General features: G+C 34.0%; 42 protein-coding genes. 32 read left to right on the top strand and 10 right to left on the bottom strand.

Going from position 1 to position 46,012, the window contains the following annotated elements; all coding sequences use genetic code 11:
* On the top strand, positions 1-869 hold an 869-nt coding region (locus ABJF52_RS08490), incomplete at its 5' end, for a hypothetical protein (RefSeq protein ID WP_348149047.1).
* Between the two features lie 159 nt (positions 870-1,028).
* A complete protein-coding gene (locus tag ABJF52_RS08485) occupies positions 1,029-2,117 on the top strand; it encodes an amidohydrolase family protein (protein WP_348149045.1) in 1,089 nt (362 codons plus the stop codon).
* A gap of 7 nt (positions 2,118-2,124) precedes the next feature.
* Here ABJF52_RS08485 and ABJF52_RS08480 read toward each other — a convergent pair whose 3' ends face one another.
* Positions 2,125-2,757, bottom strand: coding sequence for a GntR family transcriptional regulator (locus ABJF52_RS08480; protein ID WP_348149044.1), 633 nt, complete (start codon positions 2,755-2,757; stop codon positions 2,125-2,127).
* Between the two features lie 234 nt (positions 2,758-2,991).
* On the opposite strand from ABJF52_RS08480, the gene ABJF52_RS08475 reads away from it, so the two are divergent.
* Together ABJF52_RS08475 and lpxD are read left to right on the top strand one after the other, a co-directional pair.
* Complete coding sequence (locus ABJF52_RS08475; RefSeq protein ID WP_348149042.1) at positions 2,992-3,774, top strand: hypothetical protein; 783 nt, start codon at positions 2,992-2,994, stop codon at positions 3,772-3,774.
* A 154-nt stretch (positions 3,775-3,928) separates the two neighbouring features.
* Entirely contained in the window at positions 3,929-4,921 is a 993-nt protein-coding gene (gene lpxD, locus ABJF52_RS08470; protein ID WP_348149040.1) for a UDP-3-O-(3-hydroxymyristoyl)glucosamine N-acyltransferase, read from the top strand.
* A gap of 9 nt (positions 4,922-4,930) precedes the next feature.
* Here lpxD and ABJF52_RS08465 read toward each other — a convergent pair whose 3' ends face one another.
* Positions 4,931-5,539, bottom strand: coding sequence for a hypothetical protein (locus ABJF52_RS08465; protein ID WP_348149038.1), 609 nt, complete (start codon positions 5,537-5,539; stop codon positions 4,931-4,933).
* Between the two features lie 163 nt (positions 5,540-5,702).
* On the opposite strand from ABJF52_RS08465, the gene ABJF52_RS08460 reads away from it, so the two are divergent.
* The 4 genes from ABJF52_RS08460 to ABJF52_RS08445 are packed head-to-tail and all read left to right on the top strand — an operon-like array spanning position 5,703 to position 9,460.
* A complete protein-coding gene (locus tag ABJF52_RS08460) occupies positions 5,703-6,623 on the top strand; it encodes an EamA family transporter (RefSeq protein WP_348149037.1) in 921 nt (306 codons plus the stop codon).
* A gap of 49 nt (positions 6,624-6,672) precedes the next feature.
* The gene (locus ABJF52_RS08455; protein WP_348149035.1) at positions 6,673-7,374 is read left to right on the top strand and encodes a DUF1080 domain-containing protein; all 702 of its coding nucleotides are present in this window, start codon (positions 6,673-6,675) and stop codon (positions 7,372-7,374) included.
* Between the two features lie 4 nt (positions 7,375-7,378).
* Positions 7,379-8,689 carry a Gfo/Idh/MocA family oxidoreductase gene (locus ABJF52_RS08450; RefSeq protein ID WP_348149033.1) on the top strand — a complete coding sequence of 437 codons (1,311 nt, stop codon included), beginning with the start codon at positions 7,379-7,381 and terminating at the stop codon, positions 8,687-8,689.
* A gap of 15 nt (positions 8,690-8,704) precedes the next feature.
* Complete coding sequence (locus tag ABJF52_RS08445) at positions 8,705-9,460, top strand: DUF1080 domain-containing protein (protein WP_348149031.1); 756 nt, start codon at positions 8,705-8,707, stop codon at positions 9,458-9,460.
* Here ABJF52_RS08445 and ABJF52_RS08440 read toward each other — a convergent pair.
* The 5 genes from ABJF52_RS08440 to ABJF52_RS08420 form a co-directional block, all read right to left on the bottom strand.
* The gene (locus tag ABJF52_RS08440; protein WP_348149029.1) at positions 9,453-10,346 is read right to left on the bottom strand and encodes a sugar phosphate isomerase/epimerase family protein; all 894 of its coding nucleotides are present in this window, start codon (positions 10,344-10,346) and stop codon (positions 9,453-9,455) included. The genes ABJF52_RS08445 and ABJF52_RS08440 overlap by 8 nt on opposite strands.
* A 23-nt stretch (positions 10,347-10,369) precedes the next feature.
* Complete coding sequence (locus ABJF52_RS08435; RefSeq protein ID WP_348149027.1) at positions 10,370-11,152, bottom strand: SDR family oxidoreductase; 783 nt, start codon at positions 11,150-11,152, stop codon at positions 10,370-10,372.
* 6 nt (positions 11,153-11,158) lie between these two features.
* Complete coding sequence (locus tag ABJF52_RS08430) at positions 11,159-12,184, bottom strand: zinc-binding dehydrogenase (RefSeq protein WP_348149025.1); 1,026 nt, start codon at positions 12,182-12,184, stop codon at positions 11,159-11,161.
* Between the two features lie 24 nt (positions 12,185-12,208).
* A complete protein-coding gene (locus tag ABJF52_RS08425; RefSeq protein ID WP_348149023.1) occupies positions 12,209-12,901 on the bottom strand; it encodes an orotidine 5'-phosphate decarboxylase / HUMPS family protein in 693 nt (230 codons plus the stop codon).
* Positions 12,902-13,086: 185 nt separating this feature from the next.
* Positions 13,087-13,827 (bottom strand): phytanoyl-CoA dioxygenase family protein, encoded by a 741-nt coding sequence (locus ABJF52_RS08420; protein ID WP_348149021.1) that lies wholly within the window; start codon positions 13,825-13,827, stop codon positions 13,087-13,089.
* A gap of 174 nt (positions 13,828-14,001) precedes the next feature.
* Here ABJF52_RS08420 and ABJF52_RS08415 point away from each other — a divergent pair, with 174 nt between their 5' ends.
* The 16 genes from ABJF52_RS08415 to ABJF52_RS08340 all read left to right on the top strand — a co-directional run bounded on the left by ABJF52_RS08415 (position 14,002) and on the right by ABJF52_RS08340 (position 34,969).
* Positions 14,002-14,766, top strand: coding sequence for an SOS response-associated peptidase (locus ABJF52_RS08415; protein ID WP_348149019.1), 765 nt, complete (start codon positions 14,002-14,004; stop codon positions 14,764-14,766).
* A 202-nt stretch (positions 14,767-14,968) separates the two neighbouring features.
* Positions 14,969-16,300 (top strand): TolC family protein, encoded by a 1,332-nt coding sequence (locus ABJF52_RS08410; RefSeq protein ID WP_348149017.1) that lies wholly within the window; start codon positions 14,969-14,971, stop codon positions 16,298-16,300.
* Between the two features lie 5 nt (positions 16,301-16,305).
* Positions 16,306-17,523 (top strand): efflux RND transporter periplasmic adaptor subunit, encoded by a 1,218-nt coding sequence (locus ABJF52_RS08405; protein ID WP_348149015.1) that lies wholly within the window; start codon positions 16,306-16,308, stop codon positions 17,521-17,523.
* 5 nt (positions 17,524-17,528) lie between these two features.
* A complete protein-coding gene (locus tag ABJF52_RS08400; RefSeq protein ID WP_348149013.1) occupies positions 17,529-18,272 on the top strand; it encodes an ABC transporter ATP-binding protein in 744 nt (247 codons plus the stop codon).
* Between the two features lie 2 nt (positions 18,273-18,274).
* Positions 18,275-19,495, top strand: coding sequence for an ABC transporter permease (locus ABJF52_RS08395; protein ID WP_348149011.1), 1,221 nt, complete (start codon positions 18,275-18,277; stop codon positions 19,493-19,495).
* A gap of 6 nt (positions 19,496-19,501) precedes the next feature.
* Complete coding sequence (locus ABJF52_RS08390; RefSeq protein WP_348149010.1) at positions 19,502-20,533, top strand: histidine kinase; 1,032 nt, start codon at positions 19,502-19,504, stop codon at positions 20,531-20,533.
* Position 20,534: 1 nt separating this feature from the next.
* Complete coding sequence (locus ABJF52_RS08385; RefSeq protein ID WP_348149008.1) at positions 20,535-21,272, top strand: response regulator transcription factor; 738 nt, start codon at positions 20,535-20,537, stop codon at positions 21,270-21,272.
* 506 nt (positions 21,273-21,778) lie between these two features.
* Positions 21,779-25,009 (top strand): TonB-dependent receptor, encoded by a 3,231-nt coding sequence (locus ABJF52_RS08380; protein ID WP_348149006.1) that lies wholly within the window; start codon positions 21,779-21,781, stop codon positions 25,007-25,009.
* A gap of 19 nt (positions 25,010-25,028) precedes the next feature.
* Entirely contained in the window at positions 25,029-26,804 is a 1,776-nt protein-coding gene (locus ABJF52_RS08375) for a RagB/SusD family nutrient uptake outer membrane protein (protein WP_348149005.1), read from the top strand.
* Positions 26,805-26,908: 104 nt separating this feature from the next.
* Positions 26,909-28,795, top strand: coding sequence for a heparinase II/III family protein (locus ABJF52_RS08370; protein WP_348149003.1), 1,887 nt, complete (start codon positions 26,909-26,911; stop codon positions 28,793-28,795).
* Positions 28,796-28,983: 188 nt separating this feature from the next.
* On the top strand, positions 28,984-29,571 hold the full coding sequence (locus ABJF52_RS08365) for a DUF6515 family protein (protein ID WP_348149001.1): 588 nt from the start codon (positions 28,984-28,986) through the stop codon (positions 29,569-29,571).
* A 206-nt stretch (positions 29,572-29,777) separates the two neighbouring features.
* Positions 29,778-31,733, top strand: a complete 1,956-nt coding sequence (locus ABJF52_RS08360) for a hypothetical protein (protein WP_348148999.1) — start codon at positions 29,778-29,780, stop codon at positions 31,731-31,733.
* Positions 31,730-32,563 (top strand): DUF2490 domain-containing protein, encoded by an 834-nt coding sequence (locus tag ABJF52_RS08355; protein WP_348148997.1) that lies wholly within the window; start codon positions 31,730-31,732, stop codon positions 32,561-32,563. Before ABJF52_RS08360 ends, ABJF52_RS08355 begins: the two co-directional genes overlap by 4 nt.
* A 33-nt stretch (positions 32,564-32,596) precedes the next feature.
* Entirely contained in the window at positions 32,597-33,442 is an 846-nt protein-coding gene (locus ABJF52_RS08350) for a hypothetical protein (protein WP_348148996.1), read from the top strand.
* A gap of 124 nt (positions 33,443-33,566) precedes the next feature.
* The gene (locus ABJF52_RS08345) at positions 33,567-34,169 is read left to right on the top strand and encodes a DUF6134 family protein (RefSeq protein WP_348148994.1); all 603 of its coding nucleotides are present in this window, start codon (positions 33,567-33,569) and stop codon (positions 34,167-34,169) included.
* Positions 34,170-34,210: 41 nt separating this feature from the next.
* On the top strand, positions 34,211-34,969 hold the full coding sequence (locus ABJF52_RS08340; protein WP_348148992.1) for a patatin-like phospholipase family protein: 759 nt from the start codon (positions 34,211-34,213) through the stop codon (positions 34,967-34,969).
* On the opposite strand, the gene ABJF52_RS08335 is transcribed toward ABJF52_RS08340, so the two are convergent.
* The 3 genes from ABJF52_RS08335 to ABJF52_RS08325 all read right to left on the bottom strand — a co-directional run bounded on the left by ABJF52_RS08335 (position 34,966) and on the right by ABJF52_RS08325 (position 38,203).
* The gene (locus tag ABJF52_RS08335) at positions 34,966-35,850 is read right to left on the bottom strand and encodes an AraC family transcriptional regulator (RefSeq protein WP_348148990.1); all 885 of its coding nucleotides are present in this window, start codon (positions 35,848-35,850) and stop codon (positions 34,966-34,968) included. The genes ABJF52_RS08340 and ABJF52_RS08335 overlap by 4 nt on opposite strands.
* A gap of 191 nt (positions 35,851-36,041) precedes the next feature.
* Entirely contained in the window at positions 36,042-37,439 is a 1,398-nt protein-coding gene (locus tag ABJF52_RS08330; RefSeq protein ID WP_348148988.1) for an NAD-dependent succinate-semialdehyde dehydrogenase, read from the bottom strand.
* Between the two features lie 23 nt (positions 37,440-37,462).
* A complete protein-coding gene (locus ABJF52_RS08325) occupies positions 37,463-38,203 on the bottom strand; it encodes an SDR family oxidoreductase (RefSeq protein WP_348148987.1) in 741 nt (246 codons plus the stop codon).
* Positions 38,204-38,606: 403 nt separating this feature from the next.
* Between ABJF52_RS08325 and nfsB the strand changes: the two genes are divergently transcribed.
* From nfsB to ABJF52_RS08285, 8 genes are all read left to right on the top strand, one after another.
* On the top strand, positions 38,607-39,266 hold the full coding sequence (gene nfsB / locus ABJF52_RS08320; RefSeq protein ID WP_348148985.1) for an oxygen-insensitive NAD(P)H nitroreductase: 660 nt from the start codon (positions 38,607-38,609) through the stop codon (positions 39,264-39,266).
* A gap of 21 nt (positions 39,267-39,287) precedes the next feature.
* Entirely contained in the window at positions 39,288-40,295 is a 1,008-nt protein-coding gene (locus ABJF52_RS08315; RefSeq protein ID WP_348148984.1) for a zinc-binding alcohol dehydrogenase family protein, read from the top strand.
* Positions 40,296-40,323: 28 nt separating this feature from the next.
* Positions 40,324-40,791, top strand: a complete 468-nt coding sequence (locus ABJF52_RS08310; protein ID WP_348148982.1) for a cupin domain-containing protein — start codon at positions 40,324-40,326, stop codon at positions 40,789-40,791.
* A gap of 49 nt (positions 40,792-40,840) precedes the next feature.
* On the top strand, positions 40,841-41,674 hold the full coding sequence (locus tag ABJF52_RS08305; RefSeq protein ID WP_348148980.1) for a DUF4437 domain-containing protein: 834 nt from the start codon (positions 40,841-40,843) through the stop codon (positions 41,672-41,674).
* A gap of 2 nt (positions 41,675-41,676) precedes the next feature.
* Positions 41,677-42,783 (top strand): L-dopachrome tautomerase-related protein, encoded by a 1,107-nt coding sequence (locus tag ABJF52_RS08300; protein ID WP_348148978.1) that lies wholly within the window; start codon positions 41,677-41,679, stop codon positions 42,781-42,783.
* 257 nt (positions 42,784-43,040) lie between these two features.
* Positions 43,041-44,594, top strand: a complete 1,554-nt coding sequence (locus ABJF52_RS08295; RefSeq protein ID WP_348148976.1) for a DEAD/DEAH box helicase family protein — start codon at positions 43,041-43,043, stop codon at positions 44,592-44,594.
* A gap of 96 nt (positions 44,595-44,690) precedes the next feature.
* Positions 44,691-44,972, top strand: a complete 282-nt coding sequence (locus tag ABJF52_RS08290) for a UBP-type zinc finger domain-containing protein (protein WP_348148974.1) — start codon at positions 44,691-44,693, stop codon at positions 44,970-44,972.
* Between the two features lie 10 nt (positions 44,973-44,982).
* On the top strand, positions 44,983-46,012 hold a 1,030-nt coding region (locus ABJF52_RS08285), incomplete at its 3' end, for an FAD-dependent oxidoreductase (protein ID WP_348148972.1).

Genomic DNA, 46,012 nt, shown 5'->3' with positions numbered 1-46,012 from the left:
TAAATTATCAATCAACCCCACAAAAAAAAGATTTAAATTCTTTAGCAGAAAAGGTAATATCTGAAAAAATACAAAGATCAAAATCTGCACTAATATTCGATTCCTTAATAGGGGTAACCCAACTAGAAGAAGTAATAGTTGAAGATGTTTTTCTAAATCCAAAACGTAAAAAAATCTATGAAAAGTTCGGTGAGCCCGATCTAGTAATTAAAGGAGAAATTTTACGCAAACAAGAAAAAAAATGGTCGTTTGGATTGTTTAGTCTTCTAATGTTTAATTATGGTGACCAAATTACTATTGAGAAATTTTCTGATGGATTTATGCTAGCACATATAAATGCAGGGCAAAAACAAGAGGAACCAACATTATTAGCTGTTGATGGACGATTATTGCAACCGCACGAATATGAAAACGCCCCATTTATGTCATCTAAAATTATTGAGGATATTGAGTTAATAAAATACGCAAAGTTTTTTAAGAATAAATATTTACAAGTTTTTCAAGGTTCCTCCCCTTTAGAAGCTCCCAGTTTAGGTCATATAATTTCCATTTACACCAAAGGTGGAATAGGGGTACGTGGGTCAAGCAAACCTTTGCCAGGAACATTAAGTACTACGATTGACGTTTTTACACCTGTAAAGGAATTTTATACTCCGAAGTACGATAATCCAAAAACAAGCGAGTATCAAAGACCAGATTTACGTTCATTAGTGTATTGGCAACCGAATATTAAAACAGATAATCTTGGAAAAGCAAATATCAAATTTTTTAATAACGATGTCAGTGGGGATTACATCATAATAGTTGAGGCGATTTCGAAAAATGGTAACATAGGCTACCAAGAATTTGAATATAGTGTGGTAAAATAATTACTCAAATATGCCTGGCTCTGTGTATTATAGTATTTTCAATTTTTACTGATTATGTGTTATTTTTGAAAAACGCGGTATCATCGTAGTTAAAATTTTTATTCATTTATTTAGTGGATATTGGTTGTCTAATTGATTTTAATTCCCAAAACTCATAGAATGCTTATTAAAAAAGTAACCGGAATAGTAGTATTTCTTATTTCAACAAGTATTTATGCCCAAGAAATGGGTTTTGAAGAATATAACCCAAAGTCGACATTGGTAGTTCCCGAACATGTTGTAAAACGAGCTAAATTTCCTTTTATTGATATACATAGCCATCAACGAGACATGTCAACAGATGCGCTTAAAAGTATGCTTAAGGATATGGATGCTTTAAATGAGGGTTTAATGGTAAATTTAAGTGGGGGATCTGGAGAACGCTTAAAGAAAATGGTTGAAAGTATTAATGCTAATTATCCGAATCGTTTTGCCGTATTTGCGAATGTAAATTTTGAGAACGTTGGCGAAAAAGGATGGACAGAAAATGCGGTAAAGCAATTAGAAGAAGATGTAAAAGTAGGAGCGAAGGGGCTCAAAGTCTTTAAAAGTTTAGGTCTTCGTTACAAAGATACGGATGGAAATCGTGTGGCAATCGATGATACTAGATTGGATCCAATCTGGGCTAAATGTGGTGAATTAGGTATACCTGTTTTGATTCATGCAGCAGATCCAAAATCTTTTTGGGATCCAATGGATTCTGATAATGAACGATGGCTAGAACTTAAAACACATGCGAGAAGAAAACGAACAGATACAAATCCGGCTCCATGGCAGGAAATTATTGACGAACAACATAGAATGTTTAAGAAACATCCAAACACCAATTTTATAAATGCCCATATGGGATGGTATGCCAATGATTTGGGTAAATTAAGTCAATTGCTTGATGAAATGCCAAATATGTTCGTTGGTATTGCAGCGGTTATTGCTGAACTTGGAAGACAACCAAGAAATGCCAACGCCTTTTTTACAAAATATCAAGACCGTATCCTTTTTGGAAAGGATAGTTGGAACCCAGATGAATTTCCAACTTATTTTAGAGTTTTAGAAACTGAGGATGAGTATTTTCCGTACTACAAGAAATACCATGCATTCTGGTCTATGTATGGCATAGGTCTTACTGATGATATATTAAAAAAGGTGTATTATAAAAACGCTTTAAAGTTACTTCCACATATGGACACAAGTATTTTTCCTGAAAATTGATAGTTGATTAAAGGATAAACAGTTGTTTTTCGATATAATCTTGAACAAAAATCCAATTCATTTTCAATACTAATGCAGCTGAAGGAAGGTTATCTTCTTCAATTGCAGCAATTATAGCATCATGCTGTTCATTTGAATTGTAATGAAATGAGTCATCAGACATAAATTCACGTTCATAGAAGAAAACGCGACTTTTTAAATCTTTTAATATTTGTTGAACAACAGAATTATTATAATTAGCAGTTAAAAGCCTATGGAACTCCATATAGCCATTTACACGTTCTAAAGGTTCATCAGTTTCAGCGATTAAAGTTCGTTGTTTCTTTAGTGCTTCAATAGCCGCTTCATCAAATGTAGATTGTTCTAATGCCAGTACCTCTAAATGGGCCACAAGCTCGTATAAGTTTTTTGCTTCTTCATGATTTACTTCAGCAATTATAAATCCGCAATTTGGAATGGCTCTAACAATATGAGATTGTTGTAATTGAGTTAAAGCTTCACGAATAGGAGTAACACTCACTTTTAAAACTCTAGCTAAAGCAGCAAGGTTTATACGATCTCCAGGATCCAAAGCACCTTGCTGCATTTGTTTTAGCAAATGCTCACGTACTTGATTTCGTAAAATAATTTTACTAGACATGATTCAAAAATAATAATCGTATACGATTTATAACGGCTTTTTCCTGAAAAATAGTACGTTTAACAAGATATTTTACATTTTAACAACTAACAAATTCGATGAATGGATTTTAATTAATGAAGTATTTCATCGAAAAAATTGTCTTTTTACCGAAAATCACATTCTTTTAACAAGAAGTCAGCACTATCCCTATTATTCCATCGTTAAACACCCTATAATCCAAACTCTATAATAATGAAGGCAAAGTCTATTTGTAAATTACTTTTCGTATTTGGTTCAATGGCGTTAATCACTAGTTGTAGTGATGATGACAAAGACGTAGTTGTAGAAGAACAAGAACTTTCGCAAACAGAAGTTAAAACAATTTTAGAATCTGACTCATATGCGAAATCTTTCGATAATATAATTTCAAGTGTTTATCAAAACGAAGGTAATTCAGGTAAAACGGACGAATGTTATGTTGCAGAATATTCAGATACTGGTTTTACCATTGAATTTGATAATTGTACGGTTGAAGGTACATCAAATGTAACGGGAACTCTTTCTGCAGTATACACATCAACAGGTGATACTATTTCGTATACAGCAACTTGGACTGATTTTAATTTTGGAGGTATTATTTTAAATGGTACAAGAAGTTATACAATGGGTTCAGAGACTGACAATTCGATTACTTTTTCAGCCACGAGCGACTTTAGTGCAACCTTAGGCAATGGTTCAATAATAACAGAAAAAGGGACTAAAGAAATCGGAATTACATTTGGTAGTAGTCTCGAAACCAGTATTTACACATTAGATGGAAGCTGGACAGTAACCGCAGATGGCTTAACGTATGTAGTAACGGTAGATGATACAATTGAAGGTAATCTTGCTTGTTCATATTTAAATGAAGGTTCAATGACCGTTGAAAAGAGTGGCCTGCTTGTAGCAGTAGACTTTGGCGATGGTGAATGTGACGATATGGCTACAGTAGAATATCCTAATGGAGATACTGAAGAGATTTCCTTAAGAGATTAAGAAAAGTTAACTCGACTTTTTCGACCCTGCTTTCTTATATAGAAAGCAGGGTTTTTATTTAAATAATCTTTTCATCAACAATCAAAATAAAATAACTTAAATGAATTTAAACTATATTCGAAGCTGACGAATTCTCCAAAAACAGCAACGAATAATGAAATCATTTAGCATTCAGGAAATTAACGCCATTATAGAAGGAACATTAATTGGTGATACTTCTAATAGAATCAACGGACTTGGTGAAATTAAAGAAGCCTCTGAAGGTCAAATCACCTTTATCGGAAGTTCTAAATACGCCAAATTTTGGTCGGATTCTAAAGCCACTGCGGTTATCGTAAATGAATCAGTTAATTTAGAATCAATTGATTCTCGTCCGATTATAAAAGTGAAAAATGCTGATTTAGCTATGGCTAAGTTACTTGAAGTTTTTAGTCCGGCTGGACCTGAATTTGAATTTGATATTCATCCTTCAGCCGTGGTGCACCAATCCGCAAAAATAGGTGAAGGCGCCAAAATAGGTGCAAATTGTTATGTTGGTAAAAATGTAATTTTAGGAAAAGGAGTGCTCCTGTATCCTAATGTTTCTGTTTTTGATGATACAACAATCGGAGATAATACAACGGTTTGGTCTGGAACAGTTATCAGAGAGCGTACGCAAATAGGGAGTCATTGTATATTTCATAATAATGTAAGCATTGGTGCAGATGGTTTCGGATATCGCCCCAGTGATGACGGTAGGGGCTTAGTGAAGGTACCTCATATCGGAAATGTAAAAATAGGGCATTATGTAGAGGTGGGCGCTAATTCGTGTATTGACAGGGCTAAATTCAGTTCTACCATTGTAGGAGATGGGTGTAAAATTGACAATTTAGTTCAAATAGGACATAATTGTGTGATGGGTCGCTTTTGTATTATGGCAGGAAGCAGTGGTTTAGCTGGTTCTGTCACATTAGGAGACGGTGTAATAATTGGAGGTAGCGCATCAATAAAAGACCATACAACAATACATTCTGGCGCTGTAGTCGCTGCAGGTTCTGGTGTAATGAAAGATGTTCCAGCAGGTATGACCGTTTTAGGATATCCAGCTGCAGAATCTAAAGAGAAATTAAAACAATGGGTTGCATTGCGTAAATTAGCAAGAAGTTAATGATTCCAATTAATCTTCGAATTCCAGTTTAGTTATTAAATCATCGTAGTTATTAATCTTTGTGAAAAGTTTTCCGCCTAAATTTATTATTGGAGTTTCTAAAGAATCTAGTTGCATAGTATTCGCAAATGAACGGTTTAGTTGATTTTTCATTTCAACATTTTCGTCTAGTTTATGCATTTGATATAAATACTTACCGTCTGCAAGTGATTGTAAAAGACTATCACATTGATTACACATAGAAGGCACATAAACCGTAATATTCTTTTTAGGCTTAATTTTAATAGCTGTAGCTTCTTTTTTAACCGCTCGTTTAGAAAGACTATCATTTACCACCAAATCATAAGTATACTGGGGCGTTTTACCACGAAGTAACATTATAGTTTTTAAATGAACCTTTGAAATTCCAGGAACTCGTATTAATCTTGGACGAGCTTTACTTTGTCGAAAGTTTGTACCTTCAATTGTAATCATAACATCCAAATCTTCCTCATTTTCGTTAACAGCATAGAAAGCCAATCGATTAGGAATTTCTTCAGTAATTACTTTTATTTTAGAATCTTGCGCCCAAACATTTGCACTAAATAATGTAATTAGAACAATTAATATATTTTTCATTTTCCATTTTCTTTGGTTCAATATATCAATTTATCTTCATTCGTATCCAGTATGCCGTCGATAAAGGGGTTAATTCTTACTTCATCTAAATTTTTGAACGTTAATCTATTTTTTAGAAACAAGATATTCTTAATATTGAAACTTCTAAACAACCGTATGGCTTATGGAACAAAAATCAAACACTGTATTAATCGTACTTGCATTTTTCTCCATTTATGTAATTTGGGGTTCTACTTATCTTTTAAATAAGATTGCCGTTCAAGAGCTACCACCATTTATGCTAGCCGGTTTTCGTTTTTTTATTGCCGGTCTTTTAATATTCATCATATGCAAAGTAATGGGTATTCCATTGAAAATAACCCCAAAACAACTGAAGAATACAATAATAGCTGGTTTTCTATTTTTAGCATATGGTAATGGCGTTGTAGTATGGGCTTTACAATATATTGATTCCGGATTTGCAGCGCTAGAAATCTCAGCACAACCTTTAGTAGTATTGCTTTTAATGCGCGTATTACAAGGAAAAAAGATACAAGCTATGTCGTTGGTAGGTATTGCATTAGGTTTTATTGGAATCTATTTATTGATTAGTCAGAAATCGATTATTAGTCAAGAAAATTCTGCATTTGGAATGATTTTAGTTTTCTCAGCTATGATTAGTTGGGCTTATGGCAGTTTATTTGTAGGTAAAGCAAATTTACCAACTAATTTTTTTGTAAATACTGGTTATCAGATGTTTATGGGAGGTTTTCTAATGTTTATTATAAGTGTTTCAACCGGAGAAAAATGGTTATCACCATTAGTTTGGTCTAGTAAAGTTCAATGGGCAATGGTACTTTTAATAGTTTTAGGAAGTATTGTTGCCTTTACCTCATTTAATTATTTATTACGGAATGTATCACCAGAAAAAGTGGCGACTAGTACTTACGTAAATCCAATAATTGCCTTGCTATTGGGTTGGTATTTCTTAAATGAGCAAATTACAAAACAATCCATTTTGGCTGCAATAATATTATTAACAGGAGTCTATTTTATTAATACTAAGAAAAAGCTAACAATTTACTCAAGGTTTAAAAGAAATTAGATTAATTCCGTTTAATTTTTCCATCAGAAAGTATTAAATTCCATGTTCGATGAGAACTCTAATTTTTTACTGCTTTATTCTTATATCTACTGTATCATGTAAATCGGAACCTTCGGTAAGTCTATTTAATGGTGAAGACTTAAATGGGTGGCATATTGATGTTCCTGAAATGGATTCTGTTCCTAGTGCGATTAATCCGTTTATAGTTAGAGACGGAATGTTGGTTAGTTTAGGGGTTCCTCGAGGTCATATAATTACTGATGCAGAATATGAAAATTTTAGGCTAGAAGTTGAATATCGCTTCGCAGGGGTACCTGGTAATTGTGGTGTTTTAGTATACGCCTCTACACCACGCTCGCTATACGAAATGTTTCCAAAATCTATAGAGGTTCAAATGATGCATAAAAATGCTGGAGATTTCTGGTGCATCGTTGAAAACATTGAAGTGGATAATATGTTAGCTAGAAGAGGGCCTAAAGAAGAATGGGGCGTAACCGAAGGGAAAAAACGAAGAATTTTGAATTTGACTGAGGATTCGGAGAATCCGGTTGGTGAATGGAATTCAATGATAATCGAATGTTTAGGAAATAAATTAAAAGTCTGGGTCAATGGTGATTTTGTTAATTATGGCTTTAATGCGACGGCCAGTAAAGGCCAAATTGCATTACAAGCAGAAGGCTCGGAAGTAGAATTTAGAAAAGTGGTGTTAACACCAATTAATGAAATAAGTAATTACGAAGATAAAAATTAGTATAATGAGAGATAAGTCTATAACGAAAACTTCGGAAAAAAGTAGAAGGTCATTTATAAAGAAATCGAGTATTGCCGTTCTGGGCGGTACAGTAATTTACCCATCAGGATTAATGGCATTTAACTCTTCTAAAAATGACATCATAAAAGTAGGTTTAATTGGTTGTGGAGGTAGAGGTACAGGTGCTGCTTCACAGGCATTAACTGCTGACCCAAATACCGAGTTAGTTGCCATGGGTGATGTTTTTGAAGATCGATTGTCGGGAGCACTTGAACAGTTACTTAAACTTAAGCCCAACCAAGTAAAGGTTGATTCAGATCAACAATTTATAGGCTTTGATGCATATAAAAAAGTTTTAGAATCAGATGTTGATGTTGTACTGTTAACAACTCCACCAGCATTTCGACCGGATCATTTAAAAGCAGCTGTAGAAGCAGGGAAACATACTTTTTGTGAAAAACCAGTAGCTGTTGATGCACCTGGAGTTCGAAAAGTTATAGAGGCTGCTAAGTTGGCCAAAGAAAAGAAATTAAATGTAGTTTCTGGGTTTTGTTTCAGACATGACACAATGAATATTGAAACAATGGACCGTGTTCTAGGCGGTGATATTGGTGAAATTAGAGCCGTTACTGCGTATAGAAATGGAGGAGAACTTTGGTATAAAGACAGAAAACCAGATTGGACAGATATGACCTACCAAATGCGTAATTGGTATTATCAAAATTGGCTTTCAGGTGACTTTTTAGTGGAGCAGGCAGTTCATAGTTGTGATTTAATTTCGTGGACTATGAATAATGAAATGCCAGTAAAAGCTATAGGTAGTGGAGGTCGGCAAGTTAGAACAGATGAAAAATATGGAAATATTTATGACCACTTTGCGACCGAATTCACATATGCAAATGGTTCTAAGTCTACTCTTTTTGCCAGACAACAGGCAAATACGCAAGGTAGAAATACAGTAGAAGCATTTGGTTCTGATGGTGTTTCGTATCTAAATCTTTATGGTAAGAGCGAGATAAAAGGTAAAAAACCTTGGCGATATAGAGGAGAACGAAATGATATGTTTCAGGCAGAACACGATAAACTTTTTGCTGCTATTCGAAGTGGTAATCCTATAAATGACGGTGAATTGATGGCTAATAGTACAATGATGGGTATTTTATCTAGAATGGTGGGTTATACTGGCCAAGAGATTACTTGGGAAGATGCCTTTAATTCTAAAGAACAACTAGGACCACATTTTGAAGATTATTCATGGGATTTAAAATTTAAAATGCCAGCAATAGCGGTTCCAGGTAAAACTAAGTTTATTTAAATTGAAATAATATTCATGAAAAATTATAAAAAGTTTACTGTATCAATTACACTCATTTTCAGTTTTATCGGATTAATTCATGGACAAGATGCTGATATTGTTTTTGGTAAAGAAATAGGCTTCGACGACTTAAATGATGGAGTTCTTAAAAAGTCAAAAGCTATAAACTGGATTAATGTTAATACCGCTGAAGATACTTGGAGAAATGAAGGCGAACTGCTTATTTGTAGAGGATTACCAATTGGGGTAATGCGTTCTGAAAAGCAATATGAAAACTTTATATTAGAAGTAGATTGGCGTCATATGGAAGCTGGAGGTAATTCAGGTGTATTTGTTTGGAGTGACGCAAGTCCAGATCCTGAATCGCGATTACCAGGTGGTGTAGAAGTACAAATGTTAGAATTAGACTGGGTAAATTTAAACACGCGAGATGGTAAAAAACCACCAATTGCCTATGTTCATGGCGAACTTTTTGGAGTAGGAGGTGTTACTACGGAAACAGATAACCCTAGGGGCACTAGAAGTAAATCTATAGAAAATAGAGCATTAGGAAAAGGAGAGTGGAATAATTATAAAGTAGTTTGTGTTGATGGTACAATAAAGCTTTCTGTAAATGGAAAATTTGTAAATGGCATCAGTAAATCGACCATAAAGAAAGGCTATTTATGTTTAGAATCGGAAGGTGCTGAAATACACTTTAAAAATTTTAAACTTATAGAATTGCCTTCTGGTGTTACTTCCGAAGCACAAACAGCCAAAGTTATCAAGTAAACTCTGGCCAATATTGTTTGATTTTTTTTCTTAAAAATTGAACACTACGTTCGAGTTGGTCCATGCCATCTACACCATCTTCTATACTTATCCAACCATCGAAACCTACACGCTTTAATTCGGTAAAAATTGCATCGTAGTCATTAAGTCCTTTGCCTATTTCACCATGACTTAATCGCTTTGCATATCCTACCGAACCCCCTTCTTCATTCTTTAAATCTTCAATAGTACCTGATAATAAATAGCGATCACTTGCGTGCATGGTAACCACTCGGTCCGATACTTTATAGAGTAAATCTAATGGTTCCTCTCCCGCCAAAAATGTATTACTAGGGTCATAATTAACTCCGAAATTTGGATGGTCAATACTATTTACGAGTTTACAAAATACATCCATTTGTTGGGCAAATTCAGGATATTCCCAAAAATCATCTTTGTAATGATTTTCTAGAATTAAAGTAATTCCCAATTCTTCAGCCAAAGGTAAACAGGCTTTAATGGATTCTGCAGCCAATTGGACGCCTTCATCAATGGTAAGCTCAGGTCTACGTTGTCCAGAGAGCACGCGACAATATTTTCCACCAAGAATATCGGTCATCCGTATCCAACTAAGTTGTTTTTCGATTTCTTTTGCTCTAAATGATGCTTCAGGATGCGTAAAATCGGGTGAACAACATAACATTGGAATTACTTTTCCATTCGCTTCAACTTCCTTTCTAAAAAGTGGCCAATTGGTTTTATCTTCCATTTCAAGAAATCCGGCGTACCATTCGATTCCATCAACTTCAAGTGCCGAGGCTAAAGTTATCCATTCAGAAACCTTCATAGTTCCATCTTTACAAAGTTCATGCATAAATGCTTTAGGAAATACTGCTAGTTTGGGCATTTTGTTCTAAATTTTAGTTTTGATTATAAATCACCTTTTGGTGGATTTCGGCCAATCATTGGAAATTGTTCGACTTCAAGAACTTGACCACTAATGGGTCCGCTTTCATCGGAAAGTAAATAAATAGCTGCCATGGCCATTTCTTCAGGTTTAAATATTCGTTTAGCGGGAGCAAAAACGTTGGATAGATTTTTAAACCAATCATCTCTTTTCCCTTGTTCTTTTTGATTTTGTTTTTCGTATTCTGTTAATACCCATCCTGGGTTTATTTGATTTACACGAACACCATGTTCTCTGAATAAAGAATCACCAAGATTACGACTCATGGTCATTAAAGCGCCTTTAGAAATACTATACGCTAATAAATTTTCTTCACCACTCCAAGAGTTTATCGAACCAATGTTTACAACGCATCCCCGCGTTTTTATTAATTCCGGTAAAGCCTTCTGAATAATGGCAAATGGAGCCAAAGTATTTATGGCTAACAATTTTTCTAGAAACTCGATATTCGTAGTATCAATATTTGAAGAAGCAACAATTGCAGCATTATTTACTACCGCATCTAATTTACCATAGTGGTTAATAGCCTTTTGAATTAACTTTTCAGGAGCTTCTTTCTCAGTAATATCGATAGTGTATTTAGCTATTTGCGATGGATTATAAGCTCCTACTAGATGTTGACCTTTCTCATCACGGAGTCCATTTACCAGTATTTTGGCACCTTCTTTTAAACATTGTTTTACGATTGCCTTACCAATACCTGTATAACCACCTGTTACAAGAATTACTTTGTCTTTTAAACGCATCTTAGTTTAGTTAGGTTTTAATACACTTTTTACTACTTTTCCAGTATGCATTTGTTCGAATGCTTCGTGCCAATCTGTAAGGTTCCAAACACCTCCTATAATAGGGTTCACATTTAATCGACCTGAAGTTAATAAAGAGAGTACTTTCTCCCATATTGGCCAATTATGACTAAAACTTCCTTGCAATCTAACATTCTTTTGCACCAATGGGTCAAGGGAAAAGTTTAAAGGTTTTGGACCCCATCCAACTTTTGTTATTTGTCCATTTGGCCGTACTAATTGCAAAGCCATTTTTAAAGTGGCACTAACTCCGGCAGCATCAATAACACAATCAACTCCAAGACCATCCTGTTTTTTCGCCCACTCACTGGCATCTCCAACTATTCCTTCACAGCCGTATTGAGACGCTATTTCTAATCGACCTCTATCTTGTTCTAAACCAACTATGGCAACTTCTGCACCACATAATCTAGCCATTGCAGCACACAAAATTCCTATCGTACCCGGACCAATGACTAGTACACGATCTCCTGGCTTGATATTAGAATTGACAACCACAGAATTATAGGCAACCGAACATGGTTCTGTTAAACATGCTTGTTCAAAAGGTAATTTATCTGGCACATTATGCAAACATCTAGCAGGTACTTTTACAAATCTAGTCATAGCTCCATTTACGCCATATCCGAAACCCTTCCGAGTAGGATCTAGGTTATATAATCCTTGTTTTGACATTGGATTATTTTGGTCTATAACAGCAGCTGTTTCACTAACAACACGGTCACCTTCTTTCCATCCCTGAACATTACTGCCAATTTCTGCAATATTTCCTCCAAATTCATGTCCAAGTACAACAGGATAATTTACGGGCCAACTATGGTCAGATGTCCATTGGTGAAGATCACTACCACAAACACCAACATTTGCAACTTCTAATAATACATCATCTGGCCCAATAATTGGTTTTGCAATTTCACGTATCTCAACACTTCCTTTTTCTTCTGCGTAATTTACAACAGCAATGGAGTTCATATTTCTTATATATTTTAATAGAATTTATACTTCTTCGAACGAATGTATTTTTTCACAAATCAAACGTAAGGAACCTTCAAGATCACCATCGGCAGTTTTAAATGCATCTGCATCGATAGTTAATGGTGCTCCTAATACAACTAATGGTGCTCCATAAATAGGACACTGAATTGCTTGTTCTAATGATAGTCCACCAACTGCTTGTACAGGAATGTTCACTGCTTCAACAATTTCTTTTAATTGATCTAATGGACTGGGCATTCGAAGTCCTTGAGCAGCTATTCCACGTCGTTCGTCATAGCCAACATGATGCACAATATAATCACAACCTAAATTTTCTAAACGTTTCGCACCGGCAATCATATCAGGGCATCCCAAGTTATCACCCATAACTTTAACATCAAAATCATGTCCAGCTTGAACTACAATTTTAATAGTTTCTTCATGCGCTCTAGCCATTACGACCACATGTGTAGCACCGGCTTTAGCCATCATTTCTGTTTCCAGATATCCACCATCCATTGTTTTTAAATCTGCTACAATGGGCACATTCGGAAAAGCTTCTCGCAATTTACGAACACCATGTAATCCTTCTGCTAAAAGTAGTGGAGTACCTGCTTCAAGCCAATCAACACCAGCACGTAAAGCAAGTGCCGCGGTTTCTAGAGCTTCATCAATATTTGTTAAATCGAGAGAAATTTGAACAATAGGTTTCATTAAGAATATAGATTTATGTATTCAAGAACCTTTAGTTATTAACAAGGGTCAGCGCTTGACAATTGTAGTATTCAGATTCTATAAATTAGTTTATTCTCCGTAAAAATACTTTATCAATTAAAAAAAGAAAGCAAGATAAATATCAATAATCTATAGAATTTTGACCCTTTAAATTATAAATATCATTATAAAACATCTAATATTTTTTGATATCTTAAATCTATACGCTTTTTAGTTTCTTCAGTAATATATTTTTTTTGATCCAATTGTTGTGGTTGGTCACTAGCACAAAAATAACTGTGAATACTCCGTCTAAATTTATTCGTATAGTTTGTGGTACCACCATGCCATACGTGTGAATTGAAAATATAAACGGAACCTGCCGGAGCTTGAATTAAAACTTGATTGGGATGTGATAAATTAACATCATCCATAACTTCATTTGGAAGTAATTTTGACTTATGTGTACCTGGAACTATTCGAGTGGCGCCATTATTTTCAACAAAATCATCCAATAACCAGATAGAATTACAAACTTTATATTGCCCATCGGCAATAGAATTACCATAATCTACATGTAATTTTTGATGCCCTAATCCTGGTTTTGCTGCTCTATAATTTAAAGAGCTAAGCTTAAAATGTTCACCTAAAACTGCAGAAATACCAGCTAAAACTTTTTCATGGGTGTAAAAAACATCAAAAATAGCACCCTTGTTCACCAAATCTGCAAGGCGATCTGCACCTTCCTCTTTTGGATGTCTTATATATTTAGATTCAAATAATTCAGAACCAGCATTTTTCCCTTCAATAAGAATAAGCTCATCTATAGTATTATTTATCGCTTCAACTTGTTCCTTGTTTAATAGTTGCCCTAAAGAAACATAACCATCTCTTTCAAGAGCCTCAAATTCATTCGCTGTTAACATTTTTATCTTTAAAAAATTACGCTCTAATTTAATAAATATCTAACTTCAATTATCTTAAAATAATTAGGATTATGAGTTATATTTGAGAGAATAGAACTTTATACGGGAACAATCGTTTTAGATTATAAAATGATAAATTGGAGGAGTTTCCTAATATAGTATTGTGCTTAATTTATGTGTTACGATATCAAAGCGGGTCTTGAAGCCCAGTTAAAAAGAGCTCAAAAACATGGCGATTTGCAAGCCATTGATGAGATTATTCAAAAACTAGTTCCTTTAACAGATTTACCGCTGCATCATGCTACGGGATTCAATCATCCCGAAGTCTTAATTTATACAAATGAATCTCCATTCTTTCCTATGGTAGCCACTTGGGGACTAGTACCACCATGGGTTAATGACGAAGTACAACTTAAAAAAATATGGAATTCAACTATTAACGCAAGGGGTGAAACCATTTTTGAAAAACCTTCTTTCAAAAATGCTGCAAATAATAATCGTTGTATTATTTATATAGATGGTTTTTATGAACACCATCATTTTAATGGTAAAACTTTCCCTTTTTTTATAAAAAACAAGACTGGTAAGCCTCTAGCATTAGCCGGTTTATATAGTCTTTATAAGGATGGTAATGGCGGTAAAATCACAACTTTTACTATAGTTACGACCAAAGGCAATTCTTTGCTTGAAAAGATACATAACAACCCTAAACTTTCAGAACCAAGAATGCCATTAATACTAACAGAAGAAGATGAAGATAAATGGTTAAATCCATTAATCGAAGATTTAAAAGAGAGTAGGATAAAAGAACTAAAAAAAGAATATCCTGCAGAAAAATTAGAAGCATATACGGTTAAACGGTTAAGAGGGAAAGCATATGTTGGAAATATAGCAGAAATTTCTCAGCCCTTTAAATATGAAGAATTAACGAATTTTTAATCATCTACTTTTTCACTCGATTTGCATTTAAAATTATCTAAAAAATTATACTACACATCAGATAAACAAATATTAAATTCTTTAAAACATTCGTCGATAAAATAACAGAATTCGTATAGTCATTTAGGTCAAACTTCTATTCTCTTTTAATAAGGAAGTATAAAGTTTCACTTTTGAAGTGTTAATTGTAAATACATTTTAAATGAAACTATATATCGCCATAGCAAGCTTCTTATTTGCACAAGTTGTTTTTACGCAAGAAGTCTTAACCAATTCCGATTCGAAAATATGGTCTTTAGAAGATTGTATAACGTACGCTATTGACAACAACATCACCGTAAAAGATGCCGATTTAAATACTAGCATTTCAGAAGTTGATTATAATAAGGCTAAATCTGCAAAACTACCTAATCTCTTTGGTAGTGCTTCTCAAAATTTTTCGAGCGGAACATCTATTGATCCTATTACTAGTGATTATGTTTCTGATCAAATTCATAGTACCAATTTAGGCATCAATAGTTCAGTAACACTTTTTCAGGGAAATCAATTAAATAATCAAGTAAAGCAAAATAAGTTAGTAATTGAACAGAATAGCCTGCTAGCAGAAGAGGCTAAGAACAGCATTGTGATTAGTATTTTAGAATCTTATTTACAGACTTTATTTAGTAAAGAAGGCATAACGATTGCTGAGAATAATTTGGATGCATCAGAAAAAGAAGTGCTTAGAGCTAAATCTAGATTGGATGCCGGTACCATTGCACTAAGCGATTATACTGAAGCCCAGAGTCAAGCAGCGACCAACAAATACAATGTAATTGCAGCAAAAAATGACTATGAGCTCAATATAATAGGCTTAAAACAATTATTAGAATTATCTCCTTTAGAGGATTTACAAATTGAAACTTTAGATGAAAATTTAGATTTAATAAATCTTGAGCTAAATAAGGAGCTGATTTATTCTAATGCTTTAGATTTTCTTCCAGAAGTAGCTGCTAGTAGCACAAATATTTCTATAAATGAGCAAGATTTAGAAATTGCAAAAGGCGGGTATCTACCAACATTATCATTAATAGGTAGTATTGGATCAGGTTACACTAGTATAAATGACAATACTTTTACAGACCAGTTAGATGTAAATTTTAATCAAAAAATTGGTCTAAGCTTATCCATCCCCATTTTCAATCGAAATCAGACAAAATCGGCGGTACAAACGGCCAATTTTAATATTGAAAAAGCAGAAATTCAAAAGCAGACTGTAGAAAAAGAAGTTATTAAGAAAGTAGAAACAGCTTACCAAAATGCACTTTCATCACAAGAACAATTAATAGCGGCAGAAGTTTCTCAAGAAGCAGCAGAACAGTCTTATAATTTAGCACAGAAAAAATACGAGTTGGGAGATTTAAGTACAACTGATTTAGTAATTAGCCAAAACACATTTACTAACGCCCAACAGAACTATTTACAATCGAAGTACCTAAATATTTTATACCATCAATTATTACAATTCTATCAAGGAAACGAAATTAAACTTTAATTAAAATGAAAAATAACAGAAAATTTATAATAGGCGGTATCGCATTGATTATTATAGCTTTTGTAGCCTATAGCTTTATTAAAGGCGATGAAAACGTTGCTATTGAGGCTAAAACTATAGCAGCCAAAAAAGGCGATGTAACAACTATGGTTACAGCAACTGGTACTATTGAACCAATAAACCAAGTTGATGTTGGAACACAAGTTTCTGGTGTAGTTGAAAAAATATATGTGGATTACAATAGTGTGGTAACAGAAGGACAGTTGATAGCCGAACTGGATAAAACTAATCTTAAAGCCGCTACCACACAAGCACAAGCTTCCTATGACAATGCAGTAAGTAATAGCAATTACCTACAAACTATTTACGAAAGACAAAAGACTTTGTATGATAATCAAGTAATAAGTAAATCTGATTTCGATGATGCCCTGTACAATTACGAAACGGCTAAAGGCACTGTTACACAACGTTTGTCTGACCTACAACAGGCAAGAACAAATTTAGGTTATGCCAATATTTATTCACCAATAAATGGAGTAGTGCTATCAAGAGATATTGAAGAAGGACAAACCGTTGCTGCAAGCTATAGCACTCCTACATTATTTACTATTGCTCAAGATTTGAAAGAAATGCAAGTTGAAGCAGATGTCGATGAAGCTGATATAGGTGTTGTAAAAGAGGGGCAACGTGTAAGTTTTACAGTAGATGCTTACCAAGGACAAGAATTTGAAGGTGAAGTAACTCAAGTACGATTGGATCCAACAATCACGTCAAATGTAGTAACCTATACTGTGGTAATAAAAGCGGACAATCCAGATTTAAAGTTAAAGCCTGGACTAACAGCTACGATTTCAATTTACACCTTAGAATTAAAGGATGTATTATCTGTAGAGGCGAAGGCGATTAACTTTAAGCCAACTCCTCCAGAAATGATGGCATATAATGAACAGGAAAATTTAACGGTTGAACGCCCACAAGGAGGACCAATGCCCGATGAAGATAGTACTACACTAGTGTGGGTATTAGAATCTAACGGCGCTATTTCTGCAAAAAAGGTAGAATTAGGAGCAAGTGATGGAGTAAACGTGCAAATATTAAGTGGTATTAATGAAGGCGATAAGTTGGTTTATAGTTTAAAATCTGAAGCAACACAATCTGGAGCTCCTGCAGGTGGGTCAGAAGAAAGTCCGTTCATGCCAAAACCACCGGGAGGTAAAAAATAAGCGTCATGAGTAAAGAAATTATAAAAATAGAAGACCTAAAGCGTGAGTTTACCATGGGCACAGAAACAGTTCACGCCCTACGTGGTATTTCATTTTCTATTAAAGAAGGAGAGTTCGTTACCATCATGGGTTCTAGTGGTTCTGGTAAAAGTACCATGTTAAATATATTAGGTTGTTTAGACCAACCAACATCTGGAACTTATGAGATTGACGGTGTTAGTATGAAGGATTTAAGTAGAAACGAATTGGCTACTATCCGAAATGAAAAAATTGGATTTATTTTTCAATCGTATAACCTTCTAGCTAGAACTTCAGCTATTGAAAATGTAGAATTACCACTTTTATACAATAGTAAAGTATCAACTGAAGAGCGAAGAGAGCGCGCAATAAAGGCATTAGAAATGGTAGGGTTAGGAGATAGATTAGATCATACACCATCACAGCTCTCAGGAGGTCAACAACAGCGTGTAGCAATCGCAAGGTCACTTGTGAACAATCCAGTAATGATTTTAGCTGATGAGGCAACTGGTAATTTAGATACTAGAACCTCATACGAAATTATGTCTTTATTTCAAGAATTGAATAAGCAGGGAATTACAATAACATTTGTAACCCATGAACCAGATATTGCTACATTTAGCAGTAGAACAATAGTATTGAAAGATGGAAATATAATCCAAGATTATGCCAATAATAATGTACAATCTGCGGCGGATGAATTAGCTAAACTACCTAAAGAACAAGACTAATTATGAGACTATTAAATCTATTAAAAATCGCATATAAAGCTATTGTACTAAATAAAGTACGAACATTATTAACAATGTTGGGCATTATAATAGGTGTAGCATCTGTTATCGCTATGCTTGCTATTGGTGAAGGCTCAAAGGAAAGTATTAGAAGTACAATTTCTAGTATGGGCTCTAATATGATTACCATTCGACCCGGTACTGATGATAGGGGTCCTGCAAGGGGTAGTGGTGGTGATGTTCAAACACTGACGCTTAAAAATTATGAGGTTATAAAAGATAAATCAACGCTATTGAGCTATATAACGCCTGTTGTGAATGGCGGTGGACAGGTTATTAGCGGAGCCAACAACTGGCCTAGTACCATTTATGGGGTAAATCCGCAATATTTAGAAATTAAAGTAGTTGGTTTACAAAGCGGAAGTATGTTCACCGATGCCGAGGTAAAATCAGCCTCCAAAGTGGTAATTCTTGGACAAACGGTTGTAGACAATGTTTTTCCTGACGGACAAGATCCAGTTGGGCAAATGATTCGTTTTGATAATATTCCGTTTAAAGTTATTGGGGTTTTAGAAGAAAAAGGAGAAAATACTTTTGGCCAAGATCAAGATGATGTTGTTATTGCACCATATACAACAGTACAAAAAAGAATTTTAGCTATAGATTATCTAAATCAAATAATGGCTTCAGCCGTTAGTGAAGATGATGCTCCAGATGCTGTAACAGAAGTGACTGAAATTTTACGATCCGAACATAAATTAATGGATAATGAGGAGGATGATTTCTCTGTTCGTTCTATGGAAGAATTAATCTCAACCTTCAGTTCTACTAGCGAAATGTTGACTATTCTCTTGGTTGCTGTGGCAAGTATATCATTATTAATAGGTGGCATTGGAATTATGAATATTATGTATGTTTCTGTAAAAGAACGCACAAAGGAAATTGGGCTACGTATGGCTGTTGGTGGTAAGGGTTCAGATATTTTAATGCAGTTTTTAATAGAAGCTATTTTAATTAGTATTACTGGCGGACTTTTAGGTGTAATCTTAGGCCTAAGCGCTACCGTTTTTATCGAAAAGTTCTTACATTGGCCAACTAGTGTAGCGCTGTATTCGATTATTATATCATTTGCGGTATGTGCAGTTACTGGTATATTCTTCGGATGGTACCCTGCAAAAAAAGCTTCGGCATTAGATCCAATAACGGCATTGCGCTACGAATAAGTAATTATGTATAAAAACAATAAAATACTATTTATACAGCACCTACTCATATGGTTGGTGCTGTTTAGTATGCCTTTTATCTTGTCTTACGGACAGGAACAGGATGTAAATAGGCTTATTGCCCATTTTTTCATTCCGATGTTCTTTTACGCCATCATATTCTATCTAAATTATTTTGTGCTGATAGATCGATTTCTTTTTACAAAGAAAACTTTACTTTTTATCGGTATCAATATTTTTATAATTGCATTTTTTATTCTTTCTAAAGAGTTCATTGAAGATAATTTCTTTTATGAATTCGTTAAAAAACCTACTACTGAAAATAGGAACGGACCTCCGTTTAAATTGTTTCTTTACATTCAAATGCTTTCATACGCAGCTCCCTTGTTATTTTCCATCGCCATAAAAGCGACTAAAAGATGGGTGAAAACGGAGGCCGAAAAAAAGGAAGCGGATAATTTTAAATTGCAAACTGAATTGCAACATCTTAAATATCAATTACAACCACATTTCTTTTTTAATTCATTAAACAATATCTATTCTTTGGTAGATATTTCTCCGGATAAAGCAAAATCTACAATTCATAGTCTAGGCAAATTAATGCGCTATCTTCTTTATGAAACGAATACAGAATTGGTTTCACTTTCGAAAGAAATTGAATTTATGAGGAAATACATCGATTTAATGAAACTTCGACTAACAGATAAAACGGAGGTTGAGTCTAGTTTCCCGATTAGTGACTCACAAATTAAAATTTCTCCCTTATTATTTATATCATTAATTGAGAATGCTTTTAAACATGGGGTTTCTGCGAATACGAATAGCATAATTTCAATAGATATGACTATAAAAGGTAATATCGTAGACTTTACCATTGAAAACCATAATTTCCCAAAACAGGATAGTGATAAAAGTGGTAGTGGTATTGGTTTACCTAATTTAGAAAAACGATTACAACTACTATATCCAAACAAACATACCTTCAAAAAAGAGCTTAAAGCAGGTGTTTATCGAGTTAATCTACAAATAGAAACGTAATATGGAAGCTATTCAAATAACTTGTATGATAGTAGATGATGAGCCTATGGCTGTTAATCTAGTGGAGAGTTACGTAAAAAAGACGCCATATTTAAAACTGATTAAAAAATGCAATAGTGCTATTGAAGCAATGCAGTTTTTGAATACAGAAAAGGTGGACTTACTCTTTCTGGATATTCAAATGCCAGATTTAACAGGACTTGAATTTTCAAAAATGCTTCCAAAAGAGTCTCGAGTAGTTTTTACCACCGCGTTTGATCAATATGCCTTAGAGGGTTTTAAAGTGGAGGCTATAGATTATCTATTGAAACCTTTCGACTATGCAGAATTTTTAACAGCAGCAAATAAGGCACAAGAATGGTTTTCATTGGTGAAGGGTAAGTCCAAAACTAAGCCTGAACCTGAAGAAAAAGAATTTCTTTTTGTAAAATCAGAATACAAACAAATTAGAATTAAGTTAGCAGACGTACTTTATTTTGAAGGTCTAAAGGATTACATAAAAATTTGGTTAAAGGATAATCCTAAACCCATCTTAACATTGATGAGTTTAAAATCCTTGGAAGAAGAATTACCTTCATCAAGTTTTATGCGTGTACATCGTTCGTTCATTGTCTCTTTAAAAAACATTGAGGTAATAGAGCGAAGTCAGATAATAATTAACAAACAACGAATTACAATTTCTGATCAATATAAATCTACTTTTTTAAACTTTATTAACAAGAACTCACTAAATAATTGAGTTAAATTTCTTCATTTTTTTCTCATTTTTACTTTTGGGGCAAATTATTGGGCTCATTTTTTTACAAAAAATAATCATTTTTAAAAAATATAGAATTGGTAAATTCTATATAGAAATATGTAGGAAATTCTACAGTTTAAAAAAGCTCTAAATATCGGTAAATTAAGGGCTTATTAACATATTCTTCACATTATTGTATATTCAGTACTTCTAAAATTTTAATATAAATTATTTATATAGAGATAATATTTATGTTTAAAAATTAAGAATATCACAAATAAATTAACACATTTTGTTTTTTATATTAATTGTATTCCTATATTAGTTGCATAGAAACGTTAACGTTAACGTTTCTATGCTCAAGCTCAAAATTTTACATCAACCAATTAACTAACTCAACAAATAAATGGAAAACTCTTTTAAAAGAGATCTACTCTATTTAATTCAAAATCAAAATTTCAACAATCTCAATTATTAACCCTAATCACTAAACAAGGAAAACTATTATGATTAAAAATCGCTTAAAGAAACTAATGCCAAAAGCGGCTGGTTATTTATTGCCAGCGCTGCTTTTCTTTCTCGGTATTTCGCAAACGTTTGCGAATACCACTAATTTTGAACCAGAAATCGTAATTGACGAATTACAATCAACCGTTACTGGGGTTGTAAATGATGAAGACGGAATCCCCCTCCCAGGTGCAAGTGTCGTTGTAAAGGGCACAAATCAGGGGGCAGTCACCGATTTCGATGGTAATTACTCCATATCGGTAGCTTCTGATGCTATACTAGTATTTAGTTATATTGGATATAAAACCGTAGAAATTGCGGTAGGCGGTAATTCTACTGTGAATGCAAATCTTGCAATTGACGCCGGAAAACTTGATGAAGTAGTAGTTGTAGGTTATGGTACGCAGAAAAAGAAGAATTTAACAGGTTCTGTAGGTATTGCAGATTCGGAACGTCTTGAGAATAGACCAATTACTTCAGCAGGACAAGGTTTACAAGGTGTTATACCAAACTTAAATATTTCTATTCAAAATGGAGATCCAACCAATAGTGCAGATTTCAATATTAGAGGATTTACTTCAATTAATGGAGGTAGCCCTTTAATATTAGTAGACGGGGTACCGATGGATTTGGAACGAATTAATCCAAATGATATTAAAAGTATTTCAGTGCTTAAAGATGCATCTGCCGCGGCTGTTTATGGAGCTCGTGGTGCTTTTGGGGTTATCCTAGTCGAAACTAAAAAAGGTAGAGTAGGAAAGACATCAATAAATTTTAGTACGCAACAATCGTATGCGAAGCCTATTTTCCATATCGATCCTGTTCAAGATCCTTATACACTTGTAAATTATATCAATGAAGCTACTATTAATACCAGTGGTCAGCCAAGATACGATGATGCATTTGTTGCGGGTACGCTGCGTTATTCTCAAAATCCAATTTCTGAAAACGAATGGGAAGTTGTAAATGGAAATCTTAGATATTATGGTAATAACGATTACAACAATAGAGCCATAGCAGATTTTGCACCGCAACAAACCTATGATTTTAGTATTAGCGGAGCAACTGAAAAAGCGTCGTATTATGCTTCTTTAGGTTATCTTAAAAAAGACGGCTATATCAACAATACTGAAAAAAACGAAAAATACAATCGATACAATGTTTTAATGAAAATGGATTTTCAAGTAAACGATTGGTTGAATTTAGATTCTAAAATTGTTTACAACAATCAAAACAGTGATAAGCCACATTTCTACAATTGGGATGTAAACATTAATTCTGTAGCTCGTGTATTACCTATTACACCTGTAGAATTTCCTGATTTACCATACTATCAAACACCAGGTGATCGCGCTACCTATGAGCCTTATATTGGTGAATACTTTAGTAGTAATATTTTCTTACCTTATTTGGAAGATGGAGGTCGTGATACTTTTGTAACAAGTGATTTATGGTTAACACAAGGAGCAACATTAGAGCCCGCTACAGGCTTGAAAATTAGAAGTGAATTTTCATATAATACTGTAAGTAGAAATGACAAAGATGTAGCAAGCAAGATTAATGTAGTAAGTACAGATTTAAATGCAGACCCAATGATTACCAATGGGTTGAGTGGTAATGACTACATCCAAGAATCAAATAATCGAAATGAATATTATGTTTTTAACGCTTTTGCGGAATATGAATTTAATGCAGATAATGAGGAAAAAGATCATATGGTAAAAGCGATGATTGGTTTTAACCAGGAATGGGGGCATAAGCGTTATTTCCAAGCTAGAGCACAAACTTTAATAACGCCATTAATTACCAATATAAGTGCCACTACAGGAACACAAACTACTGGTGGCAATGAGTCTGATTTCTCTCTACGTGGTGCTTTTTATCGATTTAATTACATTTACAAGGATCGTTATTTGTTTGAAGCAAATGGTCGATATGACGGTACTTCTCGCTTTCCTACAGATGACCGATTTGGCTTTTTTCCATCTTTTTCAGCAGGTTGGATTGTTTCAGAAGAGTCTTTTATGGAAAATGCTAATTGGTTAGATCAATTTAAGATACGTGGATCATGGGGTTCTTTAGGAAATCAATCCGTAGAAGAAGAATATGGAAATTACCCATACATTACTAGTTTAGGTTCTAGTACTTCACCATATATTTTAGGATCAGGAAGAACACCTTATGTAGGTCCTGGTGGTTTAGTAAGTCCTTCATTAACATGGGAAACGGTAGAATCTAAAAACATTGGTATTGATTTAGCACTTTTTAAAAATAAACTAGCAATCTCTGCGGATTATTATACTCGTGACACCAAAGACATGTTAATGTCTATAGATTATCCAGGTTTATTGGGTACTAGTGCTCCAGCAAGTAATGCTGCAGATTTGCGTACCAAAGGTTGGGAACTTTCAGTAAACTGGCGCGATACCTTTGGAGAACATGGTAGATGGGGCTTGAATTTAGCACTTTCTGATAACCAATCGGAAATTACGAAATACGACAATCCATCTGGAGCAATATCTGAATATTATGTGGGCCAACAAGTTGGTGAAATTTGGGGTTACGAAACTGCTGGCATTTTCCAAACAGATGCAGAAGTAGCCGCTTCTCCTGATCAATCACCTATTGGCAATAACTGGTCTGCAGGAGATATAAAATATGCAGATTTAAATGGCGATGGTAAAATTGACAGTGGTAGTTCTACCCTTGAAGATCCAGGTGATCGTAAAATAATTGGTAATACTACAGCTCGTTATTCTTTTGGAATCAATCCAGATATAAGTTATAAAAATTGGAATTTAAACATGTTCTTTCAAGGCGTTTTTAGAGATTACTTACCAAGTAATGGTAACTGGAATGCATTTTATCCTAATAATGCTAATCTTGTAGAAAACTATTACATTACGGAATCGTGGAGTCCTGATAATCCAGATGCATACTTTGCAAAACCACTTATAGGTACTTCTGATAAACGCAATATTCTTCCACAGTCAAGATATGTACAAGATGCTTCTTACATAAGACTTAAAAATATTACGTTGAGTTTTGACCTACCAACTACGCTAGTGGATAAATTGGGGATGAGCAAATTTCAATTATATCTTGCTGGACAAAATTTATGGGAGTCTACAAAAATGCATAAGCCATTGGATCCTGAATCCGTATTTACCGTAACTCAGGAATACTATTTACAAAGAATATTAACCTTCGGTGTGAATGTGTCGTTTTAATCAAAAGAATTTATATACTATGAAAACAAATAAAATAAAAAATATAATGTGGTTTGCGGCAGTACTACTGTTGTTTGGCTGCAACGATGACTTTTTAGAAAGAGTACCTCTAGATAGTGTTAGTGATGCTACTTTTTGGGCAACTGAAAGCGACTTACAGGTGTATAACAATAACTTTTACAATCTGGCAAGACAAGACCATACTGTACCACCTATGATGGGGCATTCTGATGGTTTTAATAGTCATAAGTACGGTATCTGGTATTTAGATGAATTTTCTGATAATATTACGGCACAACATAGTAGACATGACCGATACAGATCTGTTCGAGCCGGTATACATGTAGTGCCAAATAGCGCTCAGTGGTATGGGTATTCGGGTTGGAATTTTGTTAGATCTTTAAATATTGGACTACAGAATTATGACCTTGCTGATGTTGCCGAAGAAGTTAAAGATAAATATAGAGCTGAAGCACGATTATTTAGAGGCTGGTTTTATGCTGACAAGGTTTCTAAATTTGGAGACATAACATGGATGGATGAGGAACTTAGTACAGAATCTGAAGAATTGTTTAGTGCAAGAACTCCACGAGATGAAGTAATGGCAAATGTTCTAGCTGATTTAAATTTTGCAACTGCTAATATTCCAGAATCTTGGGGTGATGGTGGCAATCATGGTCGATTGAATCGTTGGGCGGCATTATTGGTAAAGTCTCGAATTTGTCTTTTTGAAGGTACTTGGCAAAAGTACCATGGTGGTACAAATAGTGAAATGTGGCTTACCGAAGCAGCCAATGCTGCCAAAGAATTAATAGACAATGGCCCATTTTCATTGTATTCAACTGGAGATCCATTACATGATTATAATGCATATCATCGTCAATTGGATTTAGATGGTAATTCTGAGGTTATTCTTTGGAGAAAATATGATCCGGGACAATATACAAACCACGTAATGTCGTATTGGAGAGGATATAATGGAGGTGCCACCAAAAGTATGGTGGAAGATTATCTATGTACCGATGGTTTACCTATTACCTTGTCAGATGAATACGCTGGTGATGCAACAATTGAAGATGTTTTTGTAAATAGAGACCCGCGACTAAGACAAACCATATTACATCCAGAAGATCGTGAATTCTATAACTTTGGAAATAGTGGAGATTTTACCTATCCACGTGTAACCGGCATGGTAGGGGGTGAAAAAAGTGCAACAGGGTATCAAATCATTAAGGTTTATGATGTTGCAGCAGCCTATCGTTCATATAATACATCTTGGACTCCTGCAATTACATTACGTTTAGGTGAAGCATTATTAAATTATGTCGAAGCGGTTGCTGAATTGGGTACCATAACACAGACAGATATAGATATTTCTATTAACGCATTGCGTGATCGTGTAGGTATGCCACATTTAGATATAAACGCTGTACCCGTAGACCCACGTTATACAGGTGATGGTATTACCCCTTTACTAGCAGAAATTAGAAGAGAGCGTCGTGTGGAATTATTTATGGAAGGTTTCCGTTATGATGATTTAAGACGTTGGAAACAAGGATCAAAATTAGCGAAAAAAGATTACGGAATACTATGGGATGCCGCGGCAGAAGCACGATATGAAGGAGCTACAGCTTTTAGTGCAGTAGATCCTGAATCTGGAAAAACGTATATTGATCCTTATGGTGGATCCGATTGGGCTACGCCACAATTTGATGAAAGTAAGCATTACTTATGGCCAATTCCGCTTTCTGAGATATCACAAAACCCCAACTTAGGACAAAACCCAGGCTGGTAAGTTTAAACAATAATTAATAAATACTAGGCCATCTCAAAAAGATGGCCTTTTTATTTTTTACAATACCAAAACCAACATATTAATAATTACAAAACTAATTACAAATGCTTTTTAAAAATATTCTTTATTCGTTATTATTTACGCCCTTATTTTTACTTAGTACACTTCAGACTATTGAGGCGCAAGAAGTAGCTGCACATGAAATACCTCAATTAGAAAACCCAATCAGCGTATCATACTTAAAGAGAAAATTACCTAAAAAAGGTCCAAAACTCGTAATGAATGCTAAAATTGAAAAACAATTAAAGAAAAAACTACAAACCGACCCGGTTGTTAAAAACCTATATAAGGCAATAAAATTAAATGCTAAGGCTATTCAAAAAGAACCTTTGCTTAAAAGAGTTTTAGAAGGTCGACGTTTATTGCATGTATCGCGTGAAATGTTATATCGTATCAACATGTTAGGAATGGTTTATAAAATGGAAAAAGATCCAATTATTTTAGACCGCATTGATAAAGAACTACAGGCCGTTTGTAGTTTTTCCGATTGGAATCCTTCACATTATTTAGATGTAGCTGAAATGGCTATGGCAGTAGCCTTTGGTATTGATTGGACAGATGGTGACTTACCTCAAAGTACAATTGAGCTTGCAAAAACAGCACTTATCGAAAAAGGTATTAAGCCAAGTTATAATAAAAAAGGTAATACTGGCTGGGTAGGCGGTTATAATAATTGGAATCAAGTTTGCCATGGAGGAATGGTTGCAGCTTCGATTGTAACGGCCGATAAAGATATTGAATTAGCTGCTCGAACAATAGGAAGAGCATTAGATAGTATTCCACAGGCACTAATATCGTATGGACCAGATGGTGTATATCCGGAAGGTTCTACCTATTGGTCTTATGGTACCTCTTTTACCGTAGTTACAGCAGCAATGTTTGAAAGTGCTTTTAATACCGATTTTGGTTTGGCTGACTATCCTGCTTTAAAAGAAAGTGCTGAATTTAGGGTTCTGAGCAATGCACCATCCGGTTGGTATTATAATTTTGCAGACTGTGGAGACAAACGAAAGGCAAATGGCGATACTACACTAGCATGGTTTGCTATGAAAACAGGGAATTCTGAGTTTTTTGAGAAGGAACGTTTTTTGACTTCTGCGGAAAACATGGGCAAATTAGGTCGTACTGATGGAGCAAGTTTGGTATGGATTTCTCAATTTAAACCTAAGGAAAGTATATCTACTCCAACAACATGGAAAGGTGATGGTGCCAATCCTATTGTAATTTTTAAAAATGAAAGTTCTGACCCATATAACTATTACTTCGGTGGAAAAGGAGGAAGAGGAACTGTTCCTCATGGAAATATGGATGGTGGATCTTTTATTTTTGAATTGAATGATGTTAGATGGTCTATTGACCCGGGCAATCAAAATTATCATGCACTAGAAAGTGTCGGGTTTGATCTTTGGAAAAGTTGTCAAGATTGCCAACGTTGGACACTTTTAACCAAAAATAATTTTGGACATAGTACCATCACTGTTAATAATAAGCATCATGTTGTTGATGGGAAGGCCGTAATATCTAATTTTAAAGACGGTAAACAGCCAGAAGCTACAATAGACTTAACTGCAACATTTAAAGGACAATTGGAAAGTGCACAGCGTCGATTTGTAAAAGATAGTCCTACTTCATTGTTAATCGAAGATACTATAGTAGCATCAGAATCTACAGAACTAATTACATGGCAAATGTTAACTTTAGCTGATGTTGAAATTATTGATGGAGGTGCAATATTACATCAAGAAGGAAAACAATTGAAATTAGAGAATTTATCACATCCTGAACTGACAGTATCCGTCATTTCTTTAGATCCTTCTCCATTAAAGTTAGATAGACAAATAGCAGGTTTAAAAAGAATTGAGATTAGATTACCTGCCTATATATTAAAAAACAATAAAACATCGCTAAAGGTTAGATTATCAGGCGATTAAATATAATTGAAAGTTAATTTTTAAAAGGCATATTCTAAAAAGTATGCCTTTTTTAGTGTTTCCTATATCCATAAATCTAATTGTTAATTTTCTCATAAAGACATTTCTAATTTTAAACCATCATCAAAATTAAAAGTCAAAGAGATAAGTGTAAAAAAGATTATTAACCTTTTTTAAAAATTAGAATTATGAAAACAAAAATTAAAACATATGTAGTAACATCACTTTTCCTTGTTGCATTTACCTATTCAGGAATGGCACAAACAAGAAAGCGTACAACAACTAAAACTGTAACTACAAGAACTATTAGTAAACGAACGCCAAATCGAGTATCCAGTACTAAAGTCGTTTATAAAACACCTAAAAAGAAAGTAGTCTCTGTGCGAACAGTACCAAACAGAACTATCATTAAACATAAAGGACGTAACTACTATTACGCTAATAACAAGTTTTATACTGCCTCAAGAGGACGCTACATAGTTATTGCACCCAAAATTGGATTTAGAATTAAAACTTTACCTCCAAATTTTAGAAGGGTTCATTATAACAATCATATATATTTTAGTGTTGGAGGTACATTTTATTCGCAAGTAGGTTCTGATTATGAAGTTGTGGAGCCAGAAATTGGTACTATAGTTTATGAATTACCTGATAATTACGAAAAAGTAATAATCGATGGACAAACGTATTATGAGTACGCGAATATATTATATGAAAAAGTACAAGTTGATGGTACGCGCGCGTATGAAGTTGTAGGGATTATTGATATGGAATAGTATATTATTTAAAAAAGAAAATAAGGCACTTACTGTTAAATCGGTAAGTGCCTTATTATTTCATTGATTTCTTAGTTTGCTGGGTATAAAACGTACTAAATTGTAGGAATAATAGGTTTGTTATAAAGTATTTAAGGTTGAAAAAATCCAAACGTGATACTTTTTCGTATTGAATTGTAACTAAGTAAACAAACCAATTTCAATACATGACACTCCGTAAAATTATTCGGCCAGTATCATTTTTAATTCTTTTACTGTTTTCTACTACAATTTTTGGTCAGGAAAAGCAAAGGTATTCTGGACCTAAAGAAATCGCCCAATATTCGGGTATTGCTGATTATCAGTATTTTGTTTCTAACAATGATACCATTTTAGATGGCACTTTTAAAATGCAAAAATCTAATTTGGATGCTCTTTTGTCTAAAGCAGATAAAACATTCTTATTTAAAGGTGAATTCCAGCAGAATATAGCCAGTGGTTTATGGGAGTTTGATTTTGGAGAATTTAAATCTGATAGTATAACCGAGGTGGTTGGTTTTCAATACAAACTCAATGTAAGTGGAGTTCAAGAAAATGCTAACGGAATTTTAGTTTTAGGCAAACCACACGGCAAATGGGTTTACACAAAAAATCAAATTAAAAATTCTGAGGTTTTAGAAACACTGTTTGAAAGTTCAATAGAGTTTGATAATGGAATACCTCAAAAGAATTTTCAAATTAAAAATACCGAAGGAACACTTGTAGGAAGGTTTTTAAGAGATGGACTAGCTCATGATGAATGGACTTTTTATTCTGAAAATCAGGTGGGTAATACACATAGCTGGTATTTTAATAGTGGTCAACTAATAAAAATAAGTACCCTAAATAATGGACTTCTAAATGAAGTAAATCTTATAGAAGTTGATTCCGATAGTTCAAATCAAACCATTATCAATTTAGATAGACGGTTTATAAAAATTCTAAAATTTCAAAATGATAATATTCATGAAACTGTTTTAAAGTCAAGTGGTATACCAAGTTTATTAGCTGAAAATGCAGATTATTATAAAAAGTTAGACACCATTTTATCTTCATTAGGCGAAGCAACATTTCTACCTGAATTTAAAGTAAAGGTTAATTATTTTCCTTTAGATTCTATTGCGGCTACCAAACTTCAAAATATTAAAGACAGTTATTTAAAATCAGATTCTATTGCTTCTTCATTTTTAGCTGATACTCAATTGAATATTTTAAAATTATCTGATGAAGAAGCTAATTATTATTACAGTGTAGTAGATTCTATTTCTAAACAGTATCTATATCCTATTAAAGGAGTATTGAATTTGAATGATGAGAAAATACTCGAATATGTTGATCGAAATTATTTAATTGAACATTTTCTACCCAACGGTTTTCCTTCAAAAGAAATTAAACTAGGTCAGTTAACTGGCGATAAGAGTTCATTTATAAATTCGAATGCTGATGCTTATTCTTTTTCTGAGAAGAATTTGAACGGAATCTTACAAATGACCAAATATGCAGAAGCCAGCTTAATTTCCATTCAAAAAATACTTAGTCCAAAATTAGCAAAAGAGAAACGTCAGCAGCAATTCATTGCGCTTGAAGAACAAATGATTTCTCAAATAAACAATTTAAATAGTGTTATTGATTCCGTTGACGCTACTTTTCCAAATAATTTGATTGTTGGTTTAGAGCAAATAAAAGCTGTAGCCAATAAAAATCTAAGTGCATATTCTAATATGCAGAATTTGGAAGAAAAACTTGAGTTTGGTCAACATCTCACTAAGTGTTTTGAACATTTAGAAGAATTAGAAGACGAAATATTACTTCATCCGGTCAAAAATCAAGAAATAGTTGAACATTATCAGGATCAAGTTTGGAATCCTTTTATGGCCAACCTTATGACGGAAGAGATAAAAAAGCGTATAACTGCTGCATATCGCAAAGTATTAGAACCTTATTTACTTAATGAAGTAAGCACTAATCTAAATTGCACCAATGCCGGTACCTTGCTTAATTTGTATAAAGCTACTCATGAGCGTATGATGACTTTGAGAGATGAAGATACTCATAAGTTAGAACGCAAATTAAAAAGAGAACAAGATCCAAAAATGGTTTTAGAATTAATGAATATTAACCCAACAGTTAAGAAAGAGCAATGATGCGAAATTCAAAACAAATAGTATGGGTTTTATTCCTATTGTTCGGATGTATTTACACGAAGAGTTTTGCACAGGAAGAGGAATATGAAGTCCTGCCCAAGGAATCGGAATACAAACATGCAAAAACCAAGCTTTGGGTAAATACTTATGGAAAAATAAGAATCTCAAAACGACTGTATTGGGATGCTCAGACACATTTTAGATTTGAAGAAACCGAAAGCACTCCATTTGTAGGCCAAGTTGGTCAATTATATAATCGCCATGCCTTAGGTTATATTTATTCTAAAAAAGTAAATTTTAGTCTGGGTGGTGTGCTACGACTTAATTTTAATACAGATCCATTATCTGAAGACAGAAATTTAGTGCCAGAATGGCGTATTTGGCACCAATATCAATTCGCTATGCCTGTTTATAGTGCAACTGTTTATCATCGTATTCGAATAGAGCATCGATGGACTCAAGGTTTTGAAGACGATAGTGAATATATTTTTAGAAACCGATGGCGTTACTTATTTAGAGCTAAAATCCCTCTAAACAACCATAAATTAGTTCCTAAAACATTTTATGTTGCACCAGAAACGGAATTAATCATGCAGAGTGGTAAAGCTGTTGTAGGTAGTGTAATGGAAGATTTACGTTTGACAACAACTTTGGGTTACATCTTAACACCACGTTTAACAGTAGCAGCAGGTGGGCTATATTCTATGGGGCAAGATTTAAAAAACGCTGGAGAATTTAAGCAAACATTTACGTTACGGGTACATATGTATTATTCACCTGATTTTAGGAGAGTTAAAAATAAATTACCCGCTATTCATTTGAATGATTAAACTAATTAGTTATTATAAAGTAATATTTCATTAATGAAAAAGAGAATTGCCATACCTTATATTTTATTCGCAGTGACTGCTGGGGTAGCCCTTTTTTATCTTTTTAGATCTGTAAGTCTGAATAATGATTTAAAACAAAAAGAAACTAAGCAGGCAGAAATTGACGAAAGTTTAGCAGAATTTAAAGAAGTAATGCGTATCGATTCTATATTACTTGAAGGCGATTATAAAAAAGCTTTGAATGCTTACAATAGTGAACTCAAAAATGTAAAAGACAATCCGTATAGAATACCATTACGAATTGGTTTAGCAGAACAATTACTTGATTTAAAAGCAGATAAAACAACGGTAATAAAAGATAGTGTTGTTACTAATTTAGATTCACTTCAGGCCTTAGAACGACGTGTAAAGTTCGATTTAAATAAAAGGGATTCATTAAGTTTTGCATTAGAAAAAGCAAAAGTACAGTTGGCAGCGATGCGCCGTCAATTAGGAAATAAATCTTTAGGTGAGTATCTAAAATTTAAGAATAAGAAAGGAAGTTTAATGCACTATGTTGGTCAAGTTTCCAATAACATGGCAAATGGAACAGGTGTTGCGATACTTAATACAGGTAGTCGTTACGAAGGGTCTTGGCAAAATAACCAACGCCACGGGGAAGGTACCTTTTATTGGGCAGATGGTGAATACTATGTTGGTAGTTACTCCAATGATTTACGAAACGGAACAGGTACGTATTATTGGCCAAACAAAGAGAAATATGTGGGTCAATGGAAAGATGATAAAAGAAACGGAAAGGGTACTTTTTACGGAAAAGATGGTGAAATAGTGACCAAAGGCATTTGGAAGAATGACAAACTTGTAACGCAAGAAAAGTAATAAGGTCTTTTCTTAATTATTACTCCTATTTTTTCGAATGCGTTAACTTTGTATCCGATATCGTAGTGATATCACCTTAAATTCACTACTTAATCTTCGTTTTATAATGGTTACAATTAATCAAATGCTAGTTATTTGCTTATTTATTATTACCAATATTTTTTTAGGTGATGTAGAACTAGCTACTGGCAGTATCAAGACTACTTTAAATTTTGATATTGTAATGAAAGATAAAGTCGTTGGAACTTTAAAAGCCACCAAAAAAATTAAAGATGACAAGGAGGTTTACCAAAGTACTACGGCAATTAAAACACGTTTCATTACAGAAATAGAAGTAGAATACAAATATGATGTAATCTTTGAAAAACAAAAATTGAAAACTGCTCGCGTTGTTATTGAATTAAATGATAAAACGCATGCCAACACGTTTACAGAATTGGTCGACAATGATTATGAAATGTCCAAAAATGATAAAATTGAAACTGTAATCACTAATCAAATTAATTACAGTACTATTTTGCTTTATTTTAAAGAACCCGTAAATATAACTCACTGCTATTCGGAACAAGATGGAAGTTTTAACACCCTTATTTCAAACGGAAATCATAGTTATAAAAAAATAAATTCGAAAGGCAAGGAGAATACCTATTATTATAGCAATGGAATTTTAGACAAAGCAAATATTGATGGCGGACTAGTCAAATTTGACATAGTTTCTCGAGATTGAATCTATTCTATTAAATTTATTATAGCAAAATATTGGAGAATATGAATATTGGTTTGGTTTTATCCGGTGGGGGTATACGTGGTGTAGCACACATTGGCGTGATTAAAGCATTAGAGGAGCACAATATTTATCCAACGCACATAGCAGGTACAAGTGCTGGTGCGATCGTCGGAGCTTTATATGCAGGAGGTTTAACTTGGTCAGAGATATTACATTTTTTCAAAGTAGTTCCTATTTTTAATGCTAAACGCTATGCACTTAAAAAACCAGGTTTTTTAGATACCGAAAAGTTTTACGATGAATTCAAAAAATTCTTTCCCGATGATAGTTTTGAAACCTTACCAAAACCATTATTTATTACAGCTACCGATATAATAAAAGGAGAACTAACAATTTTTAATAAAGGAGAATTAATAAAACCTGTATTAGCATCAGCAACTTTTCCAGGTGTGTTTTCACCTATAGAAATAGCTGGTAATTATTTTGTTGACGGTGGCATTCTAAACAATTTTCCCGTAGAACCATTAAAAAATAGGTGTTCTAAGATTATTGGAAGTTATGTTAATCCACTTAAAACGATTGCGGTTAAAGATTTAAAGCACTCCTATAACGTATTAGACCGAGCTTATAAATTAAAATCAGCTTACGATTCTTTGGCAAAGTTTAATGATTGTGATTTTGTTGTCTCCCCTGAAGCATTAAGTAAATATGGAACATTTGATATGCGCTCTATAGATTCAATTTTTGATATTGGATATAATAGTACAATGGAGATTCTAATAGATAAAAATAATCTTTAGCTAGCGCATACATTGCGTTTCAACAACATATATTCACCGTTATTCTTAAATTCACGTATCGTAGACCCCGTGTAGCGCTTAAAAGTTTTTGATAGATGACTAACATCTGTAAAACCCAATTCATCTGCAATTTCATTCAATCGGAAATCAGAATTTAGTAAACGTATTTCCACTAATTTCAGCTTACCTTTTATAATATACTCACGCAACGACATTCCTACTTGTTTCTTAAAATATTCACTCACATAAGTGGGTGACATTTTAAAAACATCGGCTAAATTTTCCACTTTCAGTAATTCTGTTTTATCAATATTTTCATTGATATAGGTGAGCATTTTGGTAATTCTATCATCCATATTATTCTTAGGCAATTCAAAATAACTGCTCTTCTTTATATTACGTATCAATATTTCTAGTATGCTGGTCATTAAACTAGTAACTAAATTTACGGACTCAGCACTATAATTTCTAGACTCTTGCAAAATCATATTTACTAAGTTTTCTAGATAATTACGATCCACTTCGTTCTTGATAATATCTCCCGGTAATTGATTGTAATTTGATAATATGTACGATGCCTCTTTAAACCACTCGTTTCTATCAATATTAATACTATTCGCCTTTTTAAAAAATGAATCTGTAAATTTTAAAAACACAAAACGTGTTGGTTTCTCTATATTAAAAGAATGGCATTTTAAGGGTGGTAATAAAAACATACTGTTCTTTCCGTAGGTATAGTGATTATAGTTAATGCATTGCGTGCCTTCACCATCTTTAATCATTACCAATTCAAAAAAATTGTTCTTAACGGGGCGTTGTTTCCAATCTGTTAATTCAATTTCTTGTATTTCAAAAGGTTTATAGGCTTCTAGCACTTGCATTTCTTCTCATTTATCTAAAAATTCATTCCAAAATTAAATAAAAAGAAGCAATTGTACGGAAATAATGGACTGTGTTACCTTTTTAAATACAATGAGAACCTGTTTTTGTACTAGATCTAGTTGACTATAATAATTCAATAATAAAAAAGCACCCATTTTAGGTGCTTTTTAAGTAATATTTAGCCATTGTATTAGTCTTTCATACTCATAATAGACTTTACATTTACAAATTCTTTCATACCAAAACCACCGTGTTCACGGCCGTACCCTGAATCTTTAACTCCGCCAAACGGCATACTTGGTTCTGCTGTACCAAAAGAGTTTATGAATACCATTCCCGTATCAAAATGCTTTTCTGCTAATTCTACTGCCCTTTGAACATCTTTAGAAAAGATTCCGCCACCTAATCCAAATCTACTATCATTGGCAATTCGCATCGCATCTTCATTATCCTTTGCTTTTATTAAAGAAGCAACTGGTCCAAATAGCTCATCATCATATGCTGGTTGCCCAGGTGAAACATTACTTATTACCGTAGCAGGGTAGAAGTAACCTTCCCCTTCAGGAATTTTTCCACCGCATAACACGTCAGCTCCTTTTTCTACGCTTTCTTGAACTTGTTCATGAATTTTATCTCTTAAATCCTCACGAGCCATAGGTCCTAATTCCGTAGCCTCATTTTTAGGATTACCTATTTTTAAGGCTTCCATTGCTTTGACAAATTTTTCTTTGAACTCATCATATACTTTCTCCGTTGCAATAAAACGTTTAGCTGCAATACAGGTTTCGCCATTATTATATATTCTTCCCATTGCACTTTTCTTTACCGCTAAATCGACATCTGCATCTTCAAGCACTAAATATGCATCATTACTACCCAATTCTAAAACCGTTTTTTTAAGAGCGGCTCCAGCTTTTTTAGCAATTTTTTCACCTGCAACAGGACTACCTGTTAAAGTGACACCCCTAATTAACTTATGTTCAATAATTGCATTCGATTGTTCATGTTCAATTACTAAAACAGAAAATAACCCGCTTGGTAAACCTGCTTTATAAAAAATATCTTTCAATAATTTTGCGGTACCCGTTACATTAGAGGCGTGTTTTAATAAAACACTGTTACCTGAAACAAGGTTTGCTATTGTATAGCGAATAACTTGGTATGAAGGATAATTCCACGGCTGAATTCCATAGATAATTCCCATGGGAGAATAGGTTATTATACCTTTTCCTCCATTTAGTAAAGTACGTTCTTCATTCTTTAATTCCTCAGGTGCATTTTCTGCTGTGTATTTACAAATTCCGGAACATATATCTACCTCTTGGTTACTCTGTTTTAAAAGTTTACCCATTTCATCAGTCATCAATGTAGCTAATTCCTTCTTATAGTTTTGCAGTTCTTCACCAATTGCGGCAATTACCTTAGCACGTTCTTCAACGCTCTTCATTTTCCATTTAAGAAACGCTTTGTGAGATTGTTGTATACTTTCTTCAACTTGGGCATTTGTCATATATTTATGTGAAGCAATTTCTTTTCCTGTAGTAGGATTTATTGTTTTGAATGTATCTTGTTTTGTTGTCGTAGACATATCTTTCTGTTTTTGAATTATTATTACTGTTGTTCACTTGGCATCAAATAAACATCGTTGATGTTTACTCTTTCTGGTTGGGTTAACACGTAATAAATGGAGTTTGCAATATCTTCCGCTTCTAACGTTTCCATTTTTTGCATTTCTTCCATTTTTTCTTTGATATCCTCATCGGTAATTGTGCTGGTTAAATTTGTAGCTACCGCACCTGGTTCAATAGAAGTAATATTGATTCCGTATTTAGGAGCCAATTCTTGACGTAGTCCTTCAGAAAACATTTTTACGGCAGATTTTGTAGCGCAATACACCGCTCCACCAGGAAAATATCTATTTGCGGCCATTGATGAAATATTGATAATATTACCACTATTATTTTCTTTCAATTCTGGTAATACGGCTGCTACTCCGTTCAGTACTCCTTTTATATTGACATCTACCATTTTCTCCCATTCATCTGTTTTTAACTTCTCTACAAATGAAAGTGGCATTAATCCAGCATTATTTATTAAACCGTTTACGGTGCCGAATTCTTTTTTGGTTTTAGAAACTGCATTATCGAAATCTTTAGTTTTGGTAACATCACCAACGATTACTAATGCCTTGCCATTATTTTTTTCTATTTCAATCTTCAAATCATTCAAGTCATCCTCGCTACGAGCCATAAGTACTACTTTAGATCCATTTTCAGCTAGTTTATGAGCTGTTGCTTTTCCTATTCCACTTGATGCGCCTGTAATTATAAATACTTTATTTTCAATTTCCATATCTGTTATTTTTGATTAAAACCAAAATTAAAAACAACAAGACGACTTAATTAACCAGATACATTTTAGATTTAATCGATATGAGAAATAGGAAAAGTTAGAATTTAATATTTCTGATTTAGAGCAGAAAAATTTCTATCCTTTCAAAGACTAAAATTATTTGAATTAAGAATGTATTCTGAAGTATTCAATTTTGGCTATTTACATAAGCATTCTTTTATTTGCTTATATTCTTAAGTGTTTGAAAACAACATAAATAGACTTTTTTAATAATCTTTTAAGAATTACAACTATAAAAACCTCTTTTTATACTTACTTCTCCTTTTTTTGTACACTAAACTGACTGTGTTCCCCTTTTACCTTTGTCCTATAAAAATACAATCAACATATTAAAAAGACAAAGATGAATTTAGAAGAAACATTAAATAAGAGATATACAACCAAGGAATATGATGCAAGCAAAAAGATATCTGATGCAGATATGGCTGAAATCAAAAACTTGTTGAGAATGAGTCCTTCAAGCGTCAACCTACAACCTTGGCACTTTATAGTTGCAGAAACTACCGAAGGTAAAGCACGTGTTGCAAAAGGAACTCAAGGTTTTTTCAGTTTTAATGAGCCTAAAGTAACTAATGCTTCGGCTGTAGTTTTATTTTGTGTAAAGACTGATGCTGATGATGACTACTATCAACATATAGCAGACACCGAAGATAAAGACGGAAGATTCCCTAATGATGATGTTAAAAACGGATTCTTAGGTGCTGTAAAAACATTTGCCGGTATTCATAAATACGATTTAAAAGATTTACAACACTGGATGGAAAAGCAAGTATACCTTAACATTGGTAGCTTTTTATTAGGTGTTGCTAGTTTAGGAATCGATGCTACACCAATGGAAGGAATCGACGTAAAAGCTTTAGATGAAGAGTTCGGATTAAGAGAAAAAGGATACACATCTTTAGTTGCTGTGTCTTTAGGATATCATGCAGAATCTGATTTCAATTCCACAGAAAAAACACCAAAATCTAGATTAGCAGAAAGCGAAATTTTCACAGTAATATAATTTCAAAAACGTTTAAGTCAGATGAAAGCAATAGGATACAAAGAGAATTTACCAATAGATAACGTAAATTCTTTACAAGACATAAAATTAGAAACACCAAAAGCAACAGGAAGAGATATTCTTGTTGAGATTAAAGCCATTTCTGTAAATCCAGCAGATTATAAAGTGCGTGCAGGAATGCCTGTAGAACGTGATGATTGGAAAGTAATTGGTTGGGATGCAACAGGTATTGTAAAGGAAATTGGTGAAGATGTAACCTTGTTTAATGTTGGAGATGAAGTTTGGTATGCAGGCGATTTTACACGTCAAGGGAGTTATGCAGAATATCAAATTGTAGACGAGCGTATTGTTGGTAAAAAACCTTCAAGCTTATTATACGCAGAAGCTGCTGCCTTACCATTAACAACACTTACAGCATACGAAATGTTGTTTGATAGGCTACAGGTTTCTAAAGACGATGCAAACAAATCTATTTTAGTAATTGGTGCTGCTGGTGGTGTTGGCTCTATATTGGTTCAGCTAGCTAAAAAGCTGACAAAATTGAATATTATTGGTACGGCTTCTCGTGAAGAAACTTCTTCTTGGTTAAAAGAATTGGGTGTAGATACCGTAATCAATCACAGAAATAAATTAAGCGAAGAGTGTGAGAAATATGACTTGCCTGCTCCTGAATATGTGGTGAGTTTAAATGCTACGGAACACCACGTTGATGAAATTGCTAAACTGATTAAACCACAAGGTAAATTCGGATTTATAGATGACCCAAAATCGTTAAACGTAATGCCATTTAAAGGGAAAGCGGTATCTACGCATATCGAGTTAATGTTTACTCGTTCTATGTTCCAAACGGAAGATATGATTGAGCAGCATAACATTTTAAACAAAGCTTCTGAATTGATCGACAACGGAACTATTAGAACTACGTTAGGTGAAAACTTCGGAACTATAAATGCTGAAAATCTTAGAAAAGCACACGCTTTCTTAGAAACAGGTAAGGCTAAAGGAAAAATTGTTTTAGAAGGATTTTAGACTTAATGAGTCAAATAAATTAAGTAAAATGAAAAATACACTAGCAGCACTAGCTGTAACTGCAATATTTGCCTGTAATACAGCAAATGCACAAGTAAATACGATAGATTCTGTAGCCACTTCAAAAGTGCATCATTTCAATTTTGATGAAATGGAATCGGAAACTATTGGTGAGGGAATTAAAAGAAAATGGTTTCACGGTCAAAAAGGACAAATGACCATTTTTGATTTGGAAAAAGGAGCTCACATTCCTTGGCACAAACACCCAAACGAGCAGATAACCTACATTATGTCTGGGAAGGTTAAAATTAAAACCATAATAGACGGCAAAGAGGAATTTGTAATTGTTTCAGGTGGCGAAGTGATTGTTTTTCCTCAAAATATACCACACGAATTTTGGGCATTGGAAAAAACGGTGGATTTAGATGTTCACGTTCCAGTACGTCAAGACTGGTTAAGTAAAGAATTACCAGATTATTTGAAGAAAAGTGAATAAGCTATCATCAGAAAAACTGATTGGTAACATCATTATAAAACTTACGAAAATGAAAAAACAACTATTAATGGCATTAGTCATAGCAACAACGGCATTTGCAAGTGCGCAAACATCAACAACAGATTCGGCAAAATCTGTAAACGAGGTGGTAACTGCAGACAATGTAGATTGGGGATGGTTAAATCCACTTCGAGGCGATAAAAGTCCGGCTGCCGGAAAACTTTGGGGAGACAGAACAAAAAACGAACCAGCAGGTTTCTTAGTGAAATTTAATAAAGGATTTTCTTCGCCACCACACATTCATAACATCACTTATAGAGGCGTTGTAATTAAAGGATTATTGCATAATGATGATGAACAAGCCGAAAAACAATGGTTACCAGCAGGGTCCTATTGGCAACAACCAGCGGGAGAAGCACATATTACAGCTGCTGATGATAATGAGAATATGGCTTTTTTAGATATTCAAGAAGGTCCGTATTTAGTACAACCAACATCGGAAGCTTTTGATAATGGCGAGCGACCAATAAATGTAGATAAAACCAATATGGTTTGGTTAAATGCTAACGATATTGAATGGGTTTCTGCAAAGAGTAATGTTGAAACTACATTTTTATGGGGAAGTCATGAGGAAAATCAATTGCGTGCAACACTTTTAAGGTTACCAGCAGGCTTTAGTGGAAAAATTAAAAATTTGAGCCCTAATTTTAGAACTGTAGTTATTTCTGGAGGATTGACGCACCAGTTTTATAAAAAGGGAACTAAAAATCAATTAGAGGCTCCTTCATATTTTGGCGCAGAAGAAAACGCAACTTCAATCATTTCAGCAGAAAAAGAAACGGTACTATACATAAGAAGTAACGGTGATTTTGAAGTAAAGTAATAATGAAAAACATAAGTATCATATTAAGTTTAGTGACTTCAGTTATGGCAGTGCAAGCACAAAACACCATTTCCGAAGTAGAAACTTACGCCACCGTAGACCAGGCGGTAGGCAATATTGCTTTTACCAATGATGGTGAATTGGTTTACAGTCATCACCCATTTTTTGGACCAGAAATTAGAGTGGTAAAGTTTGATAAAAAGACGAATACTACTACGCCTTTTCCAAATTTGGAATGGAACACACCAAAAGATACCGACGATGATTACTTAAGCAATGTCTTGGGAATTCGAAACGATGAAAATGGTGTTATTTGGATGATAGATATGGCGCTACGTAATAATGTAACGCCTAAAATAGTAGGTTGGAATACAAAAACCGACAAATTAGAACGTATTTATTACTTGCCAGAATCTAGTGTGCCAGCAATTTCACAGCCTAATGATATGGTAGTCGATACTAAACATGGTTATTTTATTATTGCTGATGAAGGCATTGGTAATGGTGGAAATGGAAGCAAGGCAGCTTTTATCATTGTAGATATGAAAACCGGTAAAACCCGTCGTGTTTTAGAAGGAACAAGAAGTACTAAACCAGAAAATACACCAACAATAATTGATGGTAAGCATTTGGCAGTAAACGGAAAAGATTTGTTGATTGGTAATGACGGAATTACTGCCGATGCTAACTTTGAATACATTTACTACGGCCCACTAAACGGACCAAAAATCTACCGGATTAAAACCTTAGAATTGGTAAATGAAGATTTCACAGATGCCGATTTAGATAGCAAAATTGAAACCTATTCAGACAAACCAAACAATGGCGGTATGTCTATTGATAAAGATGGAAATCTTTACTTAACAGCTTTAGAAACTAAAAGTGTCGCTGTAATATTGGCAAAAGACCGTAGCGTAAAAACTATGGTTCAAGATGAAAATATGGTATGGCCAGATGGTGTTAGTTACAATCACGTTGATGAGTATATGTATGTATCCGCTGCTCAGGTAAACAGAGGAGCACCCTTTAATAATGGAAAAAGCGTAGCAACACAACCCTTTTATATATTTAGGTATAAACCTTTGGTAGAAGGTGTTTCTTTTAGATAAGGTTAAGCTAGATACTTGATATCAATTTAAAAAGCCACTTTTCTTAAGTGGTTTTTTAATTTTTAGACCTTCTTGAACGTATAACACAATTTGAAGTTTCCATTTTTAAGCGTTAGACTTTGTAAGATTAGTACGATGAATATCAGATAATCGATATCATTTATAAAAACGGCGGTTAATTGTCTCGGAAAGCTTTTCAATATATTAGTAATAACTTATTGAAGGTTTTACCTTTGCCCACTCAAGAAAAAGATAAAATGAAAGAGCCCCTATTTGAAATACAGGAAAAGAAAACGGACAAAGAACTTTACAGTTACCAGCAAGGTGCCATTAGCAAGATATTTGAAAAGTTCGATAATGAAAGAGATGATTATCACCTTTTATATCAATTACCTACTGGAGGTGGAAAGACCGTAATTTTCTCTGAAATAGTTCGACAATACCTTAAAAACCATTCCAAAAAGGTTTTGGTAATGACCCACCGTGTAGAGCTTTGTAACCAGACTTCTAAAATGCTTACCAGTTTTGGCGTAGTCAATAAGGTAGTCAACAGCAAGGCCAATTTAGATGACCAAGAGCAATACAACTGTTATGTGGCAATGGTAGAAACGCTGAACAACAGGCTTAATGACGGCATATTGGATATATCGGATGTTGGTTTGGTCATTGTGGATGAGGCCCACTATAATTCCTTTACAAAACTGTTCAAATTTTTTGAAAACTCTTTTGTCCTTGGGGTTACCGCTACGCCATTAAGTTCTAATAAGGACTTGCCAATGAATAAGAACTATGACGAGTTAATTCCTGGGGAATCCATTGAAAATTTAATTGAGAACGACTTTCTCGCCAAAGCAGAAACCTATCAATATGATATGGGACTGACTTCTTTAGAGGTAGGTTCTAATGGGGATTATACAGTAAAATCCTCTTCTGACTTATACACGAGTCCGTCCATGTTAAATAAATTACTGGAAGCTTATGTTAAACATTCCAAAGGGAAAAAAACATTAATATTTAATAACGGTATTGAAACCTCCATTCAAGTATACCACACCTTTAGAAATGCGGGGTTACCCATTATGCATTTGGACAATAATGCTACCAAAAAACAGCGGAAACAAATTTTAAAGTGGTTTCATGAAACTCCGCAGGCGATACTAACATCTGTGAGTATTCTAACAACTGGTTTTGATGAACCTACTATTGATACCATTATCTTGAATAGAGCCACAAAATCCTTGACTTTGTATTATCAAATGATTGGTAGAGGCTCCCGTGTGTTGAATAATAAATCTAAATTCACCGTTATAGATCTTGGTAACAACATCTATCGTTTTGGCCCTTGGGGTGCTGACTTAGACTGGGAGGCTATTTTTAAATCTCCGAATTTTTACATAGACCGTATCAAGGACGATGAAGAAATTGAAGGTACTTTTAAACATGAGTTAGATGATGACATTCGTGAAGAATTTTCAAAATCTAAAAACACTTATTTAGACATTAAAGCCTTATATAAGGATACAACCTTTTCTGGAGAATCTTCCAAACTAGTATTGGAAAAATCCATTGAACAACATGCCCAGATCTGTATAGAAAACAGTGAAGATTTGTACGATGCCCTAGCATTGGCAAAATTACTTAAAGGAGATATTGATAATAGGATACAAGTGTATAGCAAGTGTATCAGTAAAAGCACCTATAATTTTACAAGTTGGCTAAAACTGGATTATCAAAAAAAGCTTAACTCCTATCTCCGGGAAAATTTTGATACTGTTTTTGAACAAATTCATGGTCATCCGCCAGAAGATTAATTGAATTGTATAATTAGAAAACTATAAAGCGGGAAAAAGTAAGTGGTTTGTATCAAGTTCTTTCGCTAAATTTATAGAAAGCCTAAAAAAACTATGATGCCACAAAGTTCTTGCAAGCATAACACTGCTATTTCAGAAATTAAGACAGCTAAAGAACATGTTTGCGAAGAATGTGTAAGGTTAGGTGAAGGTTGGGTGCATTTACGCACATGTCAAGAATGTGGTGTTACACTTTTTTGTGACGATTCTAAGAACAAACATGCAACGGCACATTATCATTCAAAGGATCATTCAACGGATCATCCAGTGATTAGTTCGGCGGAACAAAATGAAAGGTGGCTCTGGTGTTACGTTGATGAAGCTGTTATAACTTACTAAATCAAAAATTATGATGGACCCAAAATTTCCTGAGCTTACCAATGTACAGGTTGAAAAACTTAAGAAGTATGGCGAAGTCGAATTTTACAAAGAGCCTACAGTAGTGTTGGATTTTGGTGATCAACATTATGATTTTTTCGTTGTACTAACAGGCGGTATTAAGATTATTGATCCTGATAAAAAGGATGACAACATTACTATACATAGAAGACATCAATTCTCAGGGTCAAGCAGTATTCTTTCGCATAGAACGGTTGGTGTATGTGGAGAGACGCTAAAGGATACACAGCTTATTAGAATTAGTCCTGAAAAACTTAAAAGTGCCATTGCTAAATTCAGCGATATTAGCGATGTACTTTTGAACGCTTTTTTACTCCGTGAAGATGCGCTAAAAAATAATGTACAAGGCATAAAACTCATAGGTTCTGAACATAGCAATCAAACCTATGCCATTCGTGATTTTATGGACAAAAACGATATCTGGTACAATTTTATTGATTCCGATAAGGAAGACGAATTGGTACAGATGTTAAAAACTTTCGATTTAACAGAAGCTGACCTTCCGGTATTGATAAATAGTCAGAATGAGATTTCTATTCGTCCGTCCATTGATGAAATTGGAGAATGTACCGGTGTTCGTTTACAGTTAGATGAAGAGGTTTATGATGTTTTAGTCGTTGGAGCAGGACCAGCAGGATTGGCGGCTAGCGTGTATGCCGCTTCCGAAGGATTAAAAGTATTAACGATTGATAGTAACTCCCCAGGCGGACAAGCAGGAAAGAGTTCAAAAATTGAAAATTATCTCGGATTTCCAACGGGAATTTCTGGTAGGGATTTGGCGAATAATGGCTACATACAAGCCCAAAAATTTGGGTGTACTATTTCAGTACCGCATCGAGTAGAAGGCATAGAGCGTAAAGAAGGATATTACCAAATAAATTCTAGTAATACGTCTATTTTAAAAGCCAAAACGGTGGTTGCCGCAACCGGTGCCGCCTATAGAAGGTTACTGTTAGAAGGTATTGAAAAATTTGAAGGTT

Origin of the sequence: Aurantibacter sp., from assembly GCF_039941195.1 — a bacterium.
GTDB lineage: Bacteria > Bacteroidota > Bacteroidia > Flavobacteriales > Flavobacteriaceae > Aurantibacter_A.
Note: the sequence above shows the minus strand (reverse complement) of the source record. Positions and strands in the feature narration are given on the sequence as shown.

What these genes read in the sequence shown, in the direction of transcription:
- ABJF52_RS08375 (WP_348149005.1), top strand. Translation starts at nt 25,029, where the DNA reads ATGAAAACAAATAAAATAAAAAATATAATGTGGTTTGCGGCAGTACTA.
- ABJF52_RS08415 (WP_348149019.1), top strand. Translation starts at nt 14,002, where the DNA reads ATGTGTTACGATATCAAAGCGGGTCTTGAAGCCCAGTTAAAAAGAGCT.
- ABJF52_RS08460 (WP_348149037.1), top strand. Translation starts at nt 5,703, where the DNA reads ATGGAACAAAAATCAAACACTGTATTAATCGTACTTGCATTTTTCTCC.
- ABJF52_RS08440 (WP_348149029.1), bottom strand. Translation starts at nt 10,346, where the DNA reads ATGCCCAAACTAGCAGTATTTCCTAAAGCATTTATGCATGAACTTTGT.
- ABJF52_RS08290 (WP_348148974.1), top strand. Translation starts at nt 44,691, where the DNA reads ATGCCACAAAGTTCTTGCAAGCATAACACTGCTATTTCAGAAATTAAG.
- ABJF52_RS08390 (WP_348149010.1), top strand. Translation starts at nt 19,502, where the DNA reads ATGTATAAAAACAATAAAATACTATTTATACAGCACCTACTCATATGG.
- ABJF52_RS08330 (WP_348148988.1), bottom strand. Translation starts at nt 37,439, where the DNA reads ATGTCTACGACAACAAAACAAGATACATTCAAAACAATAAATCCTACT.
- ABJF52_RS08475 (WP_348149042.1), top strand. Translation starts at nt 2,992, where the DNA reads ATGAAGGCAAAGTCTATTTGTAAATTACTTTTCGTATTTGGTTCAATG.
- ABJF52_RS08355 (WP_348148997.1), top strand. Translation starts at nt 31,730, where the DNA reads ATGATGCGAAATTCAAAACAAATAGTATGGGTTTTATTCCTATTGTTC.
- ABJF52_RS08435 (WP_348149027.1), bottom strand. Translation starts at nt 11,152, where the DNA reads ATGCGTTTAAAAGACAAAGTAATTCTTGTAACAGGTGGTTATACAGGT.
- ABJF52_RS08325 (WP_348148987.1), bottom strand. Translation starts at nt 38,203, where the DNA reads ATGGAAATTGAAAATAAAGTATTTATAATTACAGGCGCATCAAGTGGA.
- ABJF52_RS08400 (WP_348149013.1), top strand. Translation starts at nt 17,529, where the DNA reads ATGAGTAAAGAAATTATAAAAATAGAAGACCTAAAGCGTGAGTTTACC.
- ABJF52_RS08465 (WP_348149038.1), bottom strand. Translation starts at nt 5,539, where the DNA reads ATGAAAAATATATTAATTGTTCTAATTACATTATTTAGTGCAAATGTT.
- ABJF52_RS08430 (WP_348149025.1), bottom strand. Translation starts at nt 12,184, where the DNA reads ATGAACTCCATTGCTGTTGTAAATTACGCAGAAGAAAAAGGAAGTGTT.
- ABJF52_RS08420 (WP_348149021.1), bottom strand. Translation starts at nt 13,827, where the DNA reads ATGTTAACAGCGAATGAATTTGAGGCTCTTGAAAGAGATGGTTATGTT.
- ABJF52_RS08315 (WP_348148984.1), top strand. Translation starts at nt 39,288, where the DNA reads ATGAAAGCAATAGGATACAAAGAGAATTTACCAATAGATAACGTAAAT.
- ABJF52_RS08365 (WP_348149001.1), top strand. Translation starts at nt 28,984, where the DNA reads ATGAAAACAAAAATTAAAACATATGTAGTAACATCACTTTTCCTTGTT.
- lpxD (WP_348149040.1), top strand. Translation starts at nt 3,929, where the DNA reads ATGAAATCATTTAGCATTCAGGAAATTAACGCCATTATAGAAGGAACA.
- ABJF52_RS08300 (WP_348148978.1), top strand. Translation starts at nt 41,677, where the DNA reads ATGAAAAACATAAGTATCATATTAAGTTTAGTGACTTCAGTTATGGCA.
- ABJF52_RS08295 (WP_348148976.1), top strand. Translation starts at nt 43,041, where the DNA reads ATGAAAGAGCCCCTATTTGAAATACAGGAAAAGAAAACGGACAAAGAA.
- ABJF52_RS08350 (WP_348148996.1), top strand. Translation starts at nt 32,597, where the DNA reads ATGAAAAAGAGAATTGCCATACCTTATATTTTATTCGCAGTGACTGCT.
- ABJF52_RS08335 (WP_348148990.1), bottom strand. Translation starts at nt 35,850, where the DNA reads ATGCAAGTGCTAGAAGCCTATAAACCTTTTGAAATACAAGAAATTGAA.
- ABJF52_RS08310 (WP_348148982.1), top strand. Translation starts at nt 40,324, where the DNA reads ATGAAAAATACACTAGCAGCACTAGCTGTAACTGCAATATTTGCCTGT.
- ABJF52_RS08385 (WP_348149008.1), top strand. Translation starts at nt 20,535, where the DNA reads ATGGAAGCTATTCAAATAACTTGTATGATAGTAGATGATGAGCCTATG.
- ABJF52_RS08425 (WP_348149023.1), bottom strand. Translation starts at nt 12,901, where the DNA reads ATGAAACCTATTGTTCAAATTTCTCTCGATTTAACAAATATTGATGAA.
- ABJF52_RS08450 (WP_348149033.1), top strand. Translation starts at nt 7,379, where the DNA reads ATGAGAGATAAGTCTATAACGAAAACTTCGGAAAAAAGTAGAAGGTCA.
- ABJF52_RS08370 (WP_348149003.1), top strand. Translation starts at nt 26,909, where the DNA reads ATGCTTTTTAAAAATATTCTTTATTCGTTATTATTTACGCCCTTATTT.
- ABJF52_RS08345 (WP_348148994.1), top strand. Translation starts at nt 33,567, where the DNA reads ATGCTAGTTATTTGCTTATTTATTATTACCAATATTTTTTTAGGTGAT.
- ABJF52_RS08455 (WP_348149035.1), top strand. Translation starts at nt 6,673, where the DNA reads ATGAGAACTCTAATTTTTTACTGCTTTATTCTTATATCTACTGTATCA.
- ABJF52_RS08410 (WP_348149017.1), top strand. Translation starts at nt 14,969, where the DNA reads ATGAAACTATATATCGCCATAGCAAGCTTCTTATTTGCACAAGTTGTT.
- ABJF52_RS08485 (WP_348149045.1), top strand. Translation starts at nt 1,029, where the DNA reads ATGCTTATTAAAAAAGTAACCGGAATAGTAGTATTTCTTATTTCAACA.
- ABJF52_RS08405 (WP_348149015.1), top strand. Translation starts at nt 16,306, where the DNA reads ATGAAAAATAACAGAAAATTTATAATAGGCGGTATCGCATTGATTATT.
- nfsB (WP_348148985.1), top strand. Translation starts at nt 38,607, where the DNA reads ATGAATTTAGAAGAAACATTAAATAAGAGATATACAACCAAGGAATAT.
- ABJF52_RS08480 (WP_348149044.1), bottom strand. Translation starts at nt 2,757, where the DNA reads ATGTCTAGTAAAATTATTTTACGAAATCAAGTACGTGAGCATTTGCTA.
- ABJF52_RS08360 (WP_348148999.1), top strand. Translation starts at nt 29,778, where the DNA reads ATGACACTCCGTAAAATTATTCGGCCAGTATCATTTTTAATTCTTTTA.
- ABJF52_RS08340 (WP_348148992.1), top strand. Translation starts at nt 34,211, where the DNA reads ATGAATATTGGTTTGGTTTTATCCGGTGGGGGTATACGTGGTGTAGCA.
- ABJF52_RS08395 (WP_348149011.1), top strand. Translation starts at nt 18,275, where the DNA reads ATGAGACTATTAAATCTATTAAAAATCGCATATAAAGCTATTGTACTA.
- ABJF52_RS08305 (WP_348148980.1), top strand. Translation starts at nt 40,841, where the DNA reads ATGAAAAAACAACTATTAATGGCATTAGTCATAGCAACAACGGCATTT.
- ABJF52_RS08445 (WP_348149031.1), top strand. Translation starts at nt 8,705, where the DNA reads ATGAAAAATTATAAAAAGTTTACTGTATCAATTACACTCATTTTCAGT.
- ABJF52_RS08380 (WP_348149006.1), top strand. Translation starts at nt 21,779, where the DNA reads ATGATTAAAAATCGCTTAAAGAAACTAATGCCAAAAGCGGCTGGTTAT.